This window comes from Oceaniglobus indicus (assembly GCF_002751875.1).
GTDB classification, from domain to species: domain Bacteria; phylum Pseudomonadota; class Alphaproteobacteria; order Rhodobacterales; family Rhodobacteraceae; genus Oceaniglobus; species Oceaniglobus indicus.
On the sequence record NZ_NMZM01000002.1, the window covers coordinates 284516 to 342186 of the forward strand.

Annotated in this window: 54 protein-coding genes (1 of these 54 cut by a window edge); 20 read left to right on the forward strand and 34 right to left on the reverse strand. The window is 64.9% G+C overall.

Features of this window, described 5'->3' with window-relative positions:
• A protein-coding gene (locus tag CFP68_RS18600) for a hypothetical protein (protein WP_193825208.1) crosses the window boundary here: on the reverse strand, positions 1–429 show its 5' portion. 57 nt of this gene lie to the left of the window's left edge; only the first 429 of its 486 coding nucleotides appear in the window; the start codon lies at positions 427–429; its stop codon lies off the left edge, out of view.
• A gap of 9 nt (positions 430–438) precedes the next feature.
• Positions 439–927 carry a flagellar basal body-associated FliL family protein gene (locus tag CFP68_RS03925; protein WP_099824761.1) on the reverse strand — a complete coding sequence of 163 codons (489 nt, stop codon included), beginning with the start codon at positions 925–927 and terminating at the stop codon, positions 439–441.
• A 119-nt stretch (positions 928–1046) separates the two neighbouring features.
• Between CFP68_RS03925 and fliF the strand changes: the two genes are divergently transcribed.
• From fliF to CFP68_RS03950, 5 genes are all read left to right on the forward strand, one after another.
• Entirely contained in the window at positions 1047–2642 is a 1596-nt protein-coding gene (fliF, locus tag CFP68_RS03930; protein WP_169961448.1) for a flagellar basal-body MS-ring/collar protein FliF, read from the forward strand.
• Positions 2642–3256, forward strand: a complete 615-nt coding sequence (locus CFP68_RS03935) for a hypothetical protein (protein ID WP_099824763.1) — start codon at positions 2642–2644, stop codon at positions 3254–3256. Before fliF ends, CFP68_RS03935 begins: the two co-directional genes overlap by 1 nt.
• A 43-nt stretch (positions 3257–3299) precedes the next feature.
• Entirely contained in the window at positions 3300–3554 is a 255-nt protein-coding gene (locus tag CFP68_RS03940; protein ID WP_420915814.1) for a FliM/FliN family flagellar motor switch protein, read from the forward strand.
• Between the two features lie 44 nt (positions 3555–3598).
• Positions 3599–4285, forward strand: coding sequence for a flagellar type III secretion system pore protein FliP (gene fliP, locus CFP68_RS03945; RefSeq protein WP_099825303.1), 687 nt, complete (start codon positions 3599–3601; stop codon positions 4283–4285).
• 83 nt (positions 4286–4368) lie between these two features.
• Positions 4369–5043: a hypothetical protein gene (locus tag CFP68_RS03950; protein ID WP_099824767.1), complete on the forward strand. Its 675-nt coding sequence runs from the start codon at positions 4369–4371 to the stop codon at positions 5041–5043.
• Positions 5044–5047: 4 nt separating this feature from the next.
• Here CFP68_RS03950 and CFP68_RS03955 read toward each other — a convergent pair whose 3' ends face one another.
• The 11 genes from CFP68_RS03955 to CFP68_RS04005 all read right to left on the reverse strand — a co-directional run bounded on the left by CFP68_RS03955 (position 5048) and on the right by CFP68_RS04005 (position 17314).
• The gene (locus CFP68_RS03955) at positions 5048–6361 is read right to left on the reverse strand and encodes a TRAP transporter large permease (RefSeq protein ID WP_099824769.1); all 1314 of its coding nucleotides are present in this window, start codon (positions 6359–6361) and stop codon (positions 5048–5050) included.
• Complete coding sequence (locus CFP68_RS03960) at positions 6358–6942, reverse strand: TRAP transporter small permease (RefSeq protein ID WP_099825305.1); 585 nt, start codon at positions 6940–6942, stop codon at positions 6358–6360. The genes CFP68_RS03955 and CFP68_RS03960 overlap by 4 nt, the downstream gene beginning before the upstream one ends.
• Before the next feature lie 64 nt (positions 6943–7006).
• Positions 7007–8044 (reverse strand): TRAP transporter substrate-binding protein, encoded by a 1038-nt coding sequence (locus CFP68_RS03965; RefSeq protein ID WP_099825307.1) that lies wholly within the window; start codon positions 8042–8044, stop codon positions 7007–7009.
• A 110-nt stretch (positions 8045–8154) separates the two neighbouring features.
• Positions 8155–9222, reverse strand: a complete 1068-nt coding sequence (locus CFP68_RS03970) for a flagellar basal body P-ring protein FlgI (protein WP_420915815.1) — start codon at positions 9220–9222, stop codon at positions 8155–8157.
• Positions 9223–9254: 32 nt separating this feature from the next.
• Positions 9255–10259 (reverse strand): flagellin, encoded by a 1005-nt coding sequence (locus CFP68_RS03975; protein ID WP_099824776.1) that lies wholly within the window; start codon positions 10257–10259, stop codon positions 9255–9257.
• Between the two features lies 1 nt (position 10260).
• On the reverse strand, positions 10261–11694 hold the full coding sequence (gene flgK / locus CFP68_RS03980) for a flagellar hook-associated protein FlgK (RefSeq protein ID WP_099824779.1): 1434 nt from the start codon (positions 11692–11694) through the stop codon (positions 10261–10263).
• A gap of 52 nt (positions 11695–11746) precedes the next feature.
• Positions 11747–13051, reverse strand: a complete 1305-nt coding sequence (locus CFP68_RS03985; protein ID WP_099824781.1) for a flagellar hook protein FlgE — start codon at positions 13049–13051, stop codon at positions 11747–11749.
• A 95-nt stretch (positions 13052–13146) separates the two neighbouring features.
• Entirely contained in the window at positions 13147–14010 is an 864-nt protein-coding gene (locus CFP68_RS03990; RefSeq protein ID WP_099824784.1) for a flagellar motor protein MotB, read from the reverse strand.
• Between the two features lie 152 nt (positions 14011–14162).
• Positions 14163–15557 (reverse strand): TRAP transporter large permease, encoded by a 1395-nt coding sequence (locus CFP68_RS03995; RefSeq protein WP_099824786.1) that lies wholly within the window; start codon positions 15555–15557, stop codon positions 14163–14165.
• A 3-nt stretch (positions 15558–15560) separates the two neighbouring features.
• Positions 15561–16250 carry a TRAP transporter small permease gene (locus CFP68_RS04000; protein WP_099824788.1) on the reverse strand — a complete coding sequence of 230 codons (690 nt, stop codon included), beginning with the start codon at positions 16248–16250 and terminating at the stop codon, positions 15561–15563.
• Between the two features lie 104 nt (positions 16251–16354).
• On the reverse strand, positions 16355–17314 hold the full coding sequence (locus CFP68_RS04005; protein WP_241523959.1) for a DctP family TRAP transporter solute-binding subunit: 960 nt from the start codon (positions 17312–17314) through the stop codon (positions 16355–16357).
• A 295-nt stretch (positions 17315–17609) separates the two neighbouring features.
• Between CFP68_RS04005 and CFP68_RS04010 the strand changes: the two genes are divergently transcribed.
• Together CFP68_RS04010 and CFP68_RS04015 are read left to right on the forward strand one after the other, a co-directional pair.
• The gene (locus tag CFP68_RS04010) at positions 17610–19349 is read left to right on the forward strand and encodes a sensor histidine kinase (RefSeq protein WP_099824792.1); all 1740 of its coding nucleotides are present in this window, start codon (positions 17610–17612) and stop codon (positions 19347–19349) included.
• Positions 19346–20602, forward strand: coding sequence for a sigma-54-dependent transcriptional regulator (locus tag CFP68_RS04015; protein ID WP_099824794.1), 1257 nt, complete (start codon positions 19346–19348; stop codon positions 20600–20602). The genes CFP68_RS04010 and CFP68_RS04015 overlap by 4 nt, the downstream gene beginning before the upstream one ends.
• Positions 20603–20642: 40 nt before the next feature.
• Here CFP68_RS04015 and CFP68_RS04020 read toward each other — a convergent pair whose 3' ends face one another.
• Genes CFP68_RS04020 through CFP68_RS04030 form a run of 3 tightly spaced genes read right to left on the reverse strand, consistent with a single transcriptional unit; the run spans position 20643 to position 23699 of the window.
• Positions 20643–21689 (reverse strand): extracellular solute-binding protein, encoded by a 1047-nt coding sequence (locus tag CFP68_RS04020; RefSeq protein WP_099824796.1) that lies wholly within the window; start codon positions 21687–21689, stop codon positions 20643–20645.
• Positions 21689–23035, reverse strand: a complete 1347-nt coding sequence (locus CFP68_RS04025; protein WP_099824798.1) for a sensor histidine kinase — start codon at positions 23033–23035, stop codon at positions 21689–21691. The genes CFP68_RS04020 and CFP68_RS04025 overlap by 1 nt, the downstream gene beginning before the upstream one ends.
• Entirely contained in the window at positions 23028–23699 is a 672-nt protein-coding gene (locus tag CFP68_RS04030; RefSeq protein ID WP_099824801.1) for a response regulator, read from the reverse strand. Before CFP68_RS04030 ends, CFP68_RS04025 begins: the two co-directional genes overlap by 8 nt.
• 139 nt (positions 23700–23838) lie before the next feature.
• On the opposite strand from CFP68_RS04030, the gene CFP68_RS04035 reads away from it, so the two are divergent.
• The 3 genes from CFP68_RS04035 (at position 23839) to CFP68_RS04045 (ending at position 26878) form a co-directional block, all read left to right on the forward strand.
• Positions 23839–24828 (forward strand): Bug family tripartite tricarboxylate transporter substrate binding protein, encoded by a 990-nt coding sequence (locus CFP68_RS04035; protein ID WP_099824802.1) that lies wholly within the window; start codon positions 23839–23841, stop codon positions 24826–24828.
• 64 nt (positions 24829–24892) lie between these two features.
• Entirely contained in the window at positions 24893–25324 is a 432-nt protein-coding gene (locus CFP68_RS04040; RefSeq protein ID WP_099824804.1) for a tripartite tricarboxylate transporter TctB family protein, read from the forward strand.
• Between the two features lie 12 nt (positions 25325–25336).
• Positions 25337–26878 carry a tripartite tricarboxylate transporter permease gene (locus tag CFP68_RS04045; RefSeq protein ID WP_099824807.1) on the forward strand — a complete coding sequence of 514 codons (1542 nt, stop codon included), beginning with the start codon at positions 25337–25339 and terminating at the stop codon, positions 26876–26878.
• A gap of 87 nt (positions 26879–26965) precedes the next feature.
• Here the strand turns inward: CFP68_RS04045 and CFP68_RS04050 are convergent, their stop codons facing one another.
• The 4 genes from CFP68_RS04050 to CFP68_RS04065 all read right to left on the reverse strand — a co-directional run bounded on the left by CFP68_RS04050 (position 26966) and on the right by CFP68_RS04065 (position 31379).
• Positions 26966–27958 (reverse strand): P1 family peptidase, encoded by a 993-nt coding sequence (locus CFP68_RS04050; protein WP_099824809.1) that lies wholly within the window; start codon positions 27956–27958, stop codon positions 26966–26968.
• 72 nt (positions 27959–28030) lie between these two features.
• Positions 28031–29620 (reverse strand): ABC transporter ATP-binding protein, encoded by a 1590-nt coding sequence (locus CFP68_RS04055; RefSeq protein WP_099824811.1) that lies wholly within the window; start codon positions 29618–29620, stop codon positions 28031–28033.
• Complete coding sequence (locus CFP68_RS04060; RefSeq protein ID WP_420915812.1) at positions 29617–30435, reverse strand: ABC transporter permease; 819 nt, start codon at positions 30433–30435, stop codon at positions 29617–29619. Before CFP68_RS04060 ends, CFP68_RS04055 begins: the two co-directional genes overlap by 4 nt.
• Positions 30432–31379 carry an ABC transporter permease gene (locus tag CFP68_RS04065; protein WP_099824813.1) on the reverse strand — a complete coding sequence of 316 codons (948 nt, stop codon included), beginning with the start codon at positions 31377–31379 and terminating at the stop codon, positions 30432–30434. The genes CFP68_RS04060 and CFP68_RS04065 overlap by 4 nt, the downstream gene beginning before the upstream one ends.
• Before the next feature lie 252 nt (positions 31380–31631).
• Between CFP68_RS04065 and CFP68_RS18065 the strand changes: the two genes are divergently transcribed.
• Positions 31632–31808 (forward strand): hypothetical protein, encoded by a 177-nt coding sequence (locus tag CFP68_RS18065; protein ID WP_158234128.1) that lies wholly within the window; start codon positions 31632–31634, stop codon positions 31806–31808.
• Positions 31809–31839: 31 nt separating this feature from the next.
• On the opposite strand, the gene CFP68_RS04070 is transcribed toward CFP68_RS18065, so the two are convergent.
• The 6 genes from CFP68_RS04070 to CFP68_RS04095 all read right to left on the reverse strand — a co-directional run bounded on the left by CFP68_RS04070 (position 31840) and on the right by CFP68_RS04095 (position 39353).
• A complete protein-coding gene (locus CFP68_RS04070) occupies positions 31840–33279 on the reverse strand; it encodes an ABC transporter substrate-binding protein (RefSeq protein ID WP_241523960.1) in 1440 nt (479 codons plus the stop codon).
• A gap of 370 nt (positions 33280–33649) precedes the next feature.
• Positions 33650–34606, reverse strand: a complete 957-nt coding sequence (locus tag CFP68_RS04075; RefSeq protein WP_099824815.1) for an ABC transporter substrate-binding protein — start codon at positions 34604–34606, stop codon at positions 33650–33652.
• Between the two features lie 52 nt (positions 34607–34658).
• Positions 34659–35645: an ABC transporter permease gene (locus CFP68_RS04080; protein ID WP_099824817.1), complete on the reverse strand. Its 987-nt coding sequence runs from the start codon at positions 35643–35645 to the stop codon at positions 34659–34661.
• The gene (locus CFP68_RS04085; protein ID WP_099824819.1) at positions 35642–37141 is read right to left on the reverse strand and encodes a sugar ABC transporter ATP-binding protein; all 1500 of its coding nucleotides are present in this window, start codon (positions 37139–37141) and stop codon (positions 35642–35644) included. Before CFP68_RS04085 ends, CFP68_RS04080 begins: the two co-directional genes overlap by 4 nt.
• A complete protein-coding gene (locus tag CFP68_RS04090; protein ID WP_099824821.1) occupies positions 37138–38298 on the reverse strand; it encodes a Gfo/Idh/MocA family protein in 1161 nt (386 codons plus the stop codon). The genes CFP68_RS04085 and CFP68_RS04090 overlap by 4 nt, the downstream gene beginning before the upstream one ends.
• On the reverse strand, positions 38298–39353 hold the full coding sequence (locus tag CFP68_RS04095; RefSeq protein ID WP_099824823.1) for a sugar phosphate isomerase/epimerase family protein: 1056 nt from the start codon (positions 39351–39353) through the stop codon (positions 38298–38300). The genes CFP68_RS04090 and CFP68_RS04095 overlap by 1 nt, the downstream gene beginning before the upstream one ends.
• A 150-nt stretch (positions 39354–39503) precedes the next feature.
• On the opposite strand from CFP68_RS04095, the gene CFP68_RS04100 reads away from it, so the two are divergent.
• Complete coding sequence (locus CFP68_RS04100) at positions 39504–40511, forward strand: LacI family DNA-binding transcriptional regulator (RefSeq protein ID WP_241523944.1); 1008 nt, start codon at positions 39504–39506, stop codon at positions 40509–40511.
• On the opposite strand, the gene CFP68_RS04105 is transcribed toward CFP68_RS04100, so the two are convergent.
• The 5 genes from CFP68_RS04105 to CFP68_RS04125 are packed head-to-tail and all read right to left on the reverse strand — an operon-like array spanning position 40508 to position 45760.
• The gene (locus CFP68_RS04105; RefSeq protein ID WP_099824827.1) at positions 40508–41425 is read right to left on the reverse strand and encodes an SMP-30/gluconolactonase/LRE family protein; all 918 of its coding nucleotides are present in this window, start codon (positions 41423–41425) and stop codon (positions 40508–40510) included. The two genes, CFP68_RS04100 and CFP68_RS04105, sit on opposite strands and share 4 nt — an antisense overlap.
• The gene (locus CFP68_RS04110; RefSeq protein WP_099824829.1) at positions 41422–42357 is read right to left on the reverse strand and encodes an ABC transporter permease; all 936 of its coding nucleotides are present in this window, start codon (positions 42355–42357) and stop codon (positions 41422–41424) included. The genes CFP68_RS04105 and CFP68_RS04110 overlap by 4 nt, the downstream gene beginning before the upstream one ends.
• A complete protein-coding gene (locus tag CFP68_RS04115; protein WP_099824832.1) occupies positions 42354–43289 on the reverse strand; it encodes an ABC transporter permease in 936 nt (311 codons plus the stop codon). The genes CFP68_RS04110 and CFP68_RS04115 overlap by 4 nt, the downstream gene beginning before the upstream one ends.
• Positions 43286–44728, reverse strand: a complete 1443-nt coding sequence (locus tag CFP68_RS04120) for an ATP-binding cassette domain-containing protein (RefSeq protein ID WP_099824836.1) — start codon at positions 44726–44728, stop codon at positions 43286–43288. The genes CFP68_RS04115 and CFP68_RS04120 overlap by 4 nt, the downstream gene beginning before the upstream one ends.
• Positions 44729–44746: 18 nt before the next feature.
• Positions 44747–45760 (reverse strand): ABC transporter substrate-binding protein, encoded by a 1014-nt coding sequence (locus tag CFP68_RS04125; RefSeq protein WP_099825314.1) that lies wholly within the window; start codon positions 45758–45760, stop codon positions 44747–44749.
• A gap of 240 nt (positions 45761–46000) precedes the next feature.
• On the opposite strand from CFP68_RS04125, the gene CFP68_RS04130 reads away from it, so the two are divergent.
• The 8 genes from CFP68_RS04130 (at position 46001) to glgX (ending at position 54800) form a co-directional block, all read left to right on the forward strand.
• Positions 46001–46984, forward strand: coding sequence for a sialic acid TRAP transporter substrate-binding protein SiaP (locus CFP68_RS04130; protein ID WP_099824838.1), 984 nt, complete (start codon positions 46001–46003; stop codon positions 46982–46984).
• A 55-nt stretch (positions 46985–47039) separates the two neighbouring features.
• Positions 47040–47615: a TRAP transporter small permease gene (locus CFP68_RS04135; RefSeq protein WP_099824840.1), complete on the forward strand. Its 576-nt coding sequence runs from the start codon at positions 47040–47042 to the stop codon at positions 47613–47615.
• An 11-nt stretch (positions 47616–47626) separates the two neighbouring features.
• Entirely contained in the window at positions 47627–48907 is a 1281-nt protein-coding gene (locus CFP68_RS04140; RefSeq protein WP_099824842.1) for a TRAP transporter large permease, read from the forward strand.
• A 10-nt stretch (positions 48908–48917) separates the two neighbouring features.
• Entirely contained in the window at positions 48918–50000 is a 1083-nt protein-coding gene (locus tag CFP68_RS04145) for an Ldh family oxidoreductase (protein WP_099824844.1), read from the forward strand.
• Positions 50001–50061: 61 nt separating this feature from the next.
• Positions 50062–50796 carry a molybdate ABC transporter substrate-binding protein gene (gene modA / locus CFP68_RS04150; RefSeq protein WP_099824846.1) on the forward strand — a complete coding sequence of 245 codons (735 nt, stop codon included), beginning with the start codon at positions 50062–50064 and terminating at the stop codon, positions 50794–50796.
• A 5-nt stretch (positions 50797–50801) separates the two neighbouring features.
• A complete protein-coding gene (modB, locus tag CFP68_RS04155; protein WP_099824848.1) occupies positions 50802–51497 on the forward strand; it encodes a molybdate ABC transporter permease subunit in 696 nt (231 codons plus the stop codon).
• Positions 51494–52600: a molybdenum ABC transporter ATP-binding protein gene (modC, locus tag CFP68_RS04160; protein WP_099825316.1), complete on the forward strand. Its 1107-nt coding sequence runs from the start codon at positions 51494–51496 to the stop codon at positions 52598–52600. The genes modB and modC overlap by 4 nt, the downstream gene beginning before the upstream one ends.
• 139 nt (positions 52601–52739) lie before the next feature.
• Positions 52740–54800: a glycogen debranching protein GlgX gene (gene glgX / locus CFP68_RS04165; protein ID WP_099824850.1), complete on the forward strand. Its 2061-nt coding sequence runs from the start codon at positions 52740–52742 to the stop codon at positions 54798–54800.
• Positions 54801–54847: 47 nt separating this feature from the next.
• Here the strand turns inward: glgX and CFP68_RS04170 are convergent, their stop codons facing one another.
• From CFP68_RS04170 to CFP68_RS04180, 3 genes are all read right to left on the reverse strand, one after another.
• A complete protein-coding gene (locus tag CFP68_RS04170) occupies positions 54848–55690 on the reverse strand; it encodes a C40 family peptidase (RefSeq protein ID WP_099824852.1) in 843 nt (280 codons plus the stop codon).
• Positions 55687–57072, reverse strand: coding sequence for a leucyl aminopeptidase family protein (locus CFP68_RS04175; protein WP_099824855.1), 1386 nt, complete (start codon positions 57070–57072; stop codon positions 55687–55689). Before CFP68_RS04175 ends, CFP68_RS04170 begins: the two co-directional genes overlap by 4 nt.
• Before the next feature lie 77 nt (positions 57073–57149).
• The gene (locus tag CFP68_RS04180) at positions 57150–57539 is read right to left on the reverse strand and encodes a hypothetical protein (protein WP_099824857.1); all 390 of its coding nucleotides are present in this window, start codon (positions 57537–57539) and stop codon (positions 57150–57152) included.
• Between the last annotated feature and the right edge of the window lie 132 nt (positions 57540–57671).

Here is a 57671-nt window from a genome sequence, read left to right on the forward strand (position 1 = left end):
GGGGGGGCTGGCGGTCGTCAATGGCACCGGTTCGGGTTCGGGGCTGGCCCGCGTGGGTGGAGCGGCCGGCCCTTCGGCGGGACGACGAAAGGACACCGGCGGTTCCTTGGCCGGCTCCGCGCTCGATGGACCCACTGGATCGGCATCGGAAAGGTCATGCAGGGCCGCAACGTTCAGCTCCAGCCGCCGCGCCACGTCTTCCGCCCTTCGGGTCAGTTCTTCCAACGTGCGGCCAGAGGCGCCCGCCTCGGTCTGCGCCGCTTTCAGGGTACGGGTCATTCCGTCGACTTGCGCCGACAGAACGGCAATCGCACCCCCCATGCCGTTTTCGAGGTTGGTAAAGCGGGTCAGCCGGCGTGACAGCACGACGCAATAGAACGCAGCACCCAGGGCGCCTGCGATCATCAGGATATCGGAAATCAGTGTCATGCCCTCTCCTCAGTTAAAGACGAATTCCATGATGAGCAGGTCGCGCACGCGCCCTTCACCCGTGACGATCTGCGCCCGCCGCAGCATCTGGGCACGCAGCCGGTTCAGACCCGCGGGTTCCTCGAGCTCTGACGGTTCTACCGCACGTAGGTAGCTGTTCAGCACATCGACGATTCGCGGCATCAGGGTCGTCACGTCGTCCACATGCGACCGGGCGACCTCGACCTGGCCCCGGAAACGCAGCACCCGACCACCGACACCCAACGGGATCAGGATCGGGTCCATCGGAACGAAAGCGATGTCGGGAAGCGCGGCAATCGCGGGTGGTGCGGCGTCGTTTCCATCCGGCGTGGCGCCGCCCAGAATCAACCCGCTCCATACACCGTAAAACCCGGCACCCCCCAGCACCAGCGCCAGGATACCCCCAAGAACAAGGCCCTTGGACTTGCCCGGCCTGGTTGCCGGCGCCCCGTCAAAGTCAGCTTCTGCCTGTGCCATTCCGCGATCCGATCAATACTTTGTCGAATCCTTCTAACCGCATTTCGACTAACCGAATCTTAAGACGGGACGGTGCAGGGTCAGATGGTGAGAGGACAGAAGTCCGCACCATCAGGAGGATGATCTTGCAACAAATCGTATCCGTTTGGTCGGGTCTGACCAGCCAGCGCCGGATCGTCGCCATCCTGGCCGCGATCGCAATGATTTTGGCGGTCGTCGGATTGGTTCGCATGGCCACGACGCCATCGATGACCCTGCTTTATGCCGGGCTGGAAAACGACGCCGCGGGAGAGATCGTCGGTGCGCTCGAGGCCCAGGGTGCGACCTATGAAATCCGCGGTGCTTCGATTTTCGTCGACAGCGCCAAACGTGATGAACTGCGACTGACGCTGGCGTCGGAAGGTTTGCCGCGCAACTCGGCACAGGGGTATGAACTGCTCGATTCCCTTTCCGGTTTCGGCACGACCTCGCAGATGTTCGATGCCGCCTATTGGCGTGCGAAGGAGGGTGAACTGGCCCGCACGATCGTTGCCAGCCCCGACATCCTCAATGCGCGGGTGCATATCGCCAATCCGGGCGCCAAGCCGTTCCAGCGTGATATCAGCCCGACAGCAGCCGTCACGGTAACCACAACGGGCGGCGATCTGCCCGCGGCCCACGCGCGGGCGCTGCGGTTCCTGGTGGCTTCCGCCATCGCCGGATTATCCGCCGCCGATGTATCGGTCATCGATTCGCGCAGCGGGACAATCCTGTCGTCCGATGCGCAAGCGCAGGGCGAAACCCGTGGCGAGGACCGCGCCGCCGCGATCAAGCGCAATGTCGAACGACTGCTCGAAGCGCGGGTGGGCTTTGGCAAGGCCGTTGTCGAGGTCAACGTCGAAACGGTAACGCAAAGCGAATTGATCACCGAACGCACCTTCGATCCCGAAGGACGCGTCGCCATCAGTTCGGACACCGAAGAGACATCCACCAGCACCAGCGATCAGGGCGGCGGCGATGTCACTGTCGCCAGCAACCTTCCCGATGGCGATGCCGCCGTGAACGGCAATCAATCCCAAAGCGAAAACTCGGTAACGCGCGAGCGCGTCAATTACGAAGTTTCGGAGATCCAGCGCGAGGTGACGCGCGCGCCCGGTGCAATCCGTCGCCTTTCGGTGGCCGTGCTGGTCGACGGGCTGATCGCGCCCGATGATGCGGGGGTGCCGGTCTGGGCGCCCCGCCCCGAAGACGAGATGCAGGCCCTGCGTGAACTGGTCGCCTCTGCCGTCGGTTTCGATGCCGAACGGGGCGACAGCCTGACCCTCAAGACGATGGAATTTCAGATGCCCGAGACGCCGGGCACTGCTCCGATCGGCGGGATTTTCGGACCGATCGACATCGATGCCATGCGACTGGCGCAACTGGGCGTGCTGGGCACCGTCATTCTGCTGCTGGGCCTGTTCGTCATTCGTCCCATCCTAGCCCCGAAAGCGGTTGAGCAACCGTTCGCGCTGGTGCCGCCGGACCCGACCGCCACCAAGGTTCTCACCGGCGAGATCGCGGATGATGAAGACGCCCTCTCGAATGCCGACGACCTTTCGGGCCTGCGCACCGACATATCCCACCCCGACACCGAAGATCCGGTCGGTCGGCTGCGCAAACTGATTGACGAACGACAAGAAGAATCCCTTGAGATCCTGAAAAGCTGGATGGAAGACACCGAGGAGCCCGCCTGATGCCCACACCACTGCGCCTTGAAGACTTCGGCGGCCCGGCCGCCAGAGTGAAATCACCGGCCGCCATGCCCGACCTCGACGTGGCTTCGACGGCCCCCGCGGCCGATGCCCTGGATGCCTTTGACAAGGGATACATGGCCGGCTGGGACGACGCCAACAAGGCCGCCGAAGCCGCGGCATCCGAATCGGACGTCAACATGCGGCAAAGCCTTGAGGATCTGGGCTTCACCTATCACGAGGCGCGGGTTCACGTGATGACGGCCCTTATCCCCCTGCTGAAGGGCATCGTCACGAAAGTCCTGCCGAAACTGCTGCACGACACCCTGGGTCACCGGATCGTGCAGGAGGTCGAAAGCATGGCCGACAGCGCCGCCGACCTTCCCGTCGACCTGATGATATCGCCCCACGACGCACCCGCCATTCGCCCCGTTGTCGAGGATGTCAAAACCCTGCCGCTCCGCCTGATCGAAGAGCAGAGTATCGCCCCCGGCCAGATGTTCCTGCGCGTCGGGAACACTGAACGCGAGGTCGATCTGACCGGCGTTCTCGATTCGATTGCCGAATCCGTTGCCAGCCTGGACCAAATGAACAAGGAAACGTTGCGCCATGGATGATGCCGCCGCCACCCCCGATACCGACACCGGACAAAAGGATCCGATGTCACATCCTTTCTCGCACGTGCCGCTGGACATCACCGTCTCGGTTGGCAGGGCCCGACCGATGCTGCGCGACTTGTTGCGCCTCGGACGGGATTCGGTCCTGCCGCTCGACAGCAAGGTCGACGATCCCGTCGAGCTGTTCATCGGTGACCGCCTGATTGCGCGCGGCGAACTGCAGGAGCTGGACGGCGATCAGGCCGGTCAGCTTGCCGTGCGCCTGACCGAAGTCGCGGATCTGGGAAGCGGGCTCTGAGGTTGCAGCGAACCATCATCATCCTGGCGACGCTGGCGTTCATCATGGCCACGCCCGTCGGTGCGCAGGAACTGACCCTTGACCTGGGCGAGGGCGGGTCGCTGACCGCACGGTCGGTCCAGTTGATCGCGCTTCTGACCGTGCTCAGCCTGGTGCCCGGCCTGGCAATCATGATCACCTGCTTTCCGTTCATCGTCACGGTGCTGTCGATCCTGCGTCAGGGAATCGGACTTCAGCAATCGCCACCGAACATGCTGATCGTGACGCTGGCCCTGTTCCTGACCTATTTCGTGATGGAGCCGGTGTTCATGGAAGCATGGAACACCGCCATCGGCCCGATGACCGAAGGCACGCTGTCGGTCGAACAGGCGTTGCCGCGCGCGCTTGCTCCATTCCGCATTTTCATGGCCGGGCGTATCGACCCCGGCACGTTCGAGGCGCTGACATCGCTGCGCCCGGAGAGCGGCGCCGGCACCGCCTCCCCCGACGCGCCGCTGTCGCTTCTGGTGCCATCGTTCCTGCTGTCGGAAATCGAACGGGCGTTCCAGGTCGGCTTCCTGATCTTCCTGCCGTTTCTGATCATCGATCTGGTTGTCGCGGCCATCCTGATGTCCATGGGAATGATGATGGTGCCCCCCGCAATCGTTTCACTGCCTTTCAAGCTGGCCTTCTTCGCCGTGGCGGACGGCTGGACCCTGATTTCCGGCGCCCTGGTCCGAAGCTACTTCTGAAGAACCATGCACAGGTGTCGGGGTCCGACTTGAAGACAACGGGATTTGGCCCCAGACTGGACCCCTACCATCAGGGATCCGCCATGACCGTTCGCATACTTGTTCTCGTCTGCGCCTGCATCCTGGCGACCCATGGCGCAGCGGCGCAGACGTTTCGCGCGCTTCTGGGGGATCGTGTTCTCGGCACCGTGGAATACACATCATCGGGCAGCGGCAAGACCCGCACCGACCGGATGGCGACAGCTCTGGACAACACGCCGCTTGGCGTCGGCGATGGCACGTTCGAGGCGATATCGCGCCCGGTCACGGTCGATGGCAAGCGAATGCGCCAATACACTGGCGTCAGTCAATCACGGCGCAAGAGCCGATCGATCACGGTGCTGCACGATGCCGGGAAAGCCCTGCGGACCGACATTTCACCGACAAGCGAACGCACCGACCTCTCGGATCCTGCCCGCGTGCCGGCCGGCATCATCGATCTTGCCCAGGCTTTCGGGCGTCTGGCGCACAGCACGGGTTGCCCCGAACCCTTCCGTTTCTACGACGGTCGTCGCGCGATCACGGTGCAGACACTTGCCCGCACACCAACCGGCGGGGGCATGACATGCACGGTCGCCTACCGTGTCGTGGCCGGGCCGGGTCATCTGTCGCCGTTCGGCTTTCGCAAGCTGGACCTCACGCTGGATTACAACGCCCGCGGTGTTCTGGACAACGCGACGGTGAGGGCGGGATTGTTTTCGCTGGCCCTGCAGCGTTGATCGTTCAGCGCAAAAGAAACAGGGTGATGGCCGGAAACGCGAAGAGGAGGATGACCCGTAACACATCCGCCATGACGAACCACGCCACCGCGCGATAGATGTCCGGCATCGGTGTCTCGGGGTCCATACCGTTGATGATGAAAAGATTCATTCCGACAGGGGGTGTGATCAACCCGACCTCCACCACGATCAGCACCAGTATCCCGAACCAGATTGCCATGTCCTCGCCGCTCATCCCGAAATCCAGCCCGGAGATGACCGGAAAGAACACGGGCACCGTCAAGAGGATCATCGACAGGCTGTCCATCACGCAGCCGAAAACCAGGTAGAACAACAAGATCGCCGCCATCACGACAGATGGTGACACATCCTGTGCGACGACGAAACCGGTCAGGCTCTGGGGCACCTGGGTCAGTGCCAAAAATCCGTTATAGATCCCTGCGCCAAGCACGATGAAGAAGATCATCGCCGTCGAGCGGGCCGTGACCTGAAAGCTCGTGACGAGTGTGCGCCACGTCAATCCACCCTTCAGCAAGGCAATCAACCCCGTGCCGAATGCGCCCACTGCCGCACCTTCGGTCGGGGTGAATACGCCGCCGTAGATCCCGCCGATCACCACAATGAAAACCAGCAGCACGGGCCAGACGTCCAGCAGACCGCGAAACCGGGCGGCCACCGGGATCGGCGCCCGCGTGCCGTCCGCCTCGGGGTGCACCCGGACATAGATCGCGATCACCGCGACATAGGTCAGCGCGGCCAGAATCCCGGGCACCAGGGCGGCAAGAAACAACTTCGCGATGTTCTGTTCGGTCAGGATGGCATAGATGACCAAGACAATGGACGGCGGTATCAGGATCCCCAGCGTCCCACCGGCAGCCAGGGTTGCGGTGGCGAAACCGCCCGGGCAACCGTTGCGCCGCAATTCGGGCAGCGCGACCTGGCCCATGGTCGCCGCGGTCGCAAGGGACGAGCCGCAAATCGCCCCGAACCCGGCACAGGCCCCCACCGCCGCCATGGCAACGCCACCACGCCGATGGCCCAAAAATCCTTCGGCGGCCCGAAAAAGCGCCTGGGACATCCCCCCAAGTGTCGCGAACTGCCCCATCAGCAGGAACATCGGCACGATCGATAGCGCGTAGTTGGAGAACGTGGTGTAGGTTTCGCTTTTCAGGCGCGCCAGGGCCATTCCCGTGCCGCCGGTCACAAAGGTCAGGCCGCCGACGCCGACGATGAACATCGCCAGACCGATCGGCATCCGCAGAAAGATCAAGGTCAGGAGCACGGGAAACGACCAGAACCCCGCTTCGAGCCCGCTCAATGGTCTGCCCCTGACACGCCGGTGATAATCGTCCGGTCGGCGACCATTTCGAAGATCCGCGCCACAGCCACATAGACCGCGACAAGTGCCGCGATTGCGGCCGCCACAAGGCTGAGCCCATAGGCCCACCAGACCGGAAACTGCAAGAGGAACGTCGTCTGGCCGCTGCGCATCTTGCTCTCCATACCCTCGCGCAGTTGCCAGGCGATCATGACCAGAACAACCGCAAACGCGATGTCGGCCAAGCCGCCAAGGACTTGTCGAACCAGGCGCGGAAAATGACGCACGACCAGATCGACCGACGCATGACCGTTGGTGATCTGACAGAATGGCAGCCAGGCGAACACGACGAAAGCGATCGCCGCCTCGAGGATCTCGTAATCACCATTGATCGGGCCAATCCCGGTCGCCAGCAAAGCCTCGGAAACCCCGGGCGCCAGTGTCTGCATCATATCGCCGTTGAGAAACGCGTTCAGGGTGCGCCCCGCGATCGAGGCGCAGACCATGGCGATGACGCCGAGCAGGACACCGCCGCCAAGAATGGCCATGGCCTGCGACACCCGCAAGAAGAAGAGATGCATCATAGGACCTTGCAGGAATGTCATCATCGCTGTCGCGCACCACGGCGATCACGCTCAGGTGCGTTCAGCCGTCGAACTCGGCCATCAAACGCCGTGCTTCGTCGATGAGGGCTTGCCCGTCGATCCCGCGCCCGCGCATGTATTCAACCCAGGACGTATAGATCGGCGCCACCTGATCGCGCCATTCATCCGCCTGTTCTCCGGACACGGTGACGATCGTGTTGCCCCGATCTACGGCAATCCTGCGCGCGGGCGCGTCGGCTGCCGCCTGGGTTCCGCCGGCGAAAATCGAGAACTCCAGGCCGGAATTCTCATCGATCACCGCCTGCAGGTCGGGCGGCAGGGTATCGTAACGGGTCTTGTTCATGGCCAGAACGAACGTCAGCGTGTAAAGTCCGGCGTCTTCGAATTCGGTGTGGTTGCTGACCAGCTCGGGGATCTTGACGGCCTGGGTCACCTCCCAGGGAACGGTGGTTCCGTTGATCACCCCCCGCGACAGGGCCTCGGGGACGGCGGGCAGCGGCATTCCCACCGGCGTGGCCCCGACACCATCCAGCAATTCGTTCACCAGCCGCGAACCGCCGCGAATTTTCATGCCCTTCAGATCACCGGGGCTGACGACCGGTTGCGTGGTATGCAAAACGCCCGGCCCGTGCACCCAGGTGCCCAGGACCTGAACATCGGCAAAATCGCTGTCTTTCATGTGCCGTTCGAACATCTGCCAGTATGCAGACGATGCGGCGCGGGCGTCCTTGACGAAAAACGGAAGCTCGAACACCTCGGTCGTCGGGAACCGGCCCGGCGTATAGCCGACGACGGTCCACACGATGTCGGCAATGCCGTCGATCGCCTGGTCAATCAGTTCCGGGGGCGTTCCCCCCAATTGCATGGACGGAAATCGGTCAATCTTGATACGCCCGTCCGATTCCTCCTGAATCCGGTCAGCCCAGACATCAAGGATCAGCGCCGGGACGTTGGATTGGGCCGGAAGAAAGTGGTGCAGGCGCAGTGTCACCTCCTGCGCGAAGGCGCCTGTTCCCGACATCGCGAGCGCGGTCCACACCAACGCTGCGCCACCGATCGACTTCAGTGGAGTCTGCATCCCGATTTCCATTTTGTTCCTGCACGGCCTGATGCGATTATGACAGGCTTGACCCCGATCGGCCATTCCAAATTCGTGCGTTCGGGAACAGAACGCGCAGCACGGGAACGTCAGCGAACGATGAATTCCGCGTGGAGCGCGCCGGCCGCCTTGATGCTTTTGAGGATGTCGATCATGTCGCGCGGCGATACCCCGAGGGCATTCAATCCCTGAACGACTTCAGACAGGGACGTGCCGTCGGGCACTTCGGCAAGCCCGATACCCGGTTCCTCCTCGATGCCGACATTGGTGCGCGGCACGACCACGGTTTCGCCCTCTGCAAATGGATTGGGTTGCACCACTTGCGGCGCCTCCTCGATACGCAACGTCAGATTGCCCTGGCTGACGGCAACCCTGCTGATCCGCACGTCTTCGCCCATGACGATCGTGCCCGAGCTCTGATCCACGACCACCCGCGCCTTTCGCTCGGGTTGCACGGCGATATTCTCGATTCGTCCCATGGCATGCGCGGGCGAGCGCATGCGCGTCGCCTCGATGTCGACCAGCACCGTTCCGGAATCCAGCATCAGCGCGACCGCACGGTTCAGATCGCTGTTGATCGCCTGTTCGATGCGGGCCGCAGTCGTGAAATCGGGTGTTCGCAGCGCCAGGCGGATCGACGTGAGTCCCGTAAAGTCAAAGTCGATCTCGCGCTCCACCCGCGCGCCGGACGGGATGACGCCGGCTGTCGGGACACCTTGGGTAATGGTCGCGGCATCGCCTTCGGCCACGACACCGCCCGCAAGGACGGTACCCTGGGCCACGGCATAGATCGTGCCGTCGGCCGCTGTAAGAGGTGTCATGACCAGGGTGCCACCCATCAGGCTGCCGGCGTCGCCGATGGCGGACACGGTCACGTCGATCTGGCTTCCGGCCCGCGAAAAGGGCGGCAACGCTGCGGTGACCAGCACGGCCGCAACATTCTTGGGGCGAAACTGTTCGCCGGTCACGTTGACGCCCAGTCGTTCCAGGATGTTCGACATGATGTCTTCGGTGAACGGCGCGTTGCGCATTCCGTCTCCGGTGCCATTCAACCCGACAACCAATCCATAACCGACCAGATCGTTTCCCCGCACCCCGTCGAATTCGACAAGATCCTTTATCCGGACGGGGCTGGCCGACAGGTGCAGCGGGATCATGAAAACCAGAACCGCGATCCTGAGCGCGGGGATCATCGCAGATACCCCGACAGCGTAAGTTGTGACAGGCGTGCGGTGACCGAAAAGAACGTTTCAAGCTGGGTCTGCACGGCCTGCAGATCGGTGGCGGTGTCATAGGGATCCGCCGCCACCAGTTCGTACAGCGCGAAATTGGTTGCCGCACGTTCCGACGCGTTTCTGGTGCGGGCGGTTTCGATCCTGTGTTCCAAAGTCCCGACATCGGCCCGCAGTATCGTGATACCACCGCTTGCCGAAAGCGAATCCTCGGCGATGTGGCTGACCAGCGCGCTCTGTTCGTCTGGACGATCCGATAAAGCGCCTCGATCGATCAGGGCACCCATGGCGGCAACGCCCATCGCATGACGCAGCGAGGCGGCGCGCGCGTCCAGATCGAAGGCTGCCGACTCACCAGGGGCTACGCGAAAATCCGCGATCGGCACATCCGAACCGAGATAGCGCGTCGTCTCGAAGCCACCGCCGGCGCCGAAATAATCTGTCACCGTGTCGATGACGTCTTGGGCCGTCGGCGTCGCCGGCAACGCTGCGATCAGGTCGTCCAGCATGACGGACGTCGCCGCGATCGGGGGATTGTCGGTCGCCGAGCCGCCAAAAACACTGCGCCCCGCGACCGACGTGTTCAAGGCGCCGACAATGGCGTCGAACCGGCTGCTGGCGTCCTTTCCGAAGCTGCGCAGAAGCGCAGTGTCCGATGAGGCATCCAGGGCAAACGCCGCCGTGGACAGATCTTCAAGGTGCGCCGACATGTGCGTAAGCGCCGATTGTGCCCCCGACGCGAACATCGCCGCTTCTGTCGCCGCCGTGTCATAGCCGGCAAGATTGCTCAGCGTGCGTTCGAGAACGCTGACCGGCCCGATGTCCCCGGCAAGGGCCGAGCGCAAGTCCGACTTGCGCCCCGTCGTCAGTTCCTGTGCCAGCGTGTTCAGGTCGCCCCGGATCCGGGCATTGCTCAGCCGGTTCGAAAAGCTCATGGCGAGATCGCCAATGGACGTCATCATGTCAGATCTCCGTCAATCGCCGCAGCATTTCATCCACGGCCTGGATCACCCGCGCATTCGCGGCGTAAGATTGTTCGATAAGCAGCAGCTTCTGCATCTCCTGATCGCTGTCGACGCCGCCGGCCAATTCGCGCTGGCGCAATGTGTCGGATCGGCTCTGTGCGAAGGTCGACGCCTGCTCGGCCCGGAAATTCGCACCACCGACAACCGACAGCAGTTCCGATGCGTGGCCGGCAGCGGACCGTGTTCGGCCATCGGAGAACGCTGGACGGGACGCCCCAAGGGCATCGGAAAGTCCTTGCAAAAGCGCGCTGTTGCCGACGGGTCCGGGGATGTTGGCGTTGATTCCGTCGCGCAGACGCCACGCCTCGCCGCCGGCGCCCGGATCGACGCGCGCATTCAGCGTCAGCCGCTGGGCCAGCCCCACCGACGCCGGCGGCACCAATGCGTCGCCTCCGTCCGTAAACAGGCCCGCATCGCCGGCGCCCAGGGTCGAATCCAGACCCGACTGTTGAAACCGGCCGATCAGGTCTGCGGCCAGATCATCGAGTTGGTCCTGCGCCGCCGGGGCCAGGACATCGCGCACCTGAAAATCGCCGGCGAGAGAGCCGCCATCCATGCGGCCCGTGCCATCGCGGAACACGATAGGTCGGCCGTTGATCGTCAGGTCCGAAAGCCCGGAACCGGGCGTCATGCCCGGGGTCACCGCGTTGGCCGGGGAAAACTCGATATCCGCCACACCGTTGTCCAGCAAAACCTGGCCGCCGGTCGTCATCAACGCCACGCTGCCACGATCACGCGGCAATTCGCGCAAGGGCACGATCATCGAAATCTCGTCGATCAGCTGCTGGCGCTGGTCCAGCAGGGCGTTCGATTGCGGTGTATTCAGTTGTATCCGCGCGATGGCGCCGTTCAGATCCCGGATCTGGCCCAGATTTGTCTTCAGGGTGTCGACCTGCGCGGCGATCCTGCCATCCGCCGACAACCGCTGGGCCTGAACCGCCGTCGCAGCGGTATTGAACGACCGCGCCAGATCCGCCGCGCCATGCGCAACCGAATCAAGCCGCGTGGTGGCGTCCGGACGGCTCGCCGCCTCGATCAGGCGGCCTTCCAGCGTTGCGATGCGCCCGGGCAGGGAAAACGGGCTGTCCGCCGCACCCAGGGCGTCCTGAAACGACCGGTGGAACGACAGGGCAGATCCAAACATGCCGACCTCGGCGTCGGATTGCCGCCGGTCCGACAGCACGACCGCGTTCACGATCCGCAATTCGCCCGACACCCGCACCCCGCCCAGACTGGCGCTGGACAGGGATATCTCGCGCCGCCCGAAGCCTTCGGTCAGGCTGTTGGAGATATTGGACGATACCGATTGTGCGGATCGCCCGACGGCACCAAGCCCCGTGAGGGCATTGGCCAGGGCCGCTGACATGCTCATCGTTTCGTTCCTTTCCTGCGGGATCGTTCAGCCGGCGTGGTGGCGAACGCGATCACCGCTTGAGGTTGGTGGTTTCCTGCATCATCTCGTCCACCGTCTGGATCACCTTCGCGTTCGACGAATAGGCGCGCTGAGTCTGGATCAGGTTGGTCAGTTCCAATGCGACGTCGGTCGCTGATCCTTCGCGCGAATATCCCTGGGTGGTGCCGGTGGGGCCGTCACCCGCATTCCAGAGGAACATCGGACCACTGTCCGCCGAAAGCCTGTAGGTCTGGTTGTCGCCCGACGTCAGTCCCTGGGGGTTGGGCACATCGACCAGCGGCACCTGATAGATCGGACGATTGAAGCCGGTGTCATAAATGGCCTGGACCACGCCGTCGGGATCAATCTCAACGCCGATCAGGTTTCCCACGGGCGATCCATTCTTGCTCAGGTCCGTGGGGGCGAAGCTGGCCGCCAGCTGGGTCGTGCCGCCGTTGTCGCCGGGCAGGCCGATGTTCAGATCAATGTCACCGCCGCCGGCCGTCAGTGTCATCTGGCCCGTCAGGGGATCATAGGCGCCACCGCTGACCGTGGTCACGTTCAGCAGGGTACCACCCCCGGTCGCGGCATCGCTGAATTCCAGCGTGTATTCACCGATAACCGCACCACCGGATGCCGAATCGGTGACGACCATCGTCCACGTGTTCGACGCGCCCGCCGCCGGAACCGTGGGTGTATAGGTCACGCCAAGCGATTCGGATTGGCCGAGATTGCCGAAGTATTCCACCGACAGGTCAAGGGGATCGCCGGCGGCACCCGCGTTGGTATCGGTCGAGGGCAGGTTGACGCCCATGTTGATGTCTGTCGTCCGGTTGGCCACGAATTGATTGTTGCCGATTTCCACCGGTTGCAGCGCGGCGCTGGTATCGCGCGTGACATTGGGCAGCGTGCCGTCCGGGTTCAGCGCCCAACCCATGAGAACCTCGCCCGTCGATGTGGTCAGGATCCCGTCCGCATCGGGGCGGAAGGATCCCGTCGTCATCAGCGACAACGGCAGGATCCCGGCCTGGCCCACCGCGTCACGGCTGGTGACCGGCAGCATGCCACGCCCATTGATGCTGATATCCGTCGAATTGTCCGTGCCGACCAATTGGCCACGCTGTTCGATCATCCGTTCGGTCGTCGTCCGAACACCGCCCGCCGTATAGCGGTTGTCGGTTCCCCCCTCGTTCACCACCATTGAATGGAAATCGGTTTCAAGCCGCTTGTAGCCGAACGTCGATGCGTTCGCGATATTGTCCGATATGCTGGCCAGCCGTTGCGCATTGGCGTTCAGGCCGGCCACACTGGCGTGGAGCGAGGAGGAAATGGTCATTCAGGCGCCCTTCTGATGCGATTGTCCGTGTCCTCCCCTTCCTAGGCCGACTCGCTTAACAGGCGCCTAACGTCCGCGAATAAGCGTCACCCGATTCACTTTCCCTCGCGCAACAGGATCAGTTCGATGCGGTTGTTGCGCACCGCCATGGGATTTGCCGTGACCCGTTCACGATCCGCCAGGCCCGTGACACGGTGCACCCGCGCGTCTGGCACCGGCCCCGCCTGAAGCAGGTCATGGGCGGCGCGGGCGCGATCGCTGGACCGGTCCCAGACCGGGTTGTCCCGCCGCACCAGAGGTTCGGAACGGACATGCCCGTTGATCGCGATGCGGTTGTCGGTCAGCATGAACACGTCGCCGACCACGGCCACGAGTTCGGTCATCAGGGGCAGGGGCGTGGCCGTGCCTTCGGCGAAAAGCGCGACACCCGGCAGATCGAACAGTTCGACGATCAGGCCGACATCGGTGATGCGCGTGACAATATGGCGGGCCAGATCCTCGCTGACCATGCTTTCGCCGGCGCGACCGCTCAGCCGATCGGCAAGGGCGGCCATCATCGCGGTTTCATCCGCCCCGGGATCGCCCTGTCCGTCACCGGCATTCGTGGCCGACACCCCCGATTGTCCGGCCGCCTTGTCTTCTTCGGTATGCTTGTCCTGTGCGGCACCGCTGCCGTTTTTGATCATTGTCATTTCCGACTGGACGGAATCGCCCCCGAACGAACCTTCACCCCCGCCCGAGACCCGGCTGACCGAGATCGTCGGGCTGAAGTAATCCGCCAGGCCCTTGCGCTGGGTTTCCGTCGTGGCGTTCAGCAGCCACATCAACATGAAGAACGCCATCATCGCGGTCACGAAATCCGCATAGGCCACCTTCCAGGCGCCACCGTGGTGGCCGCCCCCGCCGACAATCTTCTTGCGCTTGATGATTATCGGCGCATTTGCACGCGCAGTAGTCATTTTTCACCCCATCTCCCACCGCAGACGGGTCTATCAGCGGGGGGTGAAAGCCGGCTTAACCTCTAAAAACATTGGGTTTTGCCCAATTTGCGCCGCAATCGGGCGGGGATCGCAGAACCGCCCGCCCCCGCATCGGCGGGGGCGGGCATGCGTCACTTTATGATGATCTCGGGGCCCATCATCAGCGTCGGCAGATAGGTCGACAACCAGGGAATGTAGGTCACCATGATCAGGAACACGAAGAGAACGGCAAGGAACGGCAGGGCGGCGCGAACGACGGCCATCATCGGCATCCCGGCCACGCCTGAAGTGACGAACAGGTTCAGGCCCACCGGCGGCGTGATCATCCCGATTTCCATGTTCACCACCATGATGATACCCAGGTGGATCGGATCGATCCCCAGTTCGATGGCGATCGGAAACACCAGCGGTGCCACGATCACCAGCAGGCCCGAAGGCTCCATGAACTGGCCGCCGATCAGCAGGATCACGTTGACCACGATCAGGAAGCTGATGGGGCCAAGCCCGGTCGACAGCATCGCCTGCGCGATGTGCTGGGGGATCTGTTCGTCGGTCAGCACGTGTTTCAGGATCAGCGCATTGGCGATCACGAACATCAGCATGATCGTCAGCTTTGACGCATCCAGCAGGGTGCGCATGGTATCGGGGTGCCAGAACCCCGTCAGCACGGCATAGGGCTTCTTGTAGAGCGGCAGCGGCGGCTGGTCCTCGCCCACGTGCAGCGGTCCCATGTCGCGATAGATGAACGTCGCCACGAAGAACGCATAGATCGACGCGACGGCGGCCGCTTCGGTGGGGGTGAAGATCGCGTTGGTCAGGCCGGGAACGCCATAGATGCCGACCATGATGATGACGATCAGCAACAGACCCCAGAGCGCGTCGCGGAACGAATCGAAGATCTCGCCCCAGCCGCGCCACTCGCCCTTGGGCATGTTCTTGATCTTGGCCATGACGTAGATCGTGATCATCAGCATGGCGCCGGCCAGGATGCCCGGAATGACACCCGCCAGGAACATCCGACCGACCGACACGTCGGTGGCCGAGGCATAGACGACCATGACGATGGACGGCGGGATCAGGATGCCCAGGGTGCCCGCGTTGCAGATCACGCCGGCGGCGAATTCCTTGGTATATCCGACCTGTCGCATCGCGACGATGACGATGGAGCCGATGGCGACGACCGTGGCGGGCGACGATCCCGACAGCGCCGCGAACATCATGCACGCCAGAACACCCGCGATGGCCAGACCGCCGGGCAGGTGCCCGACACAGGCGATGGCGAACCGGATGATCCGTTTCGCCACCCCGCCCGTCGACATGAACGACGACGCGAGGATGAAGAACGGGATCGCCAGCAGCGTGTAATGCCCCGCCATCGCCTGGTACATCGACTGTGCGATCGACGCCAGGGACGTGTCCGAGAACATCAAAAGGAACAGGATCGACGACAGGCCAAGCGACACGGCGATGGGAACGCCGATCAGCAACAGACCGACGATCATCACGAAAAGAAGTGCAACTTCCATGGTCTATGCGTCTTTCAGTTTGGCGGCGGCTTCGTCGACCGCGTCTTCGGCTTCGTGGCTGACGATCATGCTCTGACGGTGACCGGTGACGACCTCGATCGTGGCCTGCACGATCCGCAACAGCATCAGGGCCACGGCGAAGGGCAGCATGGCATAGGGGATCACGCGCGGCAGCTTGTCATAGGTTTCGCCCATGTTGATCCAACCCGCCAGGAACTGCAGGAAATCGGGCATCGGCACCTGGTCGGTGGTATAGAACGCCTGATCGCGGGTGCCTTCGGCGATGCCGGTGGGAAACCAGCGGCCGGTCGTCTGTTCCAGCCCCGCGAAGGGCGCCCAGTAATCCCAGGCCCCCTTCATCAGGAACACCGCATAGAGCACGCAGATCAGCGCCGACACGACCGCCAGAACCTTTTTCGGGCGCGGCGACAGCAGGTTGATGATCGCATCCACCCCCAGGTGCGAGGTGATCTTGAAGCCATAGGCGATGCCGAACAGCACCAACCAGGCGAACAGGATCAACACGACCTCGAGCCCCCAGATCAGCGATGACCCGAAGACATAGCGCAGGACCACGTTGACGAAGGTCACGACCGTCATCAGGCCCATCAGCACCGACAGGATCGTTTCCTCCAGCGTGTGCACGAAACGGCCGACCGGGCCTTGGGGTTCGTATCGGGAATGTCCGCTCATCTGGGCCTCCTCGGGGGCTGCGGGACGTCATCGACGCACGCATCCCCACGCCGGATGGCGCGGGGATGGCGGACAGGGCCGCGCACGGCCACCGTCATTTCGGATCACATCGATTCGTTGATCTTCTGGGCGGCTTCGATGTTTTCCGCGCCGACGTCGCCCTCGAACTGGGCCCACACCGGCTGCATCGCGTCCAGCCATGCCTTGCGCTGTTCATCGTTCAGCTCGCGGATCACGCCACCGGCATCCAGGATCGCCTGGCGGGCTTCCATGTCGACCTGACCGACGGCATCGTTCCGCTCGTTCGTGACCTCTTCCAGGATCGTGGCAAGCTGGTCGCGCACGGGCGCGTCCAGGCCGGTCCACCAATCGGTGCCGACCACCACCAGATAGTCGAGAACGCCGTGGTTGGTTTCGGTCGTGCCGTCCTGCACCTCGAAGAACTTCTGGCCATAGATGTTCGACCAGGTGTTTTCCTGCCCGTCGACAACGCCGGTCTGCAGCGCGCCGTAGACTTCCGAGAATGCCATCGGCTGCGGCGAGGCCTTCAGAGCCTCCATCTGGGCGACCAGAACGTCCGACGGCTGCACGCGGAACTTCAGACCCGCGGCATCGCCCGGCACCAGCAGCGGCTTGTTGGCCGAAAACTGCTTCATGCCGTTGTGCCAGAATTCCAGCCCGATCAGGCCGCGACGCTCCATCGACGATTTCATCGCCTCGCCGGCTTCGGATTTCTGGAACGCATCGACGGCCGCAATGTCCTTGAACATGAAGGGCAGGTCGAAGATGCGGAACTGCTTGGTGAAGGTCTCGAACTTGGACAGCGACGGGGCGGCCATCTGAACGTCGCCCTGCAGCATCGCCTCGAGCACCTGGTCGTCGTTGTAGAGGGTCGAGTTCGGATAGACCTCGACACAGGCGGTGCCGTTCATCTCGTCGTTGACGCGCTGCTCGAACAGCGCCGCGGCCAGGCCCTTGGGGTGCTTGTCGCTGTTGGTGACATGGCTGAACTTGATGACCATTTCACCATCATCGCAATTCGCCATCGCCGTGGCGGGCACCATGGCAACGGCGGCAACGCAGGCGGATTTCAGCAGGTATTTCATGGATTCGTCCTCCCAGACGGTATCTGCGGGCAAGTTCGGCCCGCCATATCTGGCCAGAATGGGCGAGCATGACGGTTCACGCCAAAGATTTCGGCAAGATTCAAAAAATGTCGTTCCGCCATGGGCTTACAGAAAACGCACCGGCCGATGCAGGAAAATCCGCGCGACGGATCGGACATTCTTGCGGGATCCACGAAAAATTGTGCGATATTCCGCACAACCGCCGCCAACTTGATTCGACCCTGCAGGCTTCATGCGAAACAGCTCTCTCCGGCTTCTGCTCTCGGCCCTCTATATCGGCTTGTCGCTTGCGCTGGCGGTGACGGTCTTCGTCGTCTCGTGGCGCGACACGCTGGATCAGCTGGCCCAGACCGGCACCGTGCGCCTGTCACAGGGCGCCGACCGCCTGCTGACCAAGCTGGAAAGCCACCGCGAGCTGATCAACGTCTTCGCCACCCACCCGTCGGTCGGTGCGGTGCTGGACCAGCCCGAGCGGATGGGCGACACCAACGCGTTCCTGCTGCAAATGGCCCTGACAACGGGGATCGAGCGTATTCACGTTCTCGACGTCGATGGCCGCATCGTCGCGGCCTCGGATGCGGGCGGCCCGAACGATCCCATCGGCCAGATCCGCATCGCCCGCCCCGACATCCGCACCGCCCGGACCGGCAGCCTGGGCTTTTATCATGCCGTCGTCGCCCCCCGGCGCCGCGTATTCTTCTATACCCGCGGCGTCCTTGGTCCCGATTCGCGGCCCCGTGGTTTCGTGTCGATGCAGGTCGACGTTGCACAACTTGAATTCGACTGGCGGGTGGATGAAGACACCGTGGTGTTTTTCGACGCCTCCGACGTGATTTTCGTGTCGAACCGCCCCGCCCTTCTGCTGGCGCGGGACACGCAGGCGCGGCCCGACGCCGCGCCGCCACCTCGTTATCCGCCCGACACCCTGCGCGCGCTGCCCGACCACGACACGATCACCCGGTTTGGCCACCGTATCTGGCGGTTCACCGAAGATGCCGACAGCCTGCCCACCACCGCGCTGGCCATGTCACGCTTCGTGCCCCAGCTCGACATGACCGAGGTGGTGTTCAAGGATATCGCCCCGGCCCGTTCGTCTGCGGCCCTGCGTGCCGCCCTGGCCTTCACGCTGGCCGGGGTGCTGGGCCTTGCCCTGCTGTCGTTGTCGCAACGCCGTCAACGGCTGGCCGAACGCCTGATCATCGAAGAAGCCGCGAATGCCACGCTCGAGGCGCGGGTGGCCGAACGGTCGGAACAACTGCGCCGGATCCAGGACGAACTGGTGCAGGCCGGCAAGATGTCGGCGCTGGGCCAGATGTCGGCCGGCATCAGCCACGAATTGCGCCAACCCTTGGCGGCGATCCGCAACTTCGCCGACAACGCCGTGAAACTCCTCCAGCGCGGCCGCCAGCCCGAGGCGGAACAGACCCTGACCGAAATCGCCGGCCAGACCGATCGCATGGACCGGATCATCCGCAACCTGTCGGCCTTCGCGCGCAAGGAACCCGTGACCCTGGAAAACGTCGATCTGGTCGGCGTGATCCGCGACTCGATTGCTCTGACCGCCACCCTGTGCCGCGACAACGGCGTGTCGATCGACCTCGATCTGCCCGGGGCGCCGGTCATGGTGCGCGGCGGCAAGGTGCGGTTGCAGCAGGTCTTCGTCAACCTGATCACCAACGCCGTCGATGCCCTGCAGACCACTGACGATCGCCGCATCGCCATCGCCGTCGCGCAAACCCGCGCCACGATCACCTGCACCGTCAGCGATACCGGCCCGGGGCTTGCCGATCCCGCCCGCGTGTTCGAGCCGTTCTACACCACGAAACACGTTGGCGCCTCGCACGGCATGGGCCTCGGGCTGTCCATCTCCTTCGGGATCGCGGGCAGCTTCGGCGGCGATCTGCGCGCCGGGAACACCGCACGGGGCGCCTGTTTCACCCTCACCCTCAAACCCGGAACCGACACGCCATGACCCGCCCAGACGCAAGACCGGATACCCGCCACGTCCTTTTGATCGAAGACGACCGCGCCCTGCGGCTGTCTCTCGCGCAATCTCTTGATTTGGCCGGGATGACCGTGATCGCCGCGGCCAGCTTCGTCGAAGCGAAAGACCACATCACGCGCGATTATCCCGGCGTCATCCTGTCCGACATCCGGATGCCGGGGCGTGACGGCTTCCACGTCCTGTCCCACACCCGCGGCATCGACGCCGATCTGCCGGTGATCCTGCTGACCGGCGAATCCGATGTCCCGACGGCGGTGCGCGCCCTGTCCGACGGCGCCTATCATTTCCTCGAAAAGCCCTGCGCGCCCGATCACCTGACCGAAACCCTGTCCCGCGCCCAGGATCACCGCGCGCTGGTGCTGCGGACCCGGCGGATCGAACGCCAGTTGCAGACATCGGACCCCGCCGCGACCAATTTCCCCGGCCCGTCCGACATCACCCAGACCCTGCGCGAGAACCTGCGCCGGGCCGCTTCGCTGCCGATCCACCTGCACCTGTTCGGCCCTGCCGGGGCGGGCAAGCGGCTGGCGGCCCATACGATCCACGCGTTGGGGGACGAAGGCGGGCAGTTCGCCACGCTGACGCTGCGAGGCGCCCCCGATGACGCGGTCGGCACCCTTCAGCTGCCGCAGGGGCGCACGATCCTGTCGCTCAAGACGCTCGACGCGGCGACCCTGCGCCAGCAGGACGACCTGTTGCGCCTCAGCGAACAACGCACCGACCTGCGGATCATCTCGTCGTCACAGCAAAGCCTGACCGACCTGCGCGCCAAGGGCCTGTCCGAAGACCTGTTCTTCGCGCTCTCGTTGATGGAGATCGAATTGCCCCCTCTCGAACGGCGGCGCAACGATCTGCCCACGTTGTTCGAATCGCTGGTCCGACAATCGGTGCGGACATTGAACCAGGACATGCCGCCGATCCCCGATGAAATCTATGCCCACGTCATGGCCCGGCCCTGGTCGGGAAACCTGCCCGAGTTGCGGAACTACGCCCATTCCTTCGTGCTGGGCCTCGACGTGACGACCCACGGCCCCTCGCAGATGACCCTGGCCGAACAGATCGACGCCTTCGAGAAGGCCGTCATCACCGAAACCCTGCGCCGTGCGGGCGGACGCGCGGCCAAGGCGGCCGAGGTTCTGGGCCTGCCGCGCAAGACCTTCTATGACAAGCTGGCCCGCCACGGACTGAAACCGCGCGCATTCCGCGGAGACGACGAATGAGACCCGCTTTTTCTTGCCCCAAATACTCGAAATCCCGCCCTCACTGCTGGACTTTCGGCGGGAAGGATGCGCGCCACCGCGCGCCGAACAATGCTCGCTTCTGCGCATCCAGCGCCAGCAGCAGCGCGGGAGTCAGTTCGATCGGCCGGCGAATCGACGCCACGCTGTCCGGCAGATCCGGCGCCCCGGCCTCTTCCTCCAGCGGCACGATCAGCAACGCCCGCTTCAGCGCGGCGCGCCCCGCTTGCGACAGCAGGAAATCGACAAGGTCCGCGGCCGCCTGCGGCGCGGCCGCGGACCTGGGGATCATCGCCGCACGCGACAGCACCAGGGTATAATCGGCCGGTGCCACCACACCGACGCGGGGTTCTTCCGCCGCGCGCGCCAGGGCATAGGAACCCAGCACGTTATAGGCGATCAGGTATTCGCCGCGCACCACGGCATCGATGATTTCCGCCGAACAACAGGTGGCGATGGCGCCCGAACGTCCGAAACTTTCCATCAACCCGCCGAATGTCGTCGCCTCCAGCGAATCCGCAAAGGCCAGCAGATACCCCAGGCCCGACGCCTCGATGTCATAGGTGGCGATGCGCCCGACATAGGGGCTGTCGGCGGGGCGCAGCAGGTCCAGCAGGTCGAAACGCGATGCCGGCACGTCGTCAGCCGGCACCAGATCGCGGTTATAGACCATCACCGCCGGCTCCTCGGTCACACCCCAGAGCTCGTCACGCCACCGCAAGGCCGACGGCAGGCTTGCCGTCAGGGCCGATCGGTGGGGGCGCGCACAGCCTTCGTTGACCAGGTGCACCATCTGGTGAACCGCCGAACTGATGACCAGATCGGCGCCACCTTTCCCCGCGGCGCACTCGGCCACGCTCAGATCGTGCAGATCGTTCGATCCCCATTGTTCGTAGCGCACGCGCAAATCGGGGTGCAGCGCGATGTAATCGGCGACCACCGGCCCCATCACGGCCAGGTCGGTGGTGGACCGCAGGGTCATCGTCGCCGGGCCGGTGCCGAAGTCCTTGACCAACTCCTGGGCCTGGGCCGGAATTGTCAGCAGGATCAGGGCCAGAATCCAGCGCATCACACCACCCCCGGAAGGATCAGCGCGGCCTCGAAGCCGCCATCGACCGGGCCCAGTTGCAGAACCCCGCCATGGCTTTCGGCGACCGCGCGGCTGATCGCAAGCCCCAGGCCGCTGCCCCCCGTCACGCCGGCGCTGACAAAGCGCGCGCCAAGGTTGTCCGTTCGTGCCGGCCCTTCCCCTGCATCCCGCACATACAGCACGCCGTCGTCCCGCACGCCGATCCGCACCGGAGGCCGACCGTGGCGCAGCGCGTTGTGCAACAGGTTCCTGCCCGCCTCGCCCAACGCAAGGCTGTCGCCGCGCACCATCACCGGATCGTCGGGCAGGATCAGGTCCGCGGCACCGCCGCCCGTGGCCTCGGCGTCCTCGAACACATCCAGCGCGATATCGCGCAGATCGACCAGTGCGCGGGGCTCGGTGTCGGTGCGGTGGATGATCATCGCCTGGGCCAGCATCTGGTCCAGCAGCCGGCTCAGCGATACGGCCCGCGCGTGGATCTTCGCCATGATCGCGGCCCGCCTTGCCGGATCATCTTCGTCCGCCGCCAGCTGCGCCTGCGCGCGCAATGCCGCAACCGGGGTGCGCAACTGGTGTGCGGCATCGCCGATGAGGTTGCGGTTCGACGTGACCTGGCGGTCCAGCCGCGCCATGAAATCGTTCAGCGGCGACAGCAGTTGCGCCACCTCGCCCGGCACCTTCAGATCCAGCGGTGTCAGATCGGTGGGATCGCGTGCCCGCAACGCCGCCCCGATTCGGGGCAACGGCACCAACGCCGACCGCAGCGCCAGCCAGGCCAGCACCGCAATGGCCGCCCCCGCCATGCCCAGAACGGTCACGGCATTGCGGGCGATGTCGCGCGCCAGCTCGCGCCGGGCCCGCACCGTCTGACCGACGATCACCTGCACCGGGCCGGAAAAGCTGCGCTCGGCGAAACGGCGGGTCAGCGAGACGTATCTTGCCGGCTCATCCCCGAACGCGCCGTCATAGAGCACGGGCGCCCCCGGTTTTTCCGGCAACGGCGCCGCCGCGCTGCCTGTCACGGTCGCGCCGTCAGGGCCGATCACGCGATACCGGATCCGGTCATCCGGGGCCAACGCCAGAAGCTCGAACACCGAAACCGGCATGTCCACCACCGCCGCACCGTCGCGCACCGTGATCGATGCCGCGATGCTGTTGGCGGCCCCCAGCAGCAACCGGTCATAGGTTTCGCGCGCCGCCTGCCGCCCGTATCCCAGCGCGGCCGCCAACACGAACGCGCCCCCCGCCAGCAGAACGGCCGCCATCGCCAAAGCCACCCGCGTCTTGATCGACATGGTCGGCAGGCGCCACATCGTTTCAGCCATCGGCAACCATCCGGTATCCAAGGCCGCGGTGGGTTTCGATCGACACGCCGCTGCCGCCCAGTTTCTTGCGCAGGCGGGCGATGTAAAGTTCGATGGCGTTCACCCCGACCTCGCCCTCGTCAAAGGAAAACAGCCCGTCGAACAGACGCTCCTTGCTCAGGATATGGCCGGGATGTCCGATCAGCATCGACAACAGCGCCAGTTCGCGACGCGTCAGGGCCACCGCCTTGCCGCGGACGCGGGCCAGTTGTGCGCCCGGATCGAACTCCAGCGCACCCAGCCGCATCCGCGCTTCGATCCGGCCGGCCTCGCGGCGGGTCAGGGCGCGCACCCGCGCCTCAAGCTCGCGCAGGTCGAAGGGTTTCACCAGATAATCGTCGGCCCCGTCGTCCAGCGCATCGACCCGCGCCGCCACCTCGAAACGCGCGGTCAGCATCAACACCGGCGTCCGGTCACCCGCCCGGCGACGGGCCCGCAGGAAGGCGCGCCCGTCGCCATCGGGCAGATTGATGTCCAGCACGACGATATCATACTGCTGCACGGCGACATGGGCCTCGGCCGCCGCCAGATCGGGCGCGATGTCGCAGGCATATCCGGCCCGCGCCAGCGACGCCGCGATCGCCTCGGCCACATCGGCGGTATCCTCGACCAGCAACAGGCGCATCCGGTTCCTCCCGCCCGCAGCCTAGCGCGCAAAGATCGGGCACAAAAGGGATGACAGGTCCATGACAGGTCTGTCACCTATGGACAGATCAAGGGCCGGTGAACAATGCCCGGCCCAACACACGTGGAGGAGACACGACATGACCATCACCATCGGGCGCGCCATGCTGGCCGCCGTGACGCTTGCCGTCGCACCGTTCGCCGTCCAGGCACAGGATTTCATCCCCGAGAACCCCGAATGCATCGCCCCGGCCAACCCCGGTGGTGGCTGGGATTTCACCTGCCGTCAGGTCGGCAAGTCGTTGCAGGACGAAGGCATCATCAATTCCACCATGCAGGTCGTGAACCTGTCGGGCGGCGGCGGTGGCGTGGCCTTTGCCGAGGTCGTCAACAAGCGCGCCGATGACAACGACCTGATCGTCGCCGCATCCTCGGCCACGGCGACCCGTCTGGCGCAGAACGCGTTTCCGGGCAACACCATGGATCAGGTGCGCTGGCTGGGCTCCATCGGCGCCGACTACGGCGTGATCGCCGTGGCCGCCGACAGCGAATATGCCGACCTGCCGGCGCTGATGGCGAAGATGAAGGAAGACCCCAAGGCGATTTCCATCGGCGGCGGATCGGCCGTTGGCGGCTGGGATCACCTGAAGGTGCTGATCGCGGCCCAGAAGGCCGGCATCGAAGACGTGCGCGGCGTCAAATACATCGCCTTCGCGGGCGGTGGCGAGGCCGTGACACAACTTCTGGCCGGATCGCTTCAGGCGTTCACGGGCGACCTGTCGGAAGCCAAGGGATTCGTCGAATCCGGCGATATCAAGGTGCTGGCGGTGCTGGCGCCCGAGCGTCTCGAGGGTGAATTCGCCGACATCCCCACCGCCCGCGAACAGGGCATCGACGCCATCGGCGCCAACTGGCGCGGCTTCTATGCCGGCGGTGACATGTCCGATGCCGCCTATGACTACTGGGTGAACGCCATCGGTACGCTCTATGCCTCGGACGCGTGGAAGACCGTGATGGAAAACAACGGCCTTGCCCCGCTCGACCTGCAGGGCGCCGAGTTCGAAGCCTTCGTGCAGGAATCGGTCGACAGCATCACCGCGCTGTCGAAGGAAATCGGCATCATCCAGTAAAACGGCCCACGGCCCGCCCCATGAACCGGGCGGGCCGTTCCACATCCGGGAGGGACCAAGACCCATGAGCGATCGCATCTTCGGCGGCATCGGCCTTCTGATTGCGCTGATCTTTGCCTGGCAGGCCACGATCATCCAGGAAAGCTTCCTGTCCGACGCGGTGGGGCCGAAAACCTTTCCGCTGATCATCGCCGCCGTGCTTGGCATCTCGTCGCTCTATTTCCTGTTCAAACCCGACCCCGAACCGACATGGCCCACCCTGGGCCGGTTCGCCGAAATCTTCTTTGCCGCGCTGGTGATGATCGCTTACGCCGAGCTGCTGCCCGAGGTCGGCTTCCTGATCGCCACCGCCGTCGCCTCGACCTATCTGACCTGGCGGCTGGGCACCGGACCGCTGCAAAGCGTGATCGTCGGCATCGCCACGTCGGTCGGCATCTACGTCGTGTTCAAACTGATCCTGGGGCTGTCTCTCGCCTCCGGCCCCCTTGGCTTCTGAGGACGCATTCCCATGGACACCCTTTCCTCTCTCGCCGACGGTTTCGCCGTCGCCCTGACATTTCAGAACATCGGCCTGGCGCTGATCGGCTGTTTCCTCGGCACGATCATGGGCGCGCTTCCGGGTCTTGGCCCGTCGAACGGCGTCGCGATCCTGATCCCGCTGGCCTTCACGCTGGGCCTTGGCCCGACGCCCGCGCTGATCCTGCTGACCTCGGTCTATTACGGGGCCATGTATGGCGGGCGGATCTCCTCGATCCTGCTGAACATCCCCGGTGACGAACCGGCGATGATGACCTGTCTCGACGGCTATCCCATGGCGCAGAAGGGCCGCGCGGGCGAGGCTTTGGCCCTGTCCGGCATCGCCTCGTTCGTCGGTGCGTTCTTCGCCACTTGGGGTCTGGTCCTGCTGGCGCCGCAACTGGTCAAGGTCGCGCTGCTGTTCGGCCCGGCCGAATACTTCGCGCTGTTCACCCTGGCCTTTGCCACCCTCGGCGGCATTTCCGCATCGAACCAGGCGAAATCCGCCTTTGCCGCCGCGCTGGGCCTGGGCTTGGCCATGGTCGGCGTCGACACGCAAACCGGCGTGCCGCGCTTCACCTTCGGCGAGGTGCATCTTTATGACGGCATCGACTTCCTTGTCGCCATCGTCGGCCTGTTCGCCCTGTCCGAGGTCTTCGTCTTTCTCGAACACCGCGGCTCGGCCGCCGAGGAAGCCGCCAAGCCGAAGATGGACATCGGCAAGATCGTCCCGTCCTGGGGGCTGATCCGCTATTGCACGCCGACGATGCTGCGCACCACGGTTCTGGGGTTCATCGCGGGGGTGCTGCCGGGGGCCGGTGCCTCGCTCGGCTCGTTCATCTCGTATTCCATGGAGAAGAAGCTGGTCGATCCCAAGGGCGAAACCTTCGGCAAGGGCGATCCGCGCGGCGTCGCGGCGCCCGAGGCGGGCAACAACGCCGCTGCCGGGGGCGCGCTGGTGCCGATGCTGGCGCTGGGCGTGCCGGGGTCGGGCACCACCGCCGTTCTGCTGGCTGTTCTGCTGTCGCTCAACATCACGCCCGGTCCGCTGCTGTTTTCCCAGAACCCCGACGTGGTCTGGGGCCTGATCGCGGCGCTGTTCATCGGCAACTTCATGCTGCTGGCAATGAACATCCCCATGGTCGGGCTGTTCGTGCGGGTGCTGATGGTGCCGCCGCGCATCCTGATGCCCATCGTCGCCATGGTGTCCTTCGTCGGCATCTACGGCATCTCGGGGTCCAGCTTCGATCTGCTGGTGATGGTCGGCTTCGGTATCCTCGGCTGGGTCTTGCGCAAACTCGACGTGCCGCTGGTGCCCGTCATCCTCGGCACGCTTCTGGGCAACGAGATGGAGGTCAACATGCGCCGCGCCGTCACCATCAACGACGGCGACTATTCCATCCTCGTCGGCTCGCCCCTGGCCATCGCCCTCTGGACCATTGCCGTGGTCGGCTTCGTGCTGCCGATCTTCTATGGCAAGGTGCTGAAGCGGAAGATGAAAAACCCGAGCGAGGAAGGATCGCTGAAGGATTGACCCGACCTCCGGGCGCCCGGTCCATCGCCGACCGCCCGGTGTCCCCATGCCGCCCGTGACGCGCGCACAGCCGGCGCCAGGGCGCGATCAGGTGCCCCTGCTGCGCCATGTCGGCAGGATATCCCCCGCCTCGGCCGTCGCCAGAAACACCCCCCGCGCGATCGACCGCGCCACGCAATGGGCCGCCGCCGCGCCGATGCCGGGCAAATCGGCGTCCTGCACCGGCAGGGCGCCGGTGGACAGCGCGAACACGATATCGCCGTCCATCGGGGTATGGGCCGGCACCACCGCGCGGGCGATCCCGTCATGGGCGGCCACCGCAACCCTCTGACATTGCGCCTTGGTCAGCGCCGCGTCGGTCGCAACGATGCACAACGTCGTATGGGCGCGAGCCGTCATCGCCGCCATCTTCCGGCTGTCGGGGCGAAAGCACAGCTCGCTGGCGGGATCCACACCCAGGCCGCCGAACTCGGCCCCCATCTCGAACGGCGCGGCCCAGAACCGGCCCGACGGCGTCAGCACGTCGCCGACCGGGTTCGCTGCCACCAGGGCGCCGACCGTGATCCCCTGTTCCAGAACGAACGACGCCGATCCCAATCCACCCTTGCACGACGCCGCCACCGCACCCGTGCCCGCGCCGACACTGCCCAGCGCCACATCCACCGCTGCCGCCGCCAGCGCGGCGCGGCCCAGCGCACCATAGGGGTTCGCGTCCCAACCCTTGTCGCCTCCGTTCAGCAGGTCGAACAGGATGGCTCCGGGCACCAATGGCACCCGCGCGGGGCCCACGGCAAAGCCCCGCCCGGCCGCCCGCAATCCATCCGACACCCCCGAACAGGCATCCAACCCGAAGGCCGATCCCCCCGACAACACCAGCGCGTCGACCGCCGTAACCGATTTGTCCGGCGCCAGAAGATCCGTCTCGCGGGTGCCGGGCGCACCGCCCATCACATGGCACGAGGCAACAAAGGGCGCATCCGCGACGACGACCGAACACCCGGATTTCAACCGCCGGTCCTGCGCATGTCCGACACGGATCCCCGCCACATCCGCAATGGTATTCCGCACACCCACCCGCATCACATGACCTTTCGCTTTTTCTTGCTGAAAATACTCGATCCCCCGGCCGATACATGGTGCCGTGCCATCGTGTCAGTCACCATTCGCAAAACGCGGCATCACCGGCGCTGCGGCGATCAATTCGCGGGTATAGGGATGCTGCGGGGCCGAGAACACGCGTTCGGTCGCGTCATGCTCGACGATGCGTCCCGCCTTCATCACCAGAACGCGGTCGGTGACCGACCGCACCACCGACAGATCGTGACTGATGAACAGCCACGCCAGCGCCCGGTTGCGCGACAGGTCGGCCAGCAGGTCCAGCACCTGGGCGCGCACCGACACGTCCAGCGCCGACACCGCTTCATCGAACAGGATCAGCTCGGGGTTCAGGATCAGCGCCCGCGCGATGGCAATGCGCTGACGCTGTCCGCCCGAGAACTCGTGGATGTAACGATCGGCATCCGCGGCCGACAGGCCGACCGCCTCGAGTGCGGCGTTGACCCGGTCGCGCCGCGCCGCGCCGCCTGGCGGCCTCGGCATCAGGTGCAGCGGTTCCGAGATCAGGCGCGCGACGCGGTGGCGCGGATTGAAGCTGCCATAGGGATCCTGGAACACCACCTGAAGACCGCTGCGCAGCGCCCGGGGCAGCGTGGCGATGTTGCGCCCGAACGCCTGGATCTCGCCGCCCTGCAATGGCTCCAGCCCCAGGATGGCGCGCGCCAGGGTGGATTTCCCGCACCCGGATTCGCCCACCAACCCGACCCGTTCGCCGGCATGTATGCTCAGGCTGACGCCATCCACGGCCCGCAACAGACGACGCCGCGCAAAGGGCCGGCTTCGCGGCAGGGGATAATCGCGCACGGCCTCGCGCACGGCCAGAATCTGCGCGCCCTGCGTGGCTGGCGGGGGCAGATCCGGGCGGTGGGTCGAGGCGGCGAACAGCGCCCGGGTATAGGGATGTTCCATTTTCGTGAACACCGCGCGGGTCGCGCCGGCTTCGACCACGCGACCCTTCTGCATCACCGCGATCCGGTCGGCCATCTGTCCGACAACGGCCAGATCGTGGGTGATCATCAGCATCCCCATGCCGAAATCCGCCACCAGCCCCCTGAGCAGATCGAGGATTCGCGCCTGTGTCGTCACGTCCAGCGCCGTTGTCGGCTCGTCCGCGATCAGCACCTTCGGGCGCAGCGCGATGGCCATGGCGATGACGACGCGCTGGCGCTGCCCCCCCGAGAGTTCGTGGGGATAGCGCGAAAGCGCTGCGCGGTCCTCGGGCAGGCCGACCCGGTCCAGAACACCGCGTGCCCGCGCCATGGCATCGGCACGCGACGCACCGTCATGCAGGCGAATCGTTTCTGCCACCTGCTGACCAATGCTCTGCAAGGGATTGAGCGCCGTCATCGGTTCCTGGAACACCATGCCGATGTCACGCCCCCGAATCCGACACAGTTGCGCCTCGGACGTTTGCAGCAGGTCGCGGCCATCCAGCAGGATGCGCCCCCGGGTCGCGACCCCGGGGGGCAACAGCCCCATCGCCGCCAGGGCGGTGACCGACTTGCCCGATCCCGATTCGCCGGTCAGGGCCACGATCTCGCCCGCGTCGATGGTGAACGACACCTGGTGCAGGATCGGCCGGCCGCCGATCGACACGTCCACACGTTCCAACGCCAGCAAGCTCATGCGCGCATGATCCGCAGCCGTGGATCCAGCCGGTCGCGCAAGCCGTCGCCCAACAGGTTCAGCCCCAGAACGCTCAGCACGATGGCCATGCCGGGAAAGATCGCCAGATGCGGCGCAAAGGCCACCATGGTCTGGGCATCGGCCAGCATCCGCCCCCAACTGGGCGTCGGGGGCTGTGCGCCAAGGCCGACATAGGACAGGCCGGCCTCGGCCAGAATGCCAAGCGAAAACTGGATCGTTCCCTGCACGATCATCAGCGAGGCGATGTTGGGCAGGATATGTTCGACCGAAATTCGCGCCGCCGACTTGCCGCAGACCCGTGCCATGGCGATGAAGTCCCGCTGCCACAAGCCCAGCGCCGCCCCCCGGGTCAGGCGGGCAAACACCGGGATGTTGAAGATGCCGATGGCGATGATCGCATTGACGGCGCCCGCGCCGAAAACCGCGGTGATCAAGATCGCGATGACAAGTGCCGGAAAGGCAAAGATCAGATCGTTGCCGCGCATGATGATCTCGTCCAGCCAACCGCCATGGCGCACCGCCGCCGTCAGGCCAAGCGGAATGCCGACCCCCATGCCGATCCCGACCGCCAGGATCGCCACGGCGATCGAGGTGCGCGCCCCGACCATGATCATAGACAGTATGTCGCGTCCGAAATGATCGGTGCCGAACCAATGCACCGGCGATGGCGGTTGCAGCTTGTTCGGGATGTCCAGGGCATCGACGGGCCAGGGTGTCCAGGCCAGGGAAAGCAACGCGGCGAACACGAACGTCGCCGCAAGGCCCGCCCCCCATACGAAACTGCGCGATATCATCGGCGTGACCGCAACCGGGGATCGACGAGGGCATAGGCGAGATCGATCACGAAATTCACCATGATGACCGCGAACACCAGCAACATCACGACCGACTCGACCACGATCAGATCGCGCTGCGAGATGGATTGAAACACCAGCCGGCCCAATCCCGGCAGATAGAACACCTGTTCGATGATGATCGCGCCCGCCAGCAGGAACGAGAATTGCAGCCCGATGATCGTCAGGACGGGAATCATCGCGTTGCGCAAGGCGTGACGCCAAAGGGCCTGCCGCCGGTTCAACCCCTTGGCACGGGCGGTTCGAATGAAATCTTCGCCCAGCATGTCGATCAGGCTTGATCGCATCACCCGCGCCAGGATTGCCGCCTGTGGCAGAGCCAGGGCGACGGCGGGAAGGGTCAGCGCCTTGACGCCGGCGACGATGCCCGCATCCCATCCCGGAAAGCCCCCGGCCGCGAACCAGCCAAGGTTGATCGCGAAAAACGAAACCGCCAGCATCGCGAACCAGAAGTTGGGGATCGCCACACCGATCTGCGTCGCCACCATCACGCCTACATCCCCCCGCCGCCCCCGGCGCGAGGCCGCGAAAATGCCAGCGGGAAAGGCGATGACGACCGCCAGCACCAAGGCATAAAGCGCCAGCGGCAGAGACACCGCCAGACGCTCGACGATCATCTCGCTCACCGGGCTGCGATAGGCATAGGAGGTGCCGAAATCACCGGTCAGCATCCCCCCCACCCATCGAACATACCGCACGACGGTGGGCGCATCCAGGCCAAGCTCGGCCCGCAGAGCGGCGATCGTGTCGGGGCGCGCATTGACCCCCAGCATGTATGACGCAGGGTCGCCCGGCGCGACCTCGATGACAAGAAAGACCACGACCGACGCGACCGCCAGACTGACAACCAGGGAAAACGCGCGTCCAAGGGCATAGGCAAACATGGCGCGACGTTAGGCGGCGGGCGGCAACTGGTCCAGTGGACTTTTGCACCCCACCCCCGTGGAAAACGATTGAAACAGGCCGTTTTCAGCACATCCTGCGAAGGACGCGAATTTCCTTTGACAACCCTGGGTTGTAATCCCACAATGATCCGCACGACACGCGCAGATTTTTCGACTTCTTGATCGGTTAAACCCGGTTTAGGAAATTGAGAAGATGATGGCGTGAATGTTCAACGGTGCAGGGCGTATCAAATGGTTGTCGGATATCTTTTCGTCGGAATTCTCACCGGTATCTTCGGCGGCACCGCCGCATTTGCGCTGGATCACGGGATGTGGTCGATCGCGCCCATCACCTATTTCTCCGCGATGCTGGGCTTCACCTTGGCGGCGGCCGCGCGCCATGTCGCGGCGACCTCACGTCAGGATTGATCACCAACCGCCCCGGCGGCAAATCCACCGGCTAGCGATCCCAGCCAACTGCGGTCAGATCCACCGCCTGCGTCGGCTGATCACGCCACAATCCTGAAAGACCGACTTTCGCGACGGTGGGAATCGCCAGTTCGAACAGGAACGCATTGACGTAATCGCGCGCGATCATCTCCTGCGCCTCGCGCAACAGGGCCGTGCGGGCCTCCGGATCCGTCGTCTCGTTCAGCCGGTCCATCAGCGCGATGAAATCGGGATCGCCATACTGAAAGTAATAATCGGGATTGGCATAGATGCCGATATCCATCGGTTCGGTGTGCGACACGATGGTCAGGCCGAAGTTCTTTCCGTTGAACGTCGACTCCAGCCACTGCGCCCATTCCTGGTTCTCGATCTCGGTGTCGATCCCGACCGCCCGCAACTGCGAGGCGATGATTTCGCCACCCCGGCGTGCATAGGAGGGCGGCGGCAACTTCAGGGTCGTGGTGAACCCGTCGGGAAACCCGGCCTCGGCCAGCAATTCGCGCGACCTTTCGGGATCATGGCCCGACAGCGCGATCAGGTCGACATAGGCCGGATTGTGCGGCGCGAAATGGGTGCCGATCGGCGTGCCGAGCCCGAACATCGCGCCATCGATGATCGCCTGACGGTCAATGGCATGAACCACCGCCTGCCGCACACGCACATCGTCGAAAGGGGGCTGGCCGTTGTTCATGGCCAGGATGGTTTCCCCCTCGGTGGTGCCGACCAAGACCTGAAACCGGGGGTCCGCCTCGAACTGCGGCAGGTTTTCGGGCGCGGGGAAACCGACGAAGGCATCGATGTCGCCCGCCATCATGGCGGCAAACGCGGCCCTGGGATCCGAGATGAAACGGAACGTGGCCCGCTGCAATCGGGCCGTTTCACCCCAGTAATCAGGGTTGCGAACCAGATCGATCCGGTCACCCTGTCGCCAGTCGTCAAAGACGAAGGCACCGGTCCCCACCGGCGCCGTGGCGATGGTCGCGATGCTTTCCGGTGCCACGATCACCGCATCCCCCCAGGCCAGATCGAACAGGAAATTGCCGGTAGGGCGGCTCAATGTCACCTCGACCGTCAACGGATCGATGACGCTGACGGTTTCGATCGGCGCGAACAAACCCTTCTGTGCGTTGGTGCTGTCCTCCGACCGGGCGCGATCCAGCGAGAATTTCACATCCTCGCCGTCCAGTGCCGTGCCATCGTGAAACGTCACGCCATCCCGCAAATGAAACGTATAGACCAGACCGTCGTCCGAGATATCCCAGCGTTCGGCCAGCCCGGGCACCACGGATCCATCGGCTGCAAACCGGGTCAACCCCTCGAAGACATTCGAATAGAGGACCGAATCGATGGCGCCCGCCGCCCCGCTGGTCGGATCCAGGTTTGGCGGCTCAAGCTGTATCGCCACGATGACATCGTCGCGCGCCGCAGCGTGAAGGGTGCCCCCCAGCATCGCCAGCGCGAGTGTGAAAGCAGCATACAGTGCTGCGCGAATTCTCGGGACGGTCATGGCAATCTCCGGCATCTCCAGGGGGGGCTCAGAACGTGTGCGCGACCTTCCACCGAATAAGCCTGGCGATCAAGAACAACCGGACCCGGCTGGTGCTGCCCGGGCTTTTCTCAATGACGGAAATACTCCCGCCGGAGGCACCCCGAACCTGCCGCCCGCGCACCGCTGGGGATCGGCCACCACGGGCCCCGGGGCGACGCCCGCGCGTCGGATCAGACCGGATCTGGCGGGGTAAATGGAGCGCCTTGAGTATTTCAGGCAAGAAAAAGAGAGCGGCGCACCGCTCCCTTTCCTATCGCATTGATTTCGCCGATCAGAACGGGCTGTCGGGGAAATAGAACTGTTCGGCGTTCTCGGGCGTGACCAGTTGCGAGCCGATGATCATGCGGCCCGATACCGGCGTCTGCGACACGAGGCCCAGTGCCGTCATCTCGATCGCGGTCGAGATCTGCGCCGGCGGATAGGTCACGTTGACGGGCAGTTGCGGATCGCCGTCCATGATGCGCTTGATGATCTGCTTCATGCCGGCACCGCCGACCACCCACATCTCTTCGGTGCGGCCGGCCTGGGCGATGGCCTCCATCACACCCACGGCCATGTCGTCGTCCGATGCCCAGACCGCGTCGATTTCGGGATATTTCGACAGGTAGTCCTGCATGACGTTGAAGGCGTCGTCACGGTTCCAGTTGCCGTGCTGCTTGTCCAGGATCTCGATCCCGGATCCGTCCAATGCGGCCTCGAACGCCTCGACGCGCTCATTGTCGAGCGTGGTCGGGATGCCGCGCAGGATCACGATCTTCGAGCCGGACTCGAGGTTGTCGACGAAGTATTCCCCTGCGACGCGACCGAAGCCGGGGTTGTCCCCCGCGACGTAGAGGTCTTCGATTCCGGGCTGCGACAGGCCGCGGTCCACCACGGTGACCCAGATCCCGGCATCCGCGACGGCCTTGACCGGCGAGGTCAGCGGTTCGGATTCGAACGGCAGCACGACCAGCGCATCGATGTCGCGGGTGGCGACCATGTCCTCGATGTCGTTCACCATCTTGCCCGCGTTGCCCGCGGTGGCCAGCACGAAGGTCAGCTGCGGATAGACGCCTTCCAGCCGCTTGATGGTGTCCTGGGCGTGGAAGTTCAGCCCGCCCATGAACCCATGGGTGGCCGACGGAATGGCGACCCCGATGGTATATTCCTGTGCGTCCTGCGCCGCCAGCGGTGCGGCGGCAAGCGTTCCGGCAAGCGCGACGCCGGCCAATACGGATCTTCTGAGCATGTCTCTCTCCCTTACTGTTGCCCCTCTGTCGGGGGCGGATGTTCCGGCGGTCTTACCCGTCGGTTTTCTTCCCGCGTTGCAACACAACCGCGAGGATGACGATGACGCCCTGGATCGTGCCGTTCAGATACGGGCTGACGATCGAGGCGAGGTTCAGGATGTTGTCGATCAGCGACAGGATCAGCACACCGACGACGGTGCCCCAGACCCGGCCATATCCGCCCTTCAGGGCTGTGCCGCCGATGATGACGGCGGCGATCGCCTCAAGCTCCCAAAGGACACCGGTGGAGGCCGAGGCCGATCCGAGGCGCGGCACGTACATGATGGTGGCCAGCCCGACCAGCATCCCCAGCAGGACATAGGTGGCGATGCGGGTCCGTTGGACGTTGATCGCCGAATACTTGGCGACCTGTTCGTTGGCGCCGATGGCGCCGCAATGGCGCCCGAACGGCAGGTGGCGCATGGCCAGTTCGCCAAGGATCGCGACCAGGGCGAAGACGATGATCGGCCACGACACGCCCAGCAGGCCATCGTAATACACCGGGCGATACAACCCGCGCAGATCGAAATCCAGCGACAGCGTGCCGCCATCCGCCAGCCACGTCACGAGGCTGCGATAGATCCCCATGGTGCCCAGCGTGACGATGAACGCCTCGATCTTGACCGTGGCGATCAGGACGCCGTTGACCCAGCCGGCGATGAACCCGGCGACCAGCGCGGTCAGCATGCCCAACAGGACGACGGGCACCGTCACGCCTATCGACGGGATCAGCGCATTCATCACCAGGATCATCACGCCAGCGACGAACGCGGCCATGGACCCCACCGACAGATCGATCCCCCCCGCCGTGATCACGAAGGTCATGCCGACCGCAATGATGCCGATGAACGCCGAGCGCGCCAGGACGTTCGTGACGTTGCCATAGGACAGGAAGTTCGAGTTGATCGACGCGCCGAGGATGATCAGCACGATCAGCGCCAGAAGCGGGCCGAGCACATGAAAGCTTGGCATCCATGTTTTCGCGGTCGTCTCACTCATGCTGCGTCGTCCTTGCTGGTCATGCCCATCGCCAGTTTCACGATGGTGCGTTCGTTGATGTCGTCGCCGGAAACCTCGCCGACGATCCGCCCCGATGCCATGACCATGACCCGGTTCGCCAGGCCGATCACCTCGGACAGTTCGGACGAGATGACGACGACGGATTTGCCCGATGCGGCCAGTTCGACGATGAAATCATAGATCTGCTGCTTGGTGCCGATGTCGATGCCGCGGGTCGGCTCGTCGATCACGACGATGTCGGGATCGGCCAGCATCGTCTTGCCCAGCAGCAACTTTTGCTGGTTGCCGCCCGACAGGTTGCCGGCCTTCATGTTCCGATCCCCGGCTCGAATGTCGAATTCCGCGATGGCGTCGGTCAGCGCGCGGTCTTCGGCGGCAGTGTCGATCCAGGGGTGGGTGAACTTGTGCAGGGCCAGCAGGGTCAGGTTCTCGGTCAGCCCCTTGTTCAGCAACAGACCCTTTTCCTTGCGATCTTCGGTCAGATACACCAGCCCCGCTTCGCGTGCCGCGCGGATCGAACCGGGTTTCAGCGGTTTGCCGTGGACGGTGACCGTGCCGGTCGCATCGCGCAGGCCGGTCACGCCCTCCATCAGCTCGGTCCGCCCCGATCCGACCAGCCCGGCGAATCCCAGGACCTCGCCCTTGTTCAGATGGAAGCTGGCATCGTGCACCAGTCCGGCAACGCCCAGGTTCCTGACCTCCAGAACGGTCTGGTCCTGCGGCTTGCCCTTGGGTTTGAACAGGTTCGACAGTTCGCGCCCCACCATCGCCTCGGCCATGGCGTCCTGCGTCATGCCCTTGGCCGGGCCTTCGAACACGCGATGACCGTCGCGCAGAACCGTCACGCGATCGGCGATGCGCGCGATTTCATCCAGCTTGTGCGAGGTATAGAGGATCGCGCAGCCTTCGGCGCGCAGGCGGTCGATCAGATCCAGCAGGATATCGGTTTCGCGGGCCGTCAGCACGGCGGTCGGTTCATCCATGATCAGGACACGGGCATCGCGGCCGAGCGCCTTGGCGATTTCAACCATTTGCCGGTTCGGCACGGAAATGTCGGAAATCTTGGCGCGCGGATCGACGGGACAGTTCAGACGGTCCAGCAACCGGCGGCTTTCGTCCTGCATCGCCTTGTGATCCAGGAACGGACCACGGCGCAATTCGCGCCCGAGGAAGATGTTCTCTTCCACCGACAGTTGTTGCGCCAGGTTGAATTCCTGGTGGATCATCACGATGCCCTGCGCCTCGGCGTGTTGGGCATCGTCGAAGACGACCGGCTTGCCATCCAGCAGAACGTCGCCGGATGTCGGCGGCTGATATCCGGCAAGGATCTTCATCGTCGTGGACTTGCCCGCGCCGTTTTCGCCGATCAGGGCGTGCACCTCGCCCGCGCGCAGGTCGAAATCCACATCAAACAGCACCTGGACGGGGCCGAAGCTGCGGCTGACGTTGCGAATGGCCAGGATCGGATCGCTCACGACAGGGTGACCCACGCGCCGTCACGTTTCGACGACCGCACGCAGGCATCGATGAACGCCATGCCTTCCAATCCGTCGTCAATGGTCGGGAACATCACGCCGTCGGGCACCGGTGCCCCGTTGCGATGGGCGCGGATCGCGCGCGCCGCTTCGGTATAGATGTTGGCGAATCCTTCCAGATAACCTTCGGGGTGACCCGCCGGAATACGCGAGACGCGCGCGGCGGCGTCGCCGGTGCCCGCACCGGCACGGGTCAGCAGGCGCTTGGGTTCGCCCAGCGGCGTGAACCACAGGTTCGTCGGATTTTCCTGCGTCCATTCAACGCCGCCCTTGTCGCCGTATACCCGCAGACGCAGACCGTTTTCGTTGCCCACCGCCACCTGCGAACACCACAGCATCCCCTTGGCCCCGCCGTCAAAGCGCAGCATCACGTGGGCGTTGTCGTCCAGCGTCCGGCCATCGACGAAATGATCCAGATCGGCGGCCAGGCTGTGCAGCGGCAGTTGCGTGACGAACCGGGCCAGGTTGAAGGCATGGGTACCGATGTCACCGGTCGACCCGCCGGCGCCGGATTTTTCCGGATCGGTGCGCCATGCGGCCTGCTTGTTGTCGGGCGCCGGCGCTTCGGCCAGCCAGTCCTGCGGATATTCGACCTGCACGACGCGGATCCTGCCCAATTCGCCCGCCTCGATCATCGCGCGGGCCTGACGGATCATCGGATAGCCGGTGTAATTGTGCGTCAGGACGAACAGCGCATCGGATTTTTCCGCCGCACGGGCCAGTTTGCGGGCCTCGGCCAGGGTCGACGTCAGCGGCTTGTCACAGATCACGTGAATGCCGCGTTTCAGGAATTCGATCGCAGCCGCCGCGTGCATGTGGTTGGGCGTGACGATCGCCACCGCCTCGATCCCGTCCTTCAGCCTGGCCTCGCGCATGGCCATCGCCTTGAAGTCGTCATAGCTGCGCGAAGGGTCCAACCCCAGATCCGCCGCCGAGGCCTGGGCCTTTTCGGGTGTGGACGACAGCGCGCCGGCGGTCAGCGTATATTCACCGTCTATGCGCGACGCGATCCGGTGCACGCCCCCGATGAACGCCCCCTGTCCGCCGCCGACCATGCCAAGGCGGATCGGGCCGGTGCGGTCTGCAAATTTTGTCATCAGTCGATCCCCAGCATCTTGCGGTTTGCGGCATCGTCGGTTCCGCCGTCAGCGAAATCGTCGAACGCCTTGTCGGTGACGCGGATGATGTGGTCGCGCACGAAGGCGGCCCCTTCGCGGGCGCCGTCCTCGGGGTGTTTCAGGCAACATTCCCATTCGACCACCGGCCAGCCGTCAAAATCCATCGCGGCGAGTTTGGAGAAGATGGTGGCGAAATCAACCTGTCCGTCGCCCGGGCTGCGGAACCGGCCGGCGCGGTCGATCCACGGCTGATAGCCGCCATAGACGCCCTGCCGCCCCGTCGGATTGAACTCGGCATCCTTGACGTGGAACATGCCGATCCGGTCGGCATAGATGTCAAGGTGGTCGATGTAGTCGAGCTGTTGCAGCAGGTAATGCGACGGATCGTACAGCATCATCGCCCGCTTGTGGCCGTTCACCCGCTCAAGGAACATCTCGAACGTGATGCCATCGTGCAGGTCTTCGCCGGGGTGGATTTCGTAACAGACGTTCACGCCGCAATCTTCGGCATGATCCAGCAGCGGACGCCAGCGTTTGGCCAGCTCGTCGAACGCCGCCTCGATCAGACCGGCGGGGCGCTGCGGCCACGGATACATGTAGGGCCAAGCCAGGGCGCCCGAAAAGCTGGCCATGGCGGTCAGGCCCATGTTCTTGGATGCCGTCAACGCCTGCCTGACCTGATCCACGGCCCAGGCCTGTCGCGCCTTCGGGTCACCGTGGACGGACGGCGCCGCGAACCCGTCGAACCCGATGTCATAGGCCGGATGCACCGCGACAAGCTGACCCTGAAGGTGGGTCGAAAGCTCGGTCACCTCGACCCCGTTCTCGCGGGCCTGCCCCTTGAAGGTGTCGCAGTAATCCTTGCTTTCGGCGGCCTTGGCGAGGTCGATGAAGCGCGCATCCCAGCTGGGCACCTGAACACCTTCATAGCCGCAATCGGCGGCCCATTTGGTGATCGCATCCCATGAATTGAACGGCGCTTCGTCTCCGGCGAACTGCGCCAGGAAAAGCGCGGGGCCCTTCATCGTCTTCATGCCGTGTCCTCCCAGACGTCGCTTGCGATTGGCGCCACTTGATCGGACGCCCGCATGATGTAATCGTTTGCAAACCTACCATACTCTGCGTCAATGCGTTTACAAGGAATTTTTCCGGCACCATGGTGCGGCGTGTTTCGGAGGATCGGCGTGAACGGCAAGGCAATCGGAATCAAGGACATCGCGCGTCTGGCGGGGGTTTCGACCGCCACGGTCAGCCGGACGTTGTCACAGCCGGGCATGGTTTCGACATCGACGCGCGACGCGGTGATGCAAGCGGTGCGCGCCACCGGCTACCGGGTGAACCACACCGCCCGCAACCTGCGGCGTCAACGCACCGGCAGCATCGTCGCGCTGGTGCCGCGTCTGGCCAACCCGTTCTTCTCGCAGATCCTGTCGGGCATGGCCGGCGTGTTCAGCGCTGCGGGATACGGGTTGCTGGTGGCCGACACCGAAGTCGCGCCCGATCCGGCCCGGCAGTTGTCGCATTACATCCACAGCGGCATCGCCGATGGCCTGGTCCTGCTGGATGCCCGTCTACCCCGCGGCGATCTGTGCAACAGGGTGGCGGGCCCGCCGGTGGTTCTGGCCTGTGAATGGATGGACGATGACCTGCCATCAATCACCGTGGACAACGTCGAGGGGGCCGCCGTGGCCGTGCGTCATTTCTGGCAGACGGGGCATCGTCGCATCGGCCACATTACCGGCCCGGCCGGCAATGTCCTGACCGAAAGCCGGCTGCACGGCGTCCGCGCGACCCTTGCGACCCTCGGCAGCGCGCTGCGCGACGACTGGACCTTTCCCGGCGATTTCGGGCTGGAGTCGGGGGCACGGGCCGCGGCGGAATGGCTGGCCCTGAAGGATCGCCCAACCGCGGTGTTTTGCAGTTCGGACGAAATGGCCTGTGGTTTCATCGGCGCGGTGCAACGCGCGGGCCTGAGGGTGCCCGATGCCGTCTCGGTCATCGGCTTCGACGATATCGAGGTTTCGGCACATCTGACGCCCGGTCTGACGTCGGTTCGCCAGCCCCGCACAAGGATCGGGCGCGAGGCGGGCGAGGTCATGCTGTCGATGATCGCGGCGCAAAGCCTGACCGCCCCATCGCGACGGATCCCGCTGGAGTTGATCCGCCGCGCCAGCGTGGCGCCACCGCCCTAGCGGTTTTCGGCCGAGCGCGCGTTCACCGGCACGGAATAGACCGACGTGGTGGCGGTGATCAGCAACCGGTTGCCGCGCGCACCGCCAAAACACAGGTTCGACACCACCTCGGGCACCAGGATCTTGCCCAGCAGCGTGCCGTCGGGCGCAAAGCAATGCACACCATCGGCGGCCGAACACCAGATCCGCCCATCGGTATCCACCCGGAATCCATCCGGCAGCCCGTTGTCGATGGTGCAGAACGTATCGCCGCCGGTCACGCTGCCATCGCCCTGCACGTCGAACACGCGGATGATCGACGGCACCTCGGGATCATGGCTCGATCCGCTTTCGGCAACATAGAGCAGCCGTTCGTCGGGCGAGAACGCCAATCCGTTGGGTTGCGTGAAATCGGAAATCACCGACGCGATCGCACCATCCTTCGGGTCGATGCGGAACACGTTGTGCGCGTCCTGTTCGGGGTCTGCCTTATACCCCTCGTAATCCGACAGGATGCCATAGGTCGGATCGGTGAAATACACCGCGCCATCGGATTTCACCACAACGTCGTTGGGCGAATTCAGCCGCTTGCCGTCATGGCTGTCGGCCAGAACCGTGATGGTGCCGTCGTGTTCGGTGCGGGTGACGGCGCGCGTTCCGTGGTGGCACGACACCAGCCGCCCCTGCGGATCGCGGGTGTTGCCGTTGGAATACTGGCTGGGCTGGCGGAAGGTGGTGCAGTTGCCGTCCATGGTCAGGCGCATCATGCGGTTCGCCGGGATGTCGGAAAACAGCATCACCTGCTGCGCCGGAAACCACACCGGCCCCTCGGTCCATTCGAACCCCGTGGCCAGTTGGCGCAGGTGCGCATTGCCCTGCACCAGCCCGGCAAAGCGTTGGTCGTGAATCTCGTAACACTCGGGTCTGCGGTTCATGCTCTTGCTCCCTTTTTCGAGGCTGCGGCGACGATGCCGATGATGATGCCGCCGGTGACGATCAGGCGCACCCCGGCGCCCAGGCCGTATGAGTTCAGCATCGACACGATGAGGAACATGAACAACGCGCCGCCCCAGATTCCCGGCACGTTGGAATTGCCCCCGGCGATGGAACTGCCGCCGATCACGACGACGGCGATGGACACCAGAAGGTATTCGGTTCCCATGTTCAACGCCGCCCCGCCCGAAAAGCTGGCCAGCAGAAAGCCGGTCAATCCCGCCAGGGTCGCGCATCCGATATAGGTCAGCGCGCGCACCCCTTCGATGGGAACGCCCGACAGGCGGGCCGCGCGTTCATTCTGGCCGAAGGCAGACAGCCAGCGGCCAAAGATGCTGCGATCCAGGATCACCCATGCGATAACCGCCAGAACCAGCGCGACCAGCGCGAGGTTCGGCACACCAAGGGTCGCACCGGTGGTGAAATCCGACAGGGATTGCGGCGGCTTGATCCGCAGGCCCCGGTTCGACCAGATCGCGATGCTCTGAAAGATGAACGACGCCGACAGGGTGGCGATGATCGGCGGAATCCGCAGCAGGCGGATCAGCAGATAGTTGAAGACCCCTGCGCCGAATCCGACGCCCAGCGCGACCATCAGGCCCGGAACGATCAGCGCGGCGTCACCCCCCATGAACTTCAGCGACAGCGTCCCGGCCAGGGTCATGCTGGCGGGAATCGACAGGTCGACGTTTCCCGGGCCAAGGGTGATGACGAACATCTGCCCGATGCCCACGATGGCGGAAAATGACGCAAAGGTCAGGGCGGCCGACAACAGGTCGCCGCCGTTGCGCCCATCGGTCAGCAACAGCGTGGCCGCGAAGGCCAGCGCACCCGCCGCCCAGGACCAGAACCATGGCGCTTTCCAGATCGTCATTGCGCCGCTCCCTTTTTCCGGTTCGACCGGGCAAACAACAGGCGCACGGAAAGCACAAGGATCAGGATCGCACCCTGCGCCCCGATCTGCCAATCGGGCGACAGGCGCATGAACGACAGGAAACTGCCCGCAAGTGCCAGCGTCAGCGCACCGATCACGGCACCCACCGGGGAAATCCGGCCGCCGGTGAATTCGCCGCCGCCCAGGATCACGCCCGCGATGGACAGTAGCGTATAGCGCAGCGCGATGTTCGCATCGGCCGAGGTCGTCAGCCCGACAAGGCAGATCCCCGAGGCAGCGCCGAACACACCGGCCAGCCCATAGGCCGCCGCCTTCAGCCGCACCAGCGACCAGCCCGAGCGCGCCACCGCCCGCGCATTGCCACCCACGGCCCGCAACAGCGCGCCCGACGACGTGCGCATGATCAGAAGATGCGCGATCACGGCGATCAGAACCGACGCGACGATGGCCATGGGCACCAGGGGCGGTTTCACCGTCATGATCGTGCGGATCCACGTCGGCGCGGTGCCGCCCGGCGACGGCAGGATCAGGATCGCCAGGCCGCCCCAGACGAACGACATGCCCAGCGTCACCACGATTGCGGGCAGCTGGCGCAACTCGATCAGCGCGCCGATGGCCGCGTATCCGGCAATCGCCGCCAACAGGATCAGCGCCCCGATCAGCGGTGCGTCGTTCAGATAGGTGGCGGTGACGCAGGCCACGAAGCTGACGAAGGTGCCCACCGACAGGTCGATGTCGTTGACCATGATGATCATCATCTGCGCCACGGTCGCCAGGGCGATGGGCACGGCCAGGTTGAACAGCAGGTTCAGGCCGAAATAGCTCATCGCGCGGGGCTGCATGTAGAAGGTCGCGGCCAGCAGAACCGCCAGCGACGCAATGGGCAACAGGATGCGGAATCTGGCGTTCATGACGTTTGCCCCTGCATCTCGAAGGACGCGGCAAGGATGTTCTGTTCGTTGATGTCGTCACCCGTCAGTTCGGCGGAAATCGCGCCATTGCGGAACACGAAGACGCGGTCGCATTGGCACACTTCTTCGGTTTCGGTGGAATACCACAGGAAGGTGCGGCCGTGTTCGGCCTCGGCGCGGATCATCGCATAGGCGTCCTGTTTGGTGCCGACGTCGACGCCGCGCATGGGGTCGTCCATCACGACGATATCCGCAGACGACGCCAGCGCGCGGGCAAACAGGGCCTTTTGCTGGTTGCCACCCGACAGCGACAGGATCGGGTTGCCCATGTCGTCGGTCCTGATCCCCATGCGTTTCTTCCAATCGGCGCCCAGCGCGCGTTCCGCCTCGCGGTCGACCAGGCCGAAGCGGGTCATCGATGCCAGTGCGGTCAGCGACACGTTGCGCAGGATCGACCACAGCGGCATGACGCCGTCACGCACCCGGTCGCCCGCCACGAAACAGACGTCGGGGTTGCGGACCTGCCCGCGCCCGGCAGAGCGCGCCAGATAGAACCGCGCCAGCGCCGCCGCCTGTCCGTGCCCGGCCAGGCCGGACAGGCCGACCAGTTCGCCACGCCGCGCGCTCAGCCCTTCATCGGTCGTCAGCACCTCGTCACCGATGCGGTTCGGGTCCGCCGCCTGTTTCGCCGCTTCCGACGCGACATGTCCCATGGCGTCGATCAGGCCCTGTTGGGTGAAATCGCCCACCGCGCGCGAATCGGTGATCTTGCCGTCCTTCAGCACGTCGATCCGGGTGGCGACGTCGAACACCTCGCCCAGCATGTGCGAGATGAAGATCACCGCGCCGCCCCCGGCGCAGAACCCGCGGACGTAGTCGGTCAACTGTCCGGCGATTCCGGCGTCCAGCGACGACGTGGGTTCGTCCAGGATCACCAGCCGCGCGGGCACCGGACCGTCGGAAAAGCCGATGGCGATCTCGACCATCTGGCGTTCGGCCAGTGACAGGTCGCCCACTTCCGCGCCCGCGTCGATGCCATGGCCCGGAAACACCGCGTCAAGCGCCGCGGCGATGCGCACGCGGGCGCGCTTGCGCCATCCGGCACCGGTCAGGTCGCGCTGCGGCACGCGCATGTTTTCTTCGACGGTCAGGTTCGGGCACAATGACAGTTCCTGAAACACCGAGCGCACACCGGCGGCCCGCGCCGCCGCCGCACCGGTCGCGGTGGACCCGTCGGGCAAGGTATAGGTCACGTCGCCATCGGTGGCCGTCAGGCCGCCGTTGATCAGGTTGACGGCGGTGGATTTGCCGGCGCCGTTGTGGCCGATCAGCCCGACGCATTCGCCCGATGAAATCGACAGGTCCACCCCGTCGAGCGCGCGGACACTGCCAAAGTGCATCCGCGCGTTCGAGAGGACAACCAGGGGTTCGGTTGCCATGATAAGCTGTGCCTTGCCTTATTGCGCTTCGGCGATGACGGCCTTGGCGTCATCCAGCGAGTATTCGACGTTGGCAACCGATCCGTCCGGCGTGCTTTCCAACGCCTCGTCCAGCGTGTCCTGCGTCACGGTCAGGAACGGCACCGTCAGATCCTTCGGCACCTCGGCGCCGTCCAGGATCTGTTGCGCGACCCAAAGCGCCAGCGTCGACACACCCGGCGCGATCGACAGCGACATGGTTTCATAGCCGTTGGCGTCGCGCTGTTCGGCCCACCACTGCATCTCGTCCTTGCGGTTGCCCAGAACGATGATCGGCGTGTCGCGACCGGCGGCCTTGATCGCCTGGGCCGCGCCGTAACCGTCGCCCCCCTGGGTCACGACACCGACGATTTCGGGCAGCGACGGCAGGATGCCGGCCACGGCCTTCTGCGCGACGTCCTGCGCCCAGTCGCCGTTCACTTCGCCGGCGATGGTGAACTTGTCGTTTTCCTCGACGCCCTGCGCGATGCCGGCGTGGATTTCATCGTCGACGAACACGCCCGCAAGGCCGCGGATCTCCAGAAGGTTGCCGCCGTCCTCGATCCGCTCGGCCAGGTATTCGACCTGCTGCCGGCCCATTTCCTTGAAATCGACGGCGATGCGCCAGGCGCAGGGTTCGGTCACGATGCCGTCGAACGACACCACGGTGATTCCCGCGCCGCAGGCTTCGGCGATTGCACCGTTCAGCGCGGTGGGCGATGCGGCGTTGATGACGATGGCGTCATAGCCCTGCAAGATCATGTTCTGGATCTGCGCGGCCTGTTCGGTCGCCTGGTTTTCCGAGGTCGTGAACGCGTCGGCGGCGGCGATGACGCCATCGGACACGGCCTGATCGCCGATCTTGGCCCATGATTCGAGCATCGCCTGGCGCCACGAGTTGCCGGCATAGTTGTTCGACAGCGCGATCCGCTTGTCGGACGTGTCCGCGAAACCGGCGGCGGGCAGCGTTGCCGCCACCAGCGCCACGGCGCTCAGGAACTTGGCCTTCGACATGATGTTTCCTCCCTCGACGCCTTGGCGCCAGATAAATGTGGGCATCCCTCACCCGGATGCTGCGCAAATCTGTGCCAAGGACGGCGATCTGTAAAGCCTGCCCTTTGCATGACGCCATACCGATCCGGTGATGACCGATGGGTTCGCCATATCCCTTGTCTTGCCGGTCGCTTTACGTAAGGTTGGGCCAGACTGATTTGAAATCAGCGATTTGAACGACCGATCTCGGGAGGAGCTACTATGACGAACATGATGAAAACCCTTTGCCTTGCGGCAACGTCCGCGCTTGCGCTGGGTGCGGTGACCGGCACGGCCGCCGCCGAGACCAAGCTGAAGTGGGCACACGTCTATGAGTCCAGCGAACCGTTCCACACCTGCGCCGTTGCCGCCAACGACCTGCTGATGAAGGCCACCGACGACCGCTACGGCATCGAGGTGTTCCCCGCGTCGTCGCTGGGCAAGGAAGTGGACATCAACGAAGGCCTGGGCTTCGGCACCGTCGACATCATCTATACCGGCCAGCTGTTTGCCGGTCGCGCATTCGGCCCGATCGCCATCGGCGGCGCACCCTTCATGTTCCGCGACTATGACCACTGGGACAAGTTCCGCAATTCGGACCTGTTCGACGAGCTGGCACAGGGATACACCGACGCCACCAACAACCACATCACCGCGATGACGTATTACGGCGCGCGGCACACCACGTCGAACGACCCCATCCTGACCCCCGACGACATGAAGGGCATGAAGATCCGGGTGCCGAACGCCCCCCTTTACATGATGTTCCCCCAGGCGGTCGGCGCCAACCCGACCCCCATCGCCTTTGCCGAGGTCTATCTGGCGCTGCAGCAGGGCACCGTGGACGGTCAGGAAAACCCGCTGCCCACCATCCAGGCCAAGAAGTTCTATGAGGTTCAGAAGAACATCAACCTGACCGGCCACATCACCGACGCCTTGCTGACCATCGTCGGCGGCCCGGCCTGGGACGCGATGGACGAAGCCGACCGCAAGGCGCTGTCGGATGTGACCGTCGAAACCGCCGCCTGCGCGACCGACAAGATCATCCAGGCCGAAAGCGAGCTGGTCGAATGGTTCCGTGGCGAGGGCGTGACCGTCAACGAAGTGGACCGTGGCCCGTTCATCGAGGCCGTGAAAAAGCTGCACAACGGCGATTCGGCGACCTGGGATCAGGCCACCTATGACCGCCTGCAAGCGATCGAGTGACATTGACGCGGGGGCGGTTCGCGCCGCCCTCGCCCCTCTCTGAAGGAGCCCGCCCATGGCAGACGTTCCGCCCCCGACGGGCACCGAACACATCACACAACCCATTCATCTCGAAGAGGAAAAGATCGACCTCTCGGACCTGCAATGGGATGACGGCCCGGTCCTGATCATGTTCTGGGTTCTCGCGTTCATCGTCTTCCTGCAATTCTTCACGCGCTACGTGCTGAACGATTCGCTGGGCTGGACCGAGGAAATCGCGCGCTTCCTGCTGATCGGCGTCACCTTCACCGGTGCCATCATGGCAACACGCAAGCGCACGCATATCGCCGTCGAATTCATCTATCGCTGGGTGCCACGGGGCGGGCGGCGCGTTGCGCAGTTCCTGATCGACCTCACCTCCACGGCGTTCTTTTCGCTGCTGGCGTTCCTGTGCACCCAGATCGCCGGACGCACCAACCAGATGATGGTGTCGCTCAACGTGCCCAAATCGTCGATCTACTGGTATGTCGCGGTCTGTTTCGTTGCCATGGCGCTGTATTCCCTGTGGAACCTCGTGCGGCACCTGCGGTCGGGCACCAGCCCGCTGATCGACCCGGAAAAATTCGCCGACATTACCCCCCTTCGCGACTAGGAGCGCCGACCTTGGATATCATCTGGCTATTCGTCATGCTTTTCGGGATGCTGCTGGTCGGCGTTCCCGTCGCCGTCTCCCTTGCCGGGGCATCGGCGATCTTCATCATCGCCAACGGCTCGCCGCCGCCCATGATCGTCGCGCACCGCATGATCAATGGCGTCGACAGCTTTCCGTTGCTGGCCGTGCCGTTCTTCATCCTCGCGGGCAACCTGATGAACACCGCCGGCATCACGGAACGGATCTTCAACTTTGCGCTGGCCCTTGTCGGGTGGATGCGCGGTGGTCTGGGCCACGTCAACGTCGGCGCCTCGGTGATCTTCGCGGGCATGTCGGGCGCCGCCGTCGCCGATGCCGGCGGCCTTGGCGCGATCGAGATCAAGGCGATGCGCGATGCCAACTACGATGCGGGCTTTTCCGTCGGCATCACCGCCGCGTCATCGACCATCGGACCGATCATTCCACCTTCGCTGCCCATGGTGATCTACGGCGTCGTCGCCGGTGCCTCCATCGGCCAGCTGTTCGTGGCCGGCTTTATCCCCGGCATCCTGATGGCCGGATCGCTGATGCTGATGATCTCGTGGTTTGCCCGCCGCAAGGGTTTTCCGCGCGATCAGCCGTTCTACTGGTCGGTGCTGTGGTCGACGTTCCAGCGCGCGTTCCTGTCGCTGCTGACCCCGGTCATCATCGTCGGCGGCATCCTGACCGGTGCCTTCACCCCCACCGAAGCGGCCGTGGCTGCCTGTGCCTGGGCGCTGTTCCTGGGGCTGGTCGTGTACCGCACCCTGACCCTGCCCCGCTTCCTGCGCGTCAGCTATGACACCATCGAAACCACGGCGGTCGTTCTGCTGGTGGTCGGGGCCGCCGCGATCTTTGCCTGGATCCTGACATCCAACCGCGTGCCCGAACAGTTTGCCGCGGCCCTGCTGGCGGTGTCCGACCGGCCCTGGGTGATCCTGATCCTGATCAACCTGATCCTGCTGCTGGTCGGCTGCTTCATGGAAACCGTTGCCGCGATCACCATCATGGTCCCCGTGCTGCTGCCCATCGCGATCGACATCGGCATCGATCCGGTGCACTTCGGCGTCATCATGGTGCTGAACCTGATGCTGGGATTGCTGACGCCACCGGTCGGGATGGTTCTGTATGTTCTGGCCCGGGTCGCCAAGATCCCGTTCGAGAAATGCGTCGCGGGCACCGCGCCGTTCCTGATCCCGCTGGTCGCGGTTCTGCTGCTCATCACCTTCGTGCCGGCCATCACCATGTGGCTGCCCACCCTGATCTATCGCTAGGACGATCCAAATGACCAATACCTTCGCAGGCACGACCCGTGCCGACGTCTCCGACGTCTCGACCTTCGTGCGCGCCGTGCTTCTGGGCATCGGCGCGGACGAGGCGACGGCGGACGCCTGCCGCGATTCGCTGATGCACGGCTCGATCCACGGTGTCGACAGTCACGGCGTGCGGCTGATGCCGCATTATGCCAAGGCGCTGAAAGGCGGGCGGCTGAACAAGACGCCGAAGATGAAGTTCACGCGCACCCGTGCCGGATCGGGGATGCTGGACGGTGACGATGCCCAAGGCGCGCTGCCGACCTATACCGCCATGGACCACGCCTGTGATCTGGCCCGCGAGGCCGGGATTGGCGCGGTCGGCATCACCAATTCGTCGCACTTCGGCCCCGCGGGCGCTTATACCCTGCGCGCGGCAAAAAAGGGAATGCTGGCGTTTTCGACCTGCAACTCGGACAGCTTCGTGCGCCTGCACGACGGCGCGTCGCGGTTTCACGGCACCAACCCGATTTCCGTTGCGATCCCGTCAGGGGCCGCCGATCCGTGGCTGATGGACATGGCCACCTCTTCGGTGCCGTTCAACCGGGTCGAATTGTACCGGTCGCTGAACGCGTCCCTGCCCGAGAACGCCGCATCCGACGAAAACGGCGTCGACACCACCGACCCCCATGCCGCCGCGATGCTGGCGCCCATGGGCGGTTTCTTCGGCTTCAAGGGCGCGGCCCTCGGCGGCGTTGCCGAGATCTTTTCAGCCGTGATGACCGGCACGCGCCTGTCGCCTGACATCGCACCGATGGGCGGGCCCGACTTCTCGACCCCGCGCAACTGTGGCGCCTTCGTCATCGCGCTGGACCCCGAGGCCTTTGCCGGAAGCGAGCTGGTGAAGGCCGCGATGGTCCGGTATCTCGATCTGCTGCGCAATTCGCCCGCGCGCCCCGGCACCAAGGTGATGGCACCGGGCGACCGCGAATGGGCCGAAGCCGCCCGGCGCCGCGCCGACGGCATTCCGCTGGACCCGGTCACGCTGGACGGTTTCGCGGCGCTGGCCGACGAACTGGGAATGGACCGGCTGGTCGTGACCGACCAGAAATAACGGTTGCACCCGTGACACGGGGTGGCGATGGTCAGGGACGCCGCCACCAAGGATTGTCGCTATGCTGCGTGCCGTCACCCTGTGTCTTTTCCTGTTTCCGACGCTCGCCGTTGCCGACGTGACCATCTTCGCCGCCGCGAGCCTGAAAACCGCGCTGGATGAAATCGCGGCCGGGGTGGACGACCCGGTGCTGACAATCTCCTACGCCGGATCGTCGACCCTGGCCCGACAGATCGAACAGGGCGCCCCGGCCGACATCTTCATCTCGGCCAACACCGACTGGATGAACCGCCTGGAATCGACAGGTCTGATCGTTCCCGGCACGCGCACCGACCTGCTGGGCAACAGCCTGGTCCTGATTTCGCACCAACCCCGGACCCTGGACCTGACCGCCGATCCGGACCTTGCCGGGGCCTTGAACGGCGGCCGTCTGGCCATGGCGCTGGTCAATGCGGTGCCGGCCGGGATCTATGGCAAGGCCGCGCTGACATCGCTGGGCCTGTGGGAGGATGTGGCGCCATCGGTCGCGCAGGCCGACAATGTGCGCGCCGCGCTTGCCCTGGTCGCGCTGGGCGAGGCACCGCTGGGCGTGGTCTATGCCACCGATGCGAACGCCGAACTGCGCGTGCATGTCACCGCGACCTTCCCCGCCGACAGCCATGCCCCGATCGTCTATCCCCTGGCCGCCATCCGCCGCAACGACGAGATCGACACCGCGCTGGAAATCCTGCAAGGACCGGCAGCGGCGGCGATTTTCGAAGCCCAGGGGTTCACGGTGCTGCGCGGACCGGAGTGATCTGAATGACATGGCTGACCCCACAGGAGATCGACGCCATCGCCCTGTCGCTGCGCGTTGCCTTCTGGGCCACGCTGTTCAGCCTGCCGCTGGCGATCCTGACCGCCCATGCCCTTGCGCGGTGGCGCTTTCCGGGGCGTCAGATGCTGAACGGGCTGGTCCATCTGCCGCTGATCCTGCCGCCGGTCGTCACAGGTTATATCCTGTTGCTGACGTTCGGCACGCGCGGCCCCGTGGGCGCGTTCCTGCAGGATCACTTCGGGATCGTCCTGGCGTTCCGCTGGACCGGGGCCGCCCTGGCCGCCGCGATCATGGCGTTTCCGCTGATGGTGCGGGCGATCCGGCTGTCGCTGGACGCCGTGGATCCGCGGCTGGAACAGGCCGCCGGAACGCTGGGCGCGTCGCGCCCCTGGATCTTTGCCACCGTCACCCTGCCCCTGATGCTGCCGGGGATCATCACCGGCGCGATCCTGGCCTTTGCCAAGGCGATGGGGGAATTCGGCGCCACGATCACCTTCGTGTCGAACATTCCGGGCCAGACACAGACCCTGCCGTCGGCCATCTATGCGCTGATCCAGGTTCCAGGCGGCGAAAGCGCGGCGTTGCGCCTGGTCCTGATCTCGGTCGCCATCGCCATGGCCGCGCTGTTGCTGTCGGAATGGTTGTCGCGCAAGGCGGCGCGCCGCGTGGCTGGCGCATGAGCCTGTCGGTCGCCCTGCGTCATCGTTTGCCCGGCCTGACCCTCGATATCGCGTTTGAGGCGCCGCCGGGCGTGACCACCCTGTTCGGGCGATCCGGCGCGGGCAAGACGACGGTGATCAACGCCGTCGCGGGCCTTTTGCGCCCCGATGCGGGCCGGATCGTATCGGGCGGCGCAGTGCTGAGCGACAGCCAGACGGGTATCTGGCTGCCGCCGCACCGCCGACGCATCGGATACGTGTTTCAGGACGCGCGCCTGTTTCCGCACCTGTCGGTGCGCCAGAACCTGACCTATGGGCGGTGGTTCAACGGCGGGCGGCGCGACGCCGACGACATGGCGCGCATCCTTGACCTGCTGGGCATCGAAGCCCTGCTGGGCCGGCGCCCCGCAGCCCTGTCGGGCGGGGAAAAGCAACGTGTCGCCATCGGCCGCGCCCTGCTGTCGCGCCCGCGCCTGTTGCTGCTGGATGAACCGATGGCGGCGCTGGACGAGGCGCGCAAGGCCGAGATCCTGCCGTTCATCGAACGCCTGCGCGACGACGCACGGGTGCCGATCCTGCACGTCAGTCATTCGCTGTCCGAGGTTGCCCGCCTTGCGACCACCGTCATCGCCATCCACGACGGCCGTGTCGTGCGCGCCGGGCCCACCGCCGACGTCCTGGGCGATCCCGAAGCGGTGCCGACCATGGGAGTGCGCGGCGCCGGCGCGTTGCTGACCGGCCGCGTCATCGCACATCACGACGACGGCCTGAGCGAGATCGCGCTGAGCGCGACACGCCTGTTCCTGCCCCGCGTCGCAACCGCGCCGGGCCATACCATGCGGGTGCGTATCGCGGCACAGGACGTCGTTCTGGCGCTGGACCGGCCGGGCGCGATCTCCGCCCTCAACATCCTGCCGGCCACGATCGTCACCCTGCGCCAGGGGCAGGGGCCGGGGGTGATCGTACAGTTGCAATCGGGCCAGGACCGCCTGCTGGCACGCATCACCCGCCGGTCGGCCGACGCGCTGGGCCTTGCGCCGGGCATGGCCTGCTTCGGCATCGTGAAATCCGTCTCGGTCGCGCAGGACGACATCGCACCCGGCCCTCGACCGCCGCGCGAATAATGACACCCGCGGCCGGGGCGGCCTTCTTATTCTGCGCGCGCGCCCTATCTGCGATGAAACGACGCGGCCCCAGAAGAAGCCGCAGCGCCCGAAGGATCGATCCGGCGGGACAACATCAATACACAAGGTCACGCCCGTCATGAATGATACCACCACGGCTCCCCAATTTGATCGCGCATTGGGCCAGTCCCACACCCTTGGCGCACGGGTGCGCGACGGCGGCACCAACTTTGCCCTGTTTTCCGACAACGCCACCAAGGTCGAACTGTGCCTGTTCGACGAGACGGGCCAGACCGAACTGCACCGCCTTGCGCTGCCCGAAACCGAAGGCGGCATCTGGCACGGTTTCCTGCCGGGAATCGGCCACGGCCAGGTCTATGGCTACCGCGTGCATGGACCGTGGGCGCCGGAAGACGGCCACCGGTTCAACCCCAACAAGCTGTTGCTCGACCCCTACGCGCGCGAACTGGTGGGCCAGATCGAATGGGACGATGCGCTGCACGGCTATACCGTCGGCACCGACGACACGGTGATGGACGACCGGGATTCAGCGCCCTTCATGCCCAAGGGCATGGTGGTGCAGGACGCCTATGAGTGGGACCAGTCCAACGCCCTGCGGCATCGTTACTCGGACAGCGTGATCTACGAGGCCCACGTCAAGGGTCTGACCAAACGCCACCCCGGCGTGCCCGAAGAGGATCGCGGCACCTTCGCGGGCCTGGCGTCGGACGCGATGATCGACCACCTGCACCGCGTCGGCGTCACCGCGATCGAGCTGCTGCCGGTCCATGCCTTCGCCAACGATCAGTTCCTGGTGCAAAAGGGGCTGAGCAACTATTGGGGCTACAACACCCTGTCCTTCTTTGCCCCGCAACAGGCCTATCTGAAAAGCGGCCACGTCGCCGAGGTGCAGCACGCCGTCGACCGGTTCCACCGCGCCGGGATCGAGGTGATCCTGGATGTCGTCTATAACCACACCTGCGAAGGCAACGAGATGGGGCCGACCCTGTCCTATCGCGGGATCGACAATGCGTCATATTACCTGTTGTCCGAGGACAAGCGCCACAGCTTTGACACCACCGGCACGGGCAACACCCTGAACGTGGCGCATCCCATGGTATTGCGCATGGTGCTGGATTCGCTGCGCTATTGGGTCGAGGTCATGCATGTCGACGGCTTCCGCTTCGACCTGGCATCGACCTTGGGGCGCGAGGCGACAGGGTTCGAGCGTGAGGGCGCGTTCTTTGCCGCGATCCGCCAGGATCCCGTGCTGTCGGGCGTCAAACTGATCGCCGAGCCCTGGGACATCGGCGAAGGTGGCTATCAGGTTGGCGGATTTCCCTGGCCGTTCCGCGAATGGAACGACAAGGCGCGCGACGATATCCGCGCGTTCTGGCGGCGCGATCCGGGCCTCGCCTCGGCCATGGGCGAACGGCTGACCGGATCGCCGGTGCAGTTCCAGCATTCCAACCGCCCGGCCACGTCGTCGATCAACTTCATCGCCGCCCATGACGGGTTCACCACCCACGACACCGTGTCCTATGACGACAAGCACAACGATGCCAACGGCGAAGACGGAAACGACGGCCACGACCACAACCTGTCGCACAACCTGGGCGCCGAAGGCCCGACCGACGATCCCGCCATCCTCGAGGCGCGCTTTCGCCGCGTGAAGGGGATGTTGGCCACGCTGGCGCTGTGCCAGGGCACGCCGATGATCCTGGCCGGGGATGAATTCGGGCAAAGCCAGCAGGGCAACAACAACGCCTATTGCCAGGACAACGAACTGGCATGGCTGGATTGGGACAACGCCGACGAGGCGCTGACCGATGCCGTGGCGGCAATGCTGTCGCTGCGCAAATCGATGCCGGGTTACGTGTCATCGCACTGGGCGGTCAGCGAACCCGCCGAGGGGCACAATACCGTCACCTGGTGGCACCCCGCGGGCCGCGAGATGACCGATGAGGACTGGAGCGATGACGCAACAGCCTGCATCGGCATGCGCACCCGAACGACGGCCGGTCTGGACGTGCTGGCGTTCTTCAACACCGGCGACGACATGGTGGCATGCCTTCCCGACGGCGCGTGGACCCGTCGCCTGGATACGGCGCAGGCCGACATCGCCTGCGACGACGCCGCGAACGACAGGCTGGACATCGGGTGGCAATCGGTGGTGGTTCTGACCCGACAGGACGGCTGACGACGAACGGCGCGGCACCGGCCGCGCCGGTTTCATTCAGGGCGGCGTCAGACCACCAGACGCCGGTGCATCGTCACGGGACCATCGCCTCCCGCCTCGATCCGGCGGACCGCCTTTGCGATATCCTCGCGCAGGGTGGTCATGCCGTTGGCGGTGGCATGGATCATCGTTTCGGGATCTTCGACCAGCGCGACGTGACCCTTCCAGAACAGCACATCGTTGCGGCGCAGGTCCGCCCCGGCGGGCAACACGGTGCCCAAGGTGCGCGATTGCTGGTCGCTGTCGCCGCGACAGGAAATGTCGGCGGCAAGGCAACAGGCCTGCACCAACCCCGAACAATCGATCCCATCGGCGGTATTGCCCGCCCAGAGGTATGGCGTGCCCAGAAACAGCAGCGCGGTCGCGGCCGGATCGGGCATCGGATCGTCCAGCGCGCGCAAGTGGTCGCGCGGCACGATCCCGCCGCCACCCGACCATTCGACCCCGGCCCATTTGTCATCCCCGCCGGTCACCGTCAGGCGTGCCCCGAACGGCAATCGCACCAACGGCGGCGCCTTGAACCCGGCGTCGGGATAGATGTGCGACACCCGATGGCGTACGGCATGGGTGGGCGCCATCGGATCGCCCAGCGCCGACTCGCGGGCATACCCGCAATAGCCATCCTTCTGCGCGCGGACGAAGGCCCATCCGTCGCGCCGCTCGAACACGTCCAGCAGATCGCCGAACAGGGCGTGCCGATCCAGCGGGCCGTTCGGTGCCGCGTGAATCCCGGCGGCGAAATCCTGCACTTGGGCGGGAGTAGGCACCACGAACTGGTCGGCCTCGACCAGGCCGACCAGCTCGGCGGCGGCAACCCGACCGTTCGCGGGGGTTTCGCGCCGGTCGCTCACAGCTTCAGCAACGTCGGCAGCGCGTCAAGGATGGCACGCGCGCCCTGCCCGACACCGCCCTTGGGCCGTGCCGGCGCGGCGGTGGGGTTCCAGCCGTAGATGTCGAAATGGACATAGGGCGCGGCATCCCCGACAAAACGGCGCAGGAACAGCGCGGCGGTGACCGATCCGGCAAACCCGCCAGACGGCGCATTGTCCAAATCCGCAATCCCCGGCTCGATCATCGTCTCATAGGGATCCCAGAACGGCATGCGCCACAGCGGATCGCGCACCCGGCCTCCGGCATCGGACAAGGCAGCGGCCATTTCGCCGTCATCGCAATAGAACGGTGCCAGATCGGGTCCGACCGCGACACGCGCAGCCCCCGTCAGCGTTGCCATGGAAATCGTCAGGTCGCTGTCGCTTTCGGCCGCCAACGCAAGTGCATCGGCCAGCACCAGCCGCCCTTCTGCATCGGTGTTGTTGATTTCGACCGTCAGCCCCTTGCGCGAGGTCAGGATGTCGCCGGGCCGGAAGGAATTGCCCGACACCGCATTTTCCACCGCCGGGATCAGCACGCGCAACCGCAACGGCAGCTTCAGCGCCATGATCATCCGCGCCAGGCCCAGAACAGTGGCCGCGCCGCCCATGTCCTTTTTCATCAGACCCATGGACGATCCGGGCTTCAGGTTCAGCCCCCCGGTGTCGAAACACACGCCCTTGCCCACAAGGGTCAGGCGCGGCCCGGCGGTGCCCCATGTCATGTCGATCAGGCGCGGCGCCCGATCGGACGCCCGGCCGACGGTATGGATCATCGGGAAATTCCGCGTCAACAGGTCGTCACCGGTGACGACTTCGATCGCGGCGCCAAAGCTGTCGGCCAGATCGCGCGCCGCCTGTTCCAACTCGGCGGGGCCCATGTCGGACGACGGGGTGTTGATCAGATCGCGCGTCAGACTTTCGCCCTCGGCGATCGCGATCAGGCGGGCCGTATCGCAGCCTTCGGGTGCCACCAGCATCGCCTTCGGGGGCTTGACGTCGGCATATCGGTCAAAGCGGTATCCGGCCAACAGCCAGCCCAGCGCCGCTTCGTCCCGCGCCTCTGGCGTCAGATCGGTGGCAAGATGCCAATCGCCTTGCGGCAGACTGGCTCGCGCACCGCCCAGAACAAAGCGATGCCGCGCCGCCGTTGCCGGATCGCCCAGTCCCACCGCGGCCATGGCCGGCGTGCCGTCGTCGCCGGGAACGACCAGCACGGCACCAAGCGCACCGGCGAAACCCTGTGCTTCGGCCCAGCGCCGGGCAACCTGATCCTGGGCTGCGATCCACGATTCGGCCTGATCGCTGTCGACCAGGTAAAGCGGGCGGGAGTGTGACGCATTGTCTGCAAAACCAGGGGACATTCGGGGTGGCCTTTCTCGGAACTCTGTCCCGGCACACCCTAACGCTCCCGACCCGGCCCGCAAGCCCGGCGGCGCGGTCAGACGATACGATCCTGAAGATTCCAGATCACGCTGAGCGCCTCGTTTCCGAGCCGCATCAACCGGGCCAGATTGGCCGCAAGCGCGACACTGTCATCACCCGCCGTCAGGCCGGCGACGGTGCGCGCCACCCGCGACAGACGCTCAAGACCCAGCGCGCCGGCGATCTCGCCGATCTCGCAGCAGGCCGACGCCAGATCGCGAAACCGGCTGTCGCGATAGGCGGCGGGCAACTGTGCAAGATACAACGCCAAGTCTTCCAGCGTTTCGGCAACGCCCGCGTCCGCCGGCCCGGCCCCGTCATCGCGGCCCAGCGCGGCGATCGAGGTCGGATTAATGCGCACCGCTTCGTAGAGCGTCAGACGCAGGATGTTCTGTTGATCTTCCATAGTTTCCCCTGTCGGCCCCCACCGCAGTCGGTGTCGTCGTGCCCCGGCCACGACCCGGGCAACGTTTCAAACGCCGGATCGTTGCAGGACTGTCGGTATTTCGCTTTCCGATTCCGTTCGCCGTCGGTTTTC

Coding starts and splice junctions, on each gene's coding strand:
- CFP68_RS04115 (WP_099824832.1), bottom strand. CDS start 43,289: ATGAACGCCAGATTCCGCATCCTGTTGCCCATTGCGTCGCTGGCGGTT.
- CFP68_RS04135 (WP_099824840.1), top strand. CDS start 47,040: ATGGCAGACGTTCCGCCCCCGACGGGCACCGAACACATCACACAACCC.
- modA (WP_099824846.1), top strand. CDS start 50,062: ATGCTGCGTGCCGTCACCCTGTGTCTTTTCCTGTTTCCGACGCTCGCC.
- CFP68_RS04110 (WP_099824829.1), bottom strand. CDS start 42,357: ATGACGATCTGGAAAGCGCCATGGTTCTGGTCCTGGGCGGCGGGTGCG.
- CFP68_RS04090 (WP_099824821.1), bottom strand. CDS start 38,298: ATGACAAAATTTGCAGACCGCACCGGCCCGATCCGCCTTGGCATGGTC.
- CFP68_RS03990 (WP_099824784.1), bottom strand. CDS start 14,010: ATGACTACTGCGCGTGCAAATGCGCCGATAATCATCAAGCGCAAGAAG.
- CFP68_RS04045 (WP_099824807.1), top strand. CDS start 25,337: ATGGACACCCTTTCCTCTCTCGCCGACGGTTTCGCCGTCGCCCTGACA.
- CFP68_RS04025 (WP_099824798.1), bottom strand. CDS start 23,035: ATGGCTGAAACGATGTGGCGCCTGCCGACCATGTCGATCAAGACGCGG.
- CFP68_RS04010 (WP_099824792.1), top strand. CDS start 17,610: ATGCGAAACAGCTCTCTCCGGCTTCTGCTCTCGGCCCTCTATATCGGC.
- CFP68_RS03935 (WP_099824763.1), top strand. CDS start 2,642: ATGCCCACACCACTGCGCCTTGAAGACTTCGGCGGCCCGGCCGCCAGA.
- CFP68_RS03925 (WP_099824761.1), bottom strand. CDS start 927: ATGGCACAGGCAGAAGCTGACTTTGACGGGGCGCCGGCAACCAGGCCG.
- glgX (WP_099824850.1), top strand. CDS start 52,740: ATGAATGATACCACCACGGCTCCCCAATTTGATCGCGCATTGGGCCAG.
- CFP68_RS04035 (WP_099824802.1), top strand. CDS start 23,839: ATGACCATCACCATCGGGCGCGCCATGCTGGCCGCCGTGACGCTTGCC.
- CFP68_RS03985 (WP_099824781.1), bottom strand. CDS start 13,051: ATGACCATTTCCTCCTCGCTCCACGCCAGTGTGGCCGGCCTGAACGCC.
- CFP68_RS03960 (WP_099825305.1), bottom strand. CDS start 6,942: ATGCATCTCTTCTTCTTGCGGGTGTCGCAGGCCATGGCCATTCTTGGC.
- CFP68_RS18065 (WP_158234128.1), top strand. CDS start 31,632: ATGGTTGTCGGATATCTTTTCGTCGGAATTCTCACCGGTATCTTCGGC.
- CFP68_RS04040 (WP_099824804.1), top strand. CDS start 24,893: ATGAGCGATCGCATCTTCGGCGGCATCGGCCTTCTGATTGCGCTGATC.
- modB (WP_099824848.1), top strand. CDS start 50,802: ATGACATGGCTGACCCCACAGGAGATCGACGCCATCGCCCTGTCGCTG.
- CFP68_RS04145 (WP_099824844.1), top strand. CDS start 48,918: ATGACCAATACCTTCGCAGGCACGACCCGTGCCGACGTCTCCGACGTC.
- CFP68_RS03995 (WP_099824786.1), bottom strand. CDS start 15,557: ATGGAAGTTGCACTTCTTTTCGTGATGATCGTCGGTCTGTTGCTGATC.
- CFP68_RS04065 (WP_099824813.1), bottom strand. CDS start 31,379: ATGTTTGCCTATGCCCTTGGACGCGCGTTTTCCCTGGTTGTCAGTCTG.
- CFP68_RS04075 (WP_099824815.1), bottom strand. CDS start 34,606: ATGCTCAGAAGATCCGTATTGGCCGGCGTCGCGCTTGCCGGAACGCTT.
- CFP68_RS04005 (WP_241523959.1), bottom strand. CDS start 17,314: ATGGTGCCCGCCACGGCGATGGCGAATTGCGATGATGGTGAAATGGTC.
- CFP68_RS04080 (WP_099824817.1), bottom strand. CDS start 35,645: ATGAGTGAGACGACCGCGAAAACATGGATGCCAAGCTTTCATGTGCTC.
- CFP68_RS04015 (WP_099824794.1), top strand. CDS start 19,346: ATGACCCGCCCAGACGCAAGACCGGATACCCGCCACGTCCTTTTGATC.
- CFP68_RS04070 (WP_241523960.1), bottom strand. CDS start 33,279: ATGCTGGGGGGCACCCTTCACGCTGCGGCGCGCGACGATGTCATCGTG.
- CFP68_RS04175 (WP_099824855.1), bottom strand. CDS start 57,072: ATGTCCCCTGGTTTTGCAGACAATGCGTCACACTCCCGCCCGCTTTAC.
- modC (WP_099825316.1), top strand. CDS start 51,494: ATGAGCCTGTCGGTCGCCCTGCGTCATCGTTTGCCCGGCCTGACCCTC.
- flgK (WP_099824779.1), bottom strand. CDS start 11,694: ATGAGCATGTCAGCGGCCCTGGCCAATGCCCTCACGGGGCTTGGTGCC.
- CFP68_RS03965 (WP_099825307.1), bottom strand. CDS start 8,044: ATGCAGACTCCACTGAAGTCGATCGGTGGCGCAGCGTTGGTGTGGACC.
- CFP68_RS03970 (WP_420915815.1), bottom strand. CDS start 9,222: ATGATCCCGCTGCACCTGTCGGCCAGCCCCGTCCGGATAAAGGATCTT.
- CFP68_RS04000 (WP_099824788.1), bottom strand. CDS start 16,250: ATGAGCGGACATTCCCGATACGAACCCCAAGGCCCGGTCGGCCGTTTC.
- CFP68_RS04180 (WP_099824857.1), bottom strand. CDS start 57,539: ATGGAAGATCAACAGAACATCCTGCGTCTGACGCTCTACGAAGCGGTG.
- CFP68_RS04060 (WP_420915812.1), bottom strand. CDS start 30,435: ATGATATCGCGCAGTTTCGTATGGGGGGCGGGCCTTGCGGCGACGTTC.
- CFP68_RS03975 (WP_099824776.1), bottom strand. CDS start 10,259: ATGATGACGTCCATTGGCGATCTCGCCATGAGCTTTTCGAACCGGCTG.
- CFP68_RS04055 (WP_099824811.1), bottom strand. CDS start 29,620: ATGAGCTTGCTGGCGTTGGAACGTGTGGACGTGTCGATCGGCGGCCGG.
- CFP68_RS04125 (WP_099825314.1), bottom strand. CDS start 45,760: ATGTCGAAGGCCAAGTTCCTGAGCGCCGTGGCGCTGGTGGCGGCAACG.
- fliF (WP_169961448.1), top strand. CDS start 1,047: ATGATCTTGCAACAAATCGTATCCGTTTGGTCGGGTCTGACCAGCCAG.
- CFP68_RS04095 (WP_099824823.1), bottom strand. CDS start 39,353: ATGAAGACGATGAAGGGCCCCGCGCTTTTCCTGGCGCAGTTCGCCGGA.
- CFP68_RS03940 (WP_420915814.1), top strand. CDS start 3,300: ATGTCACATCCTTTCTCGCACGTGCCGCTGGACATCACCGTCTCGGTT.
- fliP (WP_099825303.1), top strand. CDS start 3,599: ATGGCCACGCCCGTCGGTGCGCAGGAACTGACCCTTGACCTGGGCGAG.
- CFP68_RS04130 (WP_099824838.1), top strand. CDS start 46,001: ATGACGAACATGATGAAAACCCTTTGCCTTGCGGCAACGTCCGCGCTT.
- CFP68_RS04020 (WP_099824796.1), bottom strand. CDS start 21,689: ATGCGCTGGATTCTGGCCCTGATCCTGCTGACAATTCCGGCCCAGGCC.
- CFP68_RS04105 (WP_099824827.1), bottom strand. CDS start 41,425: ATGAACCGCAGACCCGAGTGTTACGAGATTCACGACCAACGCTTTGCC.
- CFP68_RS03950 (WP_099824767.1), top strand. CDS start 4,369: ATGACCGTTCGCATACTTGTTCTCGTCTGCGCCTGCATCCTGGCGACC.
- CFP68_RS04030 (WP_099824801.1), bottom strand. CDS start 23,699: ATGCGCCTGTTGCTGGTCGAGGATACCGCCGATGTGGCCGAGGCGATC.
- CFP68_RS04050 (WP_099824809.1), bottom strand. CDS start 27,958: ATGCGGGTGGGTGTGCGGAATACCATTGCGGATGTGGCGGGGATCCGT.
- CFP68_RS04120 (WP_099824836.1), bottom strand. CDS start 44,728: ATGGCAACCGAACCCCTGGTTGTCCTCTCGAACGCGCGGATGCACTTT.